This is a genomic window from Pseudomonas sp. RL (assembly GCF_000647775.1).
Classification (GTDB): Bacteria; Pseudomonadota; Gammaproteobacteria; order Pseudomonadales; family Pseudomonadaceae; genus Serpens; species Serpens flexibilis.
On record NZ_JBOY01000066.1, the window covers coordinates 1 to 55,870 of the forward strand.

At 65.3% G+C, this 55,870-nt stretch carries 54 protein-coding genes and 1 other RNA gene (1 of these 55 cut by a window edge); 41 read left to right on the top strand and 14 right to left on the bottom strand.

The features are described from left to right. Positions 1-64 precede the first annotated feature (64 nt). The gene (locus AS93_RS0111385; protein ID WP_027590726.1) at positions 65-1,015 is read right to left on the bottom strand and encodes a hypothetical protein; all 951 of its coding nucleotides are present in this window, start codon (positions 1,013-1,015) and stop codon (positions 65-67) included. Between the two features lie 73 nt (positions 1,016-1,088). Beyond that, complete coding sequence (locus AS93_RS19255; RefSeq protein ID WP_162172926.1) at positions 1,089-2,024, bottom strand: GlxA family transcriptional regulator; 936 nt, start codon at positions 2,022-2,024, stop codon at positions 1,089-1,091. A gap of 219 nt (positions 2,025-2,243) precedes the next feature. Here AS93_RS19255 and AS93_RS0111395 point away from each other — a divergent pair, with 219 nt between their 5' ends. From AS93_RS0111395 to AS93_RS0111435, 9 genes are all read left to right on the top strand, one after another. After that, a complete protein-coding gene (locus tag AS93_RS0111395) occupies positions 2,244-3,389 on the top strand; it encodes an acyl-CoA dehydrogenase family protein (protein ID WP_177324723.1) in 1,146 nt (381 codons plus the stop codon). A 15-nt stretch (positions 3,390-3,404) separates the two neighbouring features. After that, complete coding sequence (gene nfi, locus AS93_RS0111400) at positions 3,405-4,103, top strand: deoxyribonuclease V (RefSeq protein WP_027590728.1); 699 nt, start codon at positions 3,405-3,407, stop codon at positions 4,101-4,103. A gap of 240 nt (positions 4,104-4,343) precedes the next feature. Further along, the gene (rplM, locus tag AS93_RS0111405; RefSeq protein WP_027590729.1) at positions 4,344-4,772 is read left to right on the top strand and encodes a 50S ribosomal protein L13; all 429 of its coding nucleotides are present in this window, start codon (positions 4,344-4,346) and stop codon (positions 4,770-4,772) included. Between the two features lie 15 nt (positions 4,773-4,787). Beyond that, positions 4,788-5,180, top strand: coding sequence for a 30S ribosomal protein S9 (gene rpsI, locus AS93_RS0111410; RefSeq protein ID WP_027590730.1), 393 nt, complete (start codon positions 4,788-4,790; stop codon positions 5,178-5,180). Between the two features lie 247 nt (positions 5,181-5,427). Then, a complete protein-coding gene (gene petA / locus AS93_RS0111415) occupies positions 5,428-6,021 on the top strand; it encodes a ubiquinol-cytochrome c reductase iron-sulfur subunit (RefSeq protein WP_027590731.1) in 594 nt (197 codons plus the stop codon). Next, on the top strand, positions 6,021-7,232 hold the full coding sequence (locus tag AS93_RS0111420; protein ID WP_027590732.1) for a cytochrome bc complex cytochrome b subunit: 1,212 nt from the start codon (positions 6,021-6,023) through the stop codon (positions 7,230-7,232). Before petA ends, AS93_RS0111420 begins: the two co-directional genes overlap by 1 nt. Next, positions 7,232-8,011: a cytochrome c1 gene (locus AS93_RS0111425; RefSeq protein WP_027590733.1), complete on the top strand. Its 780-nt coding sequence runs from the start codon at positions 7,232-7,234 to the stop codon at positions 8,009-8,011. Before AS93_RS0111420 ends, AS93_RS0111425 begins: the two co-directional genes overlap by 1 nt. An 88-nt stretch (positions 8,012-8,099) precedes the next feature. Next, positions 8,100-8,714: a glutathione S-transferase N-terminal domain-containing protein gene (locus tag AS93_RS0111430; protein ID WP_027590734.1), complete on the top strand. Its 615-nt coding sequence runs from the start codon at positions 8,100-8,102 to the stop codon at positions 8,712-8,714. Between the two features lie 19 nt (positions 8,715-8,733). Beyond that, positions 8,734-9,135 (top strand): ClpXP protease specificity-enhancing factor, encoded by a 402-nt coding sequence (locus AS93_RS0111435; RefSeq protein ID WP_027590735.1) that lies wholly within the window; start codon positions 8,734-8,736, stop codon positions 9,133-9,135. Between the two features lie 55 nt (positions 9,136-9,190). On the opposite strand, the gene AS93_RS0111440 is transcribed toward AS93_RS0111435, so the two are convergent. From AS93_RS0111440 to AS93_RS0111455, 4 genes are read right to left on the bottom strand one after another with little or no spacing between them, the layout of a single operon-like run. After that, positions 9,191-9,724, bottom strand: a complete 534-nt coding sequence (locus AS93_RS0111440; RefSeq protein ID WP_027590736.1) for a BON domain-containing protein — start codon at positions 9,722-9,724, stop codon at positions 9,191-9,193. Then, the gene (locus tag AS93_RS0111445; RefSeq protein WP_027590737.1) at positions 9,721-10,314 is read right to left on the bottom strand and encodes a phosphoheptose isomerase; all 594 of its coding nucleotides are present in this window, start codon (positions 10,312-10,314) and stop codon (positions 9,721-9,723) included. Before AS93_RS0111445 ends, AS93_RS0111440 begins: the two co-directional genes overlap by 4 nt. A 29-nt stretch (positions 10,315-10,343) precedes the next feature. Further along, positions 10,344-10,712, bottom strand: a complete 369-nt coding sequence (locus tag AS93_RS0111450) for a YraN family protein (RefSeq protein ID WP_027590738.1) — start codon at positions 10,710-10,712, stop codon at positions 10,344-10,346. Beyond that, positions 10,712-12,523, bottom strand: a complete 1,812-nt coding sequence (locus AS93_RS0111455) for a penicillin-binding protein activator (protein WP_027590739.1) — start codon at positions 12,521-12,523, stop codon at positions 10,712-10,714. The genes AS93_RS0111450 and AS93_RS0111455 overlap by 1 nt, the downstream gene beginning before the upstream one ends. A gap of 120 nt (positions 12,524-12,643) precedes the next feature. On the opposite strand from AS93_RS0111455, the gene rsmI reads away from it, so the two are divergent. The 18 genes from rsmI to lpxC all read left to right on the top strand — a co-directional run bounded on the left by rsmI (position 12,644) and on the right by lpxC (position 31,860). Beyond that, on the top strand, positions 12,644-13,501 hold the full coding sequence (gene rsmI, locus AS93_RS0111460) for a 16S rRNA (cytidine(1402)-2'-O)-methyltransferase (protein ID WP_162172924.1): 858 nt from the start codon (positions 12,644-12,646) through the stop codon (positions 13,499-13,501). Positions 13,502-13,512: 11 nt separating this feature from the next. Continuing rightward, positions 13,513-13,860: RNase P RNA component class A (rnpB, locus tag AS93_RS19955), an RNA gene on the top strand. Between the two features lie 292 nt (positions 13,861-14,152). After that, on the top strand, positions 14,153-14,608 hold the full coding sequence (gene mraZ / locus AS93_RS0111465) for a division/cell wall cluster transcriptional repressor MraZ (RefSeq protein ID WP_027590741.1): 456 nt from the start codon (positions 14,153-14,155) through the stop codon (positions 14,606-14,608). Between the two features lie 2 nt (positions 14,609-14,610). Then, entirely contained in the window at positions 14,611-15,552 is a 942-nt protein-coding gene (gene rsmH, locus AS93_RS0111470) for a 16S rRNA (cytosine(1402)-N(4))-methyltransferase RsmH (protein WP_027590742.1), read from the top strand. Beyond that, positions 15,549-15,836, top strand: a complete 288-nt coding sequence (gene ftsL, locus AS93_RS0111475; RefSeq protein WP_027590743.1) for a cell division protein FtsL — start codon at positions 15,549-15,551, stop codon at positions 15,834-15,836. Before rsmH ends, ftsL begins: the two co-directional genes overlap by 4 nt. Next, positions 15,833-17,557: a penicillin-binding transpeptidase domain-containing protein gene (locus AS93_RS0111480; RefSeq protein WP_027590744.1), complete on the top strand. Its 1,725-nt coding sequence runs from the start codon at positions 15,833-15,835 to the stop codon at positions 17,555-17,557. Before ftsL ends, AS93_RS0111480 begins: the two co-directional genes overlap by 4 nt. Further along, positions 17,557-19,020, top strand: coding sequence for a UDP-N-acetylmuramoyl-L-alanyl-D-glutamate--2,6-diaminopimelate ligase (locus tag AS93_RS0111485; RefSeq protein WP_027590745.1), 1,464 nt, complete (start codon positions 17,557-17,559; stop codon positions 19,018-19,020). The genes AS93_RS0111480 and AS93_RS0111485 overlap by 1 nt, the downstream gene beginning before the upstream one ends. Continuing rightward, entirely contained in the window at positions 19,013-20,383 is a 1,371-nt protein-coding gene (murF, locus tag AS93_RS0111490; protein ID WP_027590746.1) for a UDP-N-acetylmuramoyl-tripeptide--D-alanyl-D-alanine ligase, read from the top strand. The genes AS93_RS0111485 and murF overlap by 8 nt, the downstream gene beginning before the upstream one ends. Continuing rightward, positions 20,383-21,465, top strand: a complete 1,083-nt coding sequence (mraY, locus tag AS93_RS0111495) for a phospho-N-acetylmuramoyl-pentapeptide-transferase (protein WP_027590747.1) — start codon at positions 20,383-20,385, stop codon at positions 21,463-21,465. Before murF ends, mraY begins: the two co-directional genes overlap by 1 nt. A gap of 13 nt (positions 21,466-21,478) precedes the next feature. Further along, the gene (gene murD / locus AS93_RS0111500) at positions 21,479-22,828 is read left to right on the top strand and encodes a UDP-N-acetylmuramoyl-L-alanine--D-glutamate ligase (protein ID WP_027590748.1); all 1,350 of its coding nucleotides are present in this window, start codon (positions 21,479-21,481) and stop codon (positions 22,826-22,828) included. After that, on the top strand, positions 22,825-24,030 hold the full coding sequence (ftsW, locus tag AS93_RS0111505; protein WP_027590749.1) for a putative lipid II flippase FtsW: 1,206 nt from the start codon (positions 22,825-22,827) through the stop codon (positions 24,028-24,030). Before murD ends, ftsW begins: the two co-directional genes overlap by 4 nt. Beyond that, positions 24,020-25,090: an undecaprenyldiphospho-muramoylpentapeptide beta-N-acetylglucosaminyltransferase gene (gene murG / locus AS93_RS0111510; protein WP_027590750.1), complete on the top strand. Its 1,071-nt coding sequence runs from the start codon at positions 24,020-24,022 to the stop codon at positions 25,088-25,090. The genes ftsW and murG overlap by 11 nt, the downstream gene beginning before the upstream one ends. Positions 25,091-25,124: 34 nt before the next feature. Continuing rightward, positions 25,125-26,534, top strand: a complete 1,410-nt coding sequence (gene murC, locus AS93_RS0111515; RefSeq protein WP_037009079.1) for a UDP-N-acetylmuramate--L-alanine ligase — start codon at positions 25,125-25,127, stop codon at positions 26,532-26,534. Next, positions 26,531-27,469, top strand: a complete 939-nt coding sequence (locus AS93_RS0111520; protein ID WP_027590752.1) for a D-alanine--D-alanine ligase — start codon at positions 26,531-26,533, stop codon at positions 27,467-27,469. The genes murC and AS93_RS0111520 overlap by 4 nt, the downstream gene beginning before the upstream one ends. 1 nt (position 27,470) lies before the next feature. After that, positions 27,471-28,340: an FtsQ-type POTRA domain-containing protein gene (locus AS93_RS19260; RefSeq protein WP_051587453.1), complete on the top strand. Its 870-nt coding sequence runs from the start codon at positions 27,471-27,473 to the stop codon at positions 28,338-28,340. 16 nt (positions 28,341-28,356) lie between these two features. Continuing rightward, positions 28,357-29,604, top strand: a complete 1,248-nt coding sequence (ftsA, locus tag AS93_RS0111530) for a cell division protein FtsA (protein WP_027590753.1) — start codon at positions 28,357-28,359, stop codon at positions 29,602-29,604. Between the two features lie 48 nt (positions 29,605-29,652). Then, positions 29,653-30,837 carry a cell division protein FtsZ gene (ftsZ, locus tag AS93_RS0111535; RefSeq protein WP_027590754.1) on the top strand — a complete coding sequence of 395 codons (1,185 nt, stop codon included), beginning with the start codon at positions 29,653-29,655 and terminating at the stop codon, positions 30,835-30,837. Between the two features lie 111 nt (positions 30,838-30,948). After that, complete coding sequence (lpxC, locus tag AS93_RS0111540) at positions 30,949-31,860, top strand: UDP-3-O-acyl-N-acetylglucosamine deacetylase (protein ID WP_027590755.1); 912 nt, start codon at positions 30,949-30,951, stop codon at positions 31,858-31,860. 185 nt (positions 31,861-32,045) lie between these two features. Here lpxC and AS93_RS0111545 read toward each other — a convergent pair whose 3' ends face one another. Next, entirely contained in the window at positions 32,046-32,507 is a 462-nt protein-coding gene (locus AS93_RS0111545; RefSeq protein WP_027590756.1) for a DciA family protein, read from the bottom strand. Positions 32,508-32,585: 78 nt separating this feature from the next. Here AS93_RS0111545 and AS93_RS0111550 point away from each other — a divergent pair, with 78 nt between their 5' ends. From AS93_RS0111550 to AS93_RS0111585, 8 genes are all read left to right on the top strand, one after another. Then, the gene (locus tag AS93_RS0111550; RefSeq protein ID WP_027590757.1) at positions 32,586-33,506 is read left to right on the top strand and encodes a M23 family metallopeptidase; all 921 of its coding nucleotides are present in this window, start codon (positions 32,586-32,588) and stop codon (positions 33,504-33,506) included. 229 nt (positions 33,507-33,735) lie between these two features. Next, positions 33,736-36,474 carry a preprotein translocase subunit SecA gene (gene secA / locus AS93_RS0111555; RefSeq protein WP_027590758.1) on the top strand — a complete coding sequence of 913 codons (2,739 nt, stop codon included), beginning with the start codon at positions 33,736-33,738 and terminating at the stop codon, positions 36,472-36,474. Between the two features lie 110 nt (positions 36,475-36,584). Continuing rightward, complete coding sequence (gene argJ / locus AS93_RS0111560) at positions 36,585-37,802, top strand: bifunctional glutamate N-acetyltransferase/amino-acid acetyltransferase ArgJ (RefSeq protein ID WP_027590759.1); 1,218 nt, start codon at positions 36,585-36,587, stop codon at positions 37,800-37,802. Between the two features lie 113 nt (positions 37,803-37,915). Continuing rightward, positions 37,916-38,551, top strand: coding sequence for a glutathione S-transferase family protein (locus AS93_RS0111565; RefSeq protein WP_027590760.1), 636 nt, complete (start codon positions 37,916-37,918; stop codon positions 38,549-38,551). A 2-nt stretch (positions 38,552-38,553) separates the two neighbouring features. Continuing rightward, complete coding sequence (locus AS93_RS0111570; RefSeq protein WP_027590761.1) at positions 38,554-39,498, top strand: Nudix family hydrolase; 945 nt, start codon at positions 38,554-38,556, stop codon at positions 39,496-39,498. 127 nt (positions 39,499-39,625) lie between these two features. Next, positions 39,626-40,924, top strand: coding sequence for a sialidase family protein (locus tag AS93_RS0111575; protein ID WP_051587454.1), 1,299 nt, complete (start codon positions 39,626-39,628; stop codon positions 40,922-40,924). After that, entirely contained in the window at positions 40,921-41,520 is a 600-nt protein-coding gene (locus AS93_RS0111580) for a hypothetical protein (protein ID WP_027590763.1), read from the top strand. The genes AS93_RS0111575 and AS93_RS0111580 overlap by 4 nt, the downstream gene beginning before the upstream one ends. An 85-nt stretch (positions 41,521-41,605) precedes the next feature. Beyond that, on the top strand, positions 41,606-43,645 hold the full coding sequence (locus AS93_RS0111585) for an alkaline phosphatase family protein (RefSeq protein ID WP_027590764.1): 2,040 nt from the start codon (positions 41,606-41,608) through the stop codon (positions 43,643-43,645). Between the two features lie 71 nt (positions 43,646-43,716). Here AS93_RS0111585 and AS93_RS0111590 read toward each other — a convergent pair whose 3' ends face one another. Genes AS93_RS0111590 through AS93_RS19265 form a run of 4 tightly spaced genes read right to left on the bottom strand, consistent with a single transcriptional unit; the run spans position 43,717 to position 48,279 of the window. Further along, positions 43,717-44,298, bottom strand: a complete 582-nt coding sequence (locus AS93_RS0111590) for a cob(I)yrinic acid a,c-diamide adenosyltransferase (protein ID WP_027590765.1) — start codon at positions 44,296-44,298, stop codon at positions 43,717-43,719. Positions 44,299-44,304: 6 nt separating this feature from the next. Then, the gene (locus AS93_RS0111595; protein WP_027590766.1) at positions 44,305-46,311 is read right to left on the bottom strand and encodes an ATP-binding protein; all 2,007 of its coding nucleotides are present in this window, start codon (positions 46,309-46,311) and stop codon (positions 44,305-44,307) included. A 44-nt stretch (positions 46,312-46,355) separates the two neighbouring features. After that, a complete protein-coding gene (locus tag AS93_RS0111600) occupies positions 46,356-47,267 on the bottom strand; it encodes a putative 2-dehydropantoate 2-reductase (protein WP_027590767.1) in 912 nt (303 codons plus the stop codon). Positions 47,268-47,322: 55 nt separating this feature from the next. Next, positions 47,323-48,279 carry a response regulator gene (locus AS93_RS19265; protein WP_051587455.1) on the bottom strand — a complete coding sequence of 319 codons (957 nt, stop codon included), beginning with the start codon at positions 48,277-48,279 and terminating at the stop codon, positions 47,323-47,325. Between the two features lie 129 nt (positions 48,280-48,408). Here AS93_RS19265 and AS93_RS0111610 point away from each other — a divergent pair, with 129 nt between their 5' ends. Further along, entirely contained in the window at positions 48,409-48,888 is a 480-nt protein-coding gene (locus tag AS93_RS0111610) for a YajQ family cyclic di-GMP-binding protein (RefSeq protein ID WP_027590768.1), read from the top strand. Between the two features lie 33 nt (positions 48,889-48,921). Here the strand turns inward: AS93_RS0111610 and AS93_RS0111615 are convergent, their stop codons facing one another. Then, entirely contained in the window at positions 48,922-50,454 is a 1,533-nt protein-coding gene (locus tag AS93_RS0111615) for an AmpG family muropeptide MFS transporter (RefSeq protein ID WP_027590769.1), read from the bottom strand. 33 nt (positions 50,455-50,487) lie between these two features. Beyond that, entirely contained in the window at positions 50,488-50,832 is a 345-nt protein-coding gene (locus AS93_RS0111620) for an MGMT family protein (protein WP_027590770.1), read from the bottom strand. A 119-nt stretch (positions 50,833-50,951) separates the two neighbouring features. Here AS93_RS0111620 and AS93_RS0111625 point away from each other — a divergent pair, with 119 nt between their 5' ends. Next, positions 50,952-51,965: a DUF481 domain-containing protein gene (locus AS93_RS0111625; RefSeq protein ID WP_027590771.1), complete on the top strand. Its 1,014-nt coding sequence runs from the start codon at positions 50,952-50,954 to the stop codon at positions 51,963-51,965. A gap of 39 nt (positions 51,966-52,004) precedes the next feature. Here the strand turns inward: AS93_RS0111625 and AS93_RS0111630 are convergent, their stop codons facing one another. Continuing rightward, positions 52,005-52,763 carry an SDR family oxidoreductase gene (locus AS93_RS0111630; protein WP_027590772.1) on the bottom strand — a complete coding sequence of 253 codons (759 nt, stop codon included), beginning with the start codon at positions 52,761-52,763 and terminating at the stop codon, positions 52,005-52,007. Between the two features lie 102 nt (positions 52,764-52,865). Between AS93_RS0111630 and AS93_RS0111635 the strand changes: the two genes are divergently transcribed. The 4 genes from AS93_RS0111635 to groL form a co-directional block, all read left to right on the top strand. Continuing rightward, a complete protein-coding gene (locus tag AS93_RS0111635) occupies positions 52,866-53,594 on the top strand; it encodes a HugZ family protein (RefSeq protein ID WP_027590773.1) in 729 nt (242 codons plus the stop codon). Between the two features lie 66 nt (positions 53,595-53,660). After that, positions 53,661-54,110: an FxsA family protein gene (locus AS93_RS0111640; RefSeq protein ID WP_027590774.1), complete on the top strand. Its 450-nt coding sequence runs from the start codon at positions 53,661-53,663 to the stop codon at positions 54,108-54,110. A gap of 201 nt (positions 54,111-54,311) precedes the next feature. Next, positions 54,312-54,605, top strand: a complete 294-nt coding sequence (locus tag AS93_RS0111645; protein ID WP_027590775.1) for a co-chaperone GroES — start codon at positions 54,312-54,314, stop codon at positions 54,603-54,605. A 45-nt stretch (positions 54,606-54,650) separates the two neighbouring features. Then, positions 54,651-55,870: the 5' portion of a chaperonin GroEL gene (groL, locus tag AS93_RS0111650; protein WP_027590776.1), read on the top strand. It continues 421 nt past the right edge of the window; 1,220 of the gene's 1,641 nt are visible here — the first part of the coding sequence; it begins with the start codon at positions 54,651-54,653; its stop codon lies off the right edge, out of view.

The following is a 55,870-nucleotide window of genomic DNA, read 5'->3' on the forward strand; positions in this document are numbered from 1 at the left end:
AGTCCAGGCTGCATGAACGAACAGGCCCGCCATCTGGCGGGCCTGTTCGTTCTGGCCGCAGGTGCTATTGGCCGGCGATCTGCTCGGCGTTCAGCAGCTTGCGGGCATGGGCGACTTCCAGGGCCTCCATGGCGTTCGCCGGCGGCAGGCTGACGGCCCGTTGCAGGTGCTCCAACGCCTTGGCCCGTTCCTTCTTCCCGTACACGTAGTTCAGCGCGTTGGCGTACTCGTAGTGGCCGATGGGCAGGCTGTCGGCCTGCTGGAAGGAGCGCTGGAAGTAGTGCTCCATCTTGTCGGGGCTGGCGCCGTAGGTCATGCGGCCGACCAGCTTGCCCACCTTGCGGATCACGCCAGCGTGATAGCCGCCATACAGGGCCAGGGCGTAGGGATGCTTGGGGTGCTGCTTGAGCAGTTCATCCAGCTGATCCGGGATCTGCGAGGTGTAGCCGCGCTTGAGCACCACCGGCACGGACAGTTCCTCGCCCAGGCGAGCCTTGGCATACACGCCGCCGAACATGGCCACCGAGTCGGCGCGGATCAGCTCCCCGGCCTGTTCGTTGTATTCGATCACTTCCTCGAGCAGGCGGTGCTTCTCTTCCTGGCTGTCGGCCAGGAACATGGCGTAGATCACCTGGGCATACATGGCCGGCACCTGGCCGCCAATCCCCAGGGCCATGCCACGCGCCTTGGCTTCGGCGAAATCGCCACGGAACAGCAGACGCCAGACCTCCTGCAGCTCGGCTGCGTACACCTCCGCGTCTCCGGGCGCGCCGGAGAAGCCCGTTTCGGCCGTAGTGCGTTGCAGCGCTTCGGGATTTTCCTCCGCCATGCGGCGAACCCAGGCGGCGTCGGGGAACGGGTAATCGCCGAAGCCCAGGGTGAGGCGCGGCCACGCCTGGCGCAGCTTGTCGCCGCTGTAGTCGAAGGCGCTTTGGTCGTGGGGGAAGGCTTTCCAGTCGGGGTTGGCCTGTGCGCCGAGACTGAACAGGGCGAGCAGGACGAACAGGATGCGCATGGCGATTGAACCCTTGTTTATTGTTGTGATGGGTCGCCAGCATAGACAGGTGGCCGAGGCCGGCCGCCCCATCCTATGTTCTGTGCGGGGCGGGCCGGGTCGCGCTCGCCTGCGGTTCCTTGGGCGCGGCGTGCTGACGATACTGGTTTGGTGACAGGCCTGTGTGCTGGCGAAACAGTCGGGCGAAGAAACTGGCGTCGTCGTAACCCACTTCGTAACTGATGGTCTTGATGCTCTTGCGCGAGGCGCTGAGCAGGCTCTTGGCGGTTTCGATGCGCAGTCGCTGCAGGTAGTGCAGGGGCTTGTCGCCGGTGGCGGCCTGAAAGCGCCGCATGAAGTTGCGGATGCTCATGCCGTGGCGACTGGCGACGTCCTCGAGGCGGAATTTCTCGGTGTAATGCTCCTCCAGCCAGTGCTGGATCTGCAGGATGGCCATGTCGCGGTGCAGCTTCTGGCCGCCGAAGCCGATGCGCCCCGGCGTATAGCTGCGCTGCACCTCGTGCAGCACGTCGCGGGCGACGGTCTGGGCAATGTCCAGGCCGCAGAAACGCTCGATCAGGTGCAGATACAGGTCGCAGGCCGAGGTGCTGCTGGTGGTGCAGTACAGGCGGTCGGCGTCGGTCAGGTGTTTGTCGCGGTTGAGCTGCACCTGCGGAAAGCGTCGCGTGAACTCGTCGAAGAAGCGCCAGTAGGTGGTGGCCTCCTTGCCGTCCAGCAGGCCGGCCTGGGCGATCCAGAACACGCCGCTGGCTTCGCCGCACAGCGTGCTGCCGGCGGCGTGGCTGGCCTGCAGCCACTCGAGCACCTGGGGGTGGCGCTGACGAAGCGCATCGAAATCGCCCCAGAAGGCGGGCAGGACCAGAATGTCCGCAGCCTCGAGGCCGCCGTCGACAGGCAGGCGCACGCCGCTGAAGCTGCGTACCGGCTGACCGTCGGCGCTGACCAGGCGTGTCTGGAACGCCGGGGTGGTGCCCAGGCCCTGGCGCTTGCCCAGGCGCAGGCTGGCCATGTGGAACAGGTCGCAGGCTTGCATCAGGGTGGAAGCCAGGACGCCTTCGCAGGCCAGGATGCTGACCCGGCTGAGGGGGAGAGTTGGCATGCTCATTGTTGTTATTAAGGTGAATTAGCCAATGGGTGGCTGGATCGTCGGGTTTTTTGGCGCAACTGTCCAGTTTGAAGCCGGGCGCGGCTGACCTAGAGTCTGGACATCCATCGCAACGGCTATCAGGTGATAACAATGATTCCAAGAACCCTGTTCAGTGCTGACCACGAACTCTTCCGTGCCAGCGTTCGGAAGTTCCTCGAGCAACACGCCGTCCCCTTCCATGCGCAATGGGAGAAGGATGGACATGTGGATCGCGCCCTGTGGAGCAAGGCCGGCGAGGCGGGTCTGCTGTGTTCGCATATCCCGGAAGCCTATGGCGGCATGAGTGCTGACTTCCTCTACAGCGCCGTGGTGATCGAGGAGGTTGCCCTGCTCGGCCTGAGTGGCATCGGCTTCTCCCTGCATTCGGACATCGTGGCTCCATACCTGCTGCATTACGGCTCGGAGGAACAGAAGCAGCGTTACCTGCCGCGCATGGTGAGCGGAGAGCTGGTCAGCGCCATCGCCATGACTGAGCCGGGCGCCGGTTCCGACCTGCAGGGCGTGCGCACCAGCGCGGTGCTGGACGGTGATGAGTATGTGCTGAATGGCTCCAAGACCTTCATCACCAACGGCTGGCTGGCTGATCTGGTGGTCGTGGTGGCCAAGACCGATCCACAGGCTGGCGCACGGGGCACCAGCCTGTTCCTGGTGGAAAGCGGCACGCCGGGCTTCAGTCGCGGTCGGCGCCTGGAAAAAGTCGGCATGAAGGCTCAGGACACTTCGGAGCTGTTCTTCCAGGACGTGCGGGTGCCGAAGGAGAACCTGCTGGGTCAGCCGGGCATGGGCTTCGCCTACCTGATGCAGGAGTTGCCGCAGGAGCGCCTGACGGTCGGCGTCGGCGCGCTGGCCTCGGCCGAGGCAGCGTTGCGCTGGACCCTCGACTACACCCGCGAACGCAAGGCGTTCGGCAAGGCGGTGGCAGACTTCCAGAACACCCGCTTCAAGTTGGCGGAAATGGCGGCGGAGATCCAGGTGGGTCGGGTGTTCACCGACCGCTGTCTGGAACTGCATCTGCAGGGCAAGTTGGATGTGCCGACGGCGGCGATGCTCAAGTACTGGTCGACCGAGCTGCAGTGCCGCGTGCTGGACGAATGCGTGCAGCTGCATGGCGGCTACGGTTACATGTGGGAATACCCGGTGGCGCGCGCCTGGGCGGATGCCCGTGTGCAGCGCATCTATGCGGGGACCAACGAAATCATGAAGGAGATCATCGCGCGGTCGCTGTGATCCGCGAGACAGGCCATGGTTGCTCGTTACGACGCCGATCCACATTGTTTTCCTGGCTGGGACGGTACCGTCGCCGGGGCGCGCCGACTGCAGCAACAGCTCGCGGCGCAGGTGCGGCTGCGGGACGAGTTTCCCGTGCCGCTGCGCCTGATTGCCGGGCTGGATGTCGGCTTCGAGGAGCGGGGCAGCATCACTCGGGCGGTGGCGGTGCTGCTGGATGCCGAGAGCGCCGAAGTGCTGGCCGAAGTGGTGGTGCGGCGCGCGACCAGCATGCCGTATATCCCGGGGTTGCTGTCCTTTCGCGAGCTGCCGGCGCTGCTGCAGGCGTTGGGTGAGCTGCCGCATCGGCCTGATTTGCTGTTTATCGACGGGCAGGGTATTGCGCATCCACGACGGCTGGGCATTGCGGCTCACCTGGGAATAGTGGCGGACCTGCCGAGCATCGGCGTGGCCAAGACGCTGCTGGTTGGCGCCGCCGGACCGCTGGGGGAGAAGCGGGGCGAACGGAGTCAGCTGCTCGACGGTGAAGAGCAGGTGGGCTGGCTGCTGCGCAGCAAGGATGGCGTGCGACCGTTGGTCGTCTCGCCTGGGCATCGGGTAAGCCTGTGCAGCGCGCCCGATCTGGTGCTGCGCTACGTGACGCGCTACCGGCTGCCGGAGCCCACGCGCCTGGCCGACAGGTTGGCCTCGCGGCGCGTTTCTGGGATGCGCTAGTTGCAATTTTCCGAGGCTTGGGCATAATCCCGCGACTTTCCCGCGGGGACCGCCTAGCTCCTCGGGAAATAGGTGGGGATGCCTAGCCCGCCGCGCGATTCCTTGTTCTGCCAATGCGGACGCGAAGACCCGAGCCCCCGATAGCGTCTGCCGCGGCCCGGCCCTGGCCTTGCCAGGGTACGTACTATTCAGTAAGATTCGCCGTCTTATTTTCAGGGCGGCCCCTGAGGCTTATAACGAATGAAAACTTTTTCTGCTAAACCGGAAACCGTAAAGCGCGACTGGTACGTCGTCGACGCTGCCGGTCAGACCCTGGGTCGTCTGGCCACTGAAATCGCGAGCCGTCTGCGTGGCAAGCACAAGCCGGAATACACCCCGCACGTTGATACCGGCGACTACATCGTCGTGATCAATGCCGAGCAGGTACGTGTCACCGGCGCCAAGGCCACCGACAAGAAGTACTACTCGCACTCCGGCTTCCCGGGCGGCATCAAGGAAATCAATTTCGAGAAGCTGATCGCCAAGGCTCCCGAGCGTGTGATCGAGACCGCGGTCAAGGGCATGCTGCCCAAGAACCCGCTGGGTCGCGACATGTATCGCAAGCTGAAGGTGTACAAGGGTTCCGTGCACCCGCACGCCGCTCAGCAGCCTCAAGAACTGAAGTTTTAACGGGAATAGCTCATTATGTCGGCGACTCAAAATTACGGCACTGGCCGTCGCAAGACTGCTACCGCTCGCGTCTTCCTGCGTCCGGGTACTGGCAAGATCACCATCAACAACCGCACCCTGGAAAACTTCTTCGGTCGTGAAACCGCTCGCATGGTGGTTCGCCAGCCGCTGGAGCTGACCGAAAACACCGAGAAGTTCGACGTGTACGTCACCGTTCTGGGTGGCGGTGTGAGTGGCCAGGCTGGCGCCATTCGCCACGGTATCACCCGTGCGCTGATCTCCTACGACGAAACCCTGCGCAGCTCGCTGCGCAAGGCCGGTTACGTGACTCGCGACGCCCGCGAAGTCGAGCGTAAGAAGGTCGGTCTGCGCAAGGCGCGCAAGCGTCCGCAGTACTCCAAGCGCTAACTTCGGTTACCGCTTCAGAAGACGCCCGGTCCTTATGGATCGGGCGTTTTTTTATGCGGCAAAAACACTCGTGCGACAACGTGCCACAGCCCGGGAAGCCGCGTGGCTCAAGGGTTTTGCCCAGGCTGTTACCTTGCCAGCAGGGGGGCTTTTCTTTAACATTCAGCAAATTTTTCGGGCTCGTCCTTGAAAATTTACTTCAAGACCCGGGCTCAACCGGGTCGCAAAGCTGATGGGAGACGACTGAATGAGCAATGACGGCGTGAATGCTGGCCGGCGTCGCTTCCTGGTCGCAGCCACCTCCGTGGTGGGTGCGGCTGGAGCGGTGGGGGCAGCGGTCCCGTTCGTGGGATCGTGGTTCCCGAGCGCCAAGGCCAAGGCCGCAGGTGCACCGGTGAAGGTGAATATCAGCAAGATCGAACCGGGCCAGCAGATGGTCGCCGAATGGCGTGGCCAGCCCGTATTCATCCTGCGTCGCACCGAAGAAACGCTGAAGAACCTGACTGGTCTGGAAGGCACCGTGGCCGACCCGGCTTCGCAGGCTTCCGAGCAGCCGGCTTATGTGGATCCGAAGCACCGCGCCATCAAGCCGGAAATTCTGGTGGTGGTCGGTCTGTGCACTCACCTGGGTTGCGCACCCTCCTTCCGTCCCGAAGTGGCTCCGGCCGACCTGGGCGCCGACTGGATGGGCGGCTATTTCTGCCCGTGCCACGGTTCCAAGTATGACCTGGCCGGTCGCGTCTACAAGGCGCAGCCCGCTCCCTTGAACCTGCCGGTGCCGCCGCATTCGTATGAGTCGGATGACGTCATCGTCATCGGTGTGGACCAGGAGAACGCCTGATGAGCAAATTCATGGAATGGGTCGATGCCCGCTTCCCCGCGACCAAGATGTGGGAAGACCATCTGTCTAAGTACTACGCCCCGAAGAACTTCAACTTCTTCTACTTCTTCGGCTCCCTGGCGCTGCTGGTCCTGGTAAACCAACTGCTGACCGGCATCTGGCTGACCATGAGCTTCACCCCCAGCGCCGAAGAGGCCTTCGCATCCGTCGAGTACATCATGCGCGACGTGGAGTACGGCTGGATCCTGCGCTACCTGCACTCCACCGGCGCTTCCGCGTTCTTCGTGGTGGTGTACCTGCACATGTTCCGCGGCCTGCTTTACGGTTCCTACCAGAAGCCGCGTGAGCTGGTGTGGATCTTCGGCATGCTGATCTACCTGGCGCTGATGGCCGAAGCCTTCATGGGCTACCTGCTGCCCTGGGGCCAGATGTCCTACTGGGGCGCCCAGGTGATCATCTCGCTGTTCGGTGCCATCCCGGTGATCGGTGCCGACCTGACCGAGTGGATCCGTGGTGACTACCTGATCTCCGGCATCACCCTGAACCGCTTCTTCGCACTGCACGTGATCGCGCTGCCGATCGTCCTGCTGGGTCTGGTTGTGCTGCACATCCTCGCGCTGCACGAAGTGGGCTCCAACAACCCGGATGGCGTCGACATCAAGAAGACCAAGGACGAGAATGGCGTTCCGCTGGACGGCATCCCGTTCCACCCCTACTACACCGTCAAGGACATCGTCGGCGTGGTGGTCTTCCTGTTCGTGTTCTGCGCCGTGGTGTTCTTCTTCCCGGAAATGGGCGGCTACTTCCTGGAGAAGCCCAACTTCGAAGAAGCCAACCCGCTGAAGACGCCTGCGCACATCGCTCCGGTCTGGTACTTCACCCCCTTCTACGCCATCCTGCGCGCCGTGCCGGACAAGCTGCTGGGCGTGGTCGCCATGGGCGCCGCCATCGCCGTGCTGTTCGTGCTGCCGTGGCTGGACCGCAGCCCGGTCAAGTCCATGCGCTACAAGGGCTGGCTGAGCAAGATCTGGCTGGTGGTTTTCTGCATCAGCTTCGTGATCCTGGGCGTGCTGGGTGTACTGGCGCCGACCGATGGCCGCACCCTGCTGGCGCGGATCTGCACCGTGCTGTATTTCGCCTACTTCCTCCTGATGCCGTTCTACACGCGCATGGAGAAGACCAAACCCGTTCCGGAAAGGGTGACTGGCTGATGAAAAAGCTCTTCGCTGCACTGATGTTTTCCGTTCTGCCGCTGACCGCCATGGCGGCAGGGCCGGAGGTTCCGCTGGACAAGGTGGATATCGACCTGACCGACAAGGCGGCGCTGCAGGATGGTCTGAAAACCTTCGCCAACTACTGCATGGGCTGCCATGGCGCCAAGTTCCAGCGCTATGAGCGGGTGGCCAACGACCTGGGCATTCCGGAAGAAGTCATGATGGAAAACATCGTCTTCTCCGATGCCAAGATCGGCGACCACATGAAGATCGGCATGCAGCCGTCCGACGCCAAGGTCTGGTTCGGTGCCGCACCGCCGGACCTGACCCTCGTGGCGCGCGTACGCGGCACCGATTGGCTGTATACCTACCTGCGCACTTTCTACGAAGATCCGAAGCGTCCGCTGGGTGCCAACAACGTGGTCTTCCCGAACGTGGGCATGCCCAACGTGCTGTCCGACCTGCAGGGTCGCCAGGTGATTGGCTGCAAGCAGGTGCAAGTGGTCGAGAATGGCAAGAAGGTCTTCGATCCGCTGACCGGCACCCCGGTCACCGAAGAGGCGTGCGATCAGCTGACCATCGTCCCGGGCACTGCCAAGCAGACCGAGGCCGAGTTCGACGAGACCGTCAAGAACCTGGTGACCTTCCTGGCCTACTCGGCCAACCCGGTCAAGCTGGAGAGCCAGCGCATCGGCACCTACGTGCTGCTGTTCCTGGCGTTCTTCTTCGTGGTGGCCTACCTGCTCAAGCGTGAGTACTGGAAGGACGTCCACTGATCACTCGCTGATCTGACCGAAAGCGCGCGCGCCCCATGGCGCGCGCGCTTTTTTCCGTTTATCGACTTCCGTTTTCAGGAGGGACGCCATGGCCGCCAATCGTCTGGCCTGCTTTTCCGATCCCGCCAATCATTACAGCCACCGGGTTCGCCTGGTGCTGGCTGAGAAGAGCGTTACCGCTCACATCATCGACGTTCCTGCTGGCCAATGTCCTGCCGAGCTGCTGGAGGCCAATCCCTACGGAGAGGTGCCGGCACTGGTGGACCGCGATCTGGCGCTGTTCGAGCCGGGCGTCCTGCTCGAGTATCTTGAGGAGCGCTATCCTCACCCCGCGCTGTTGCCCAGCTATCCGCTGGCGCGCGCCAATGTCCGCCTGCTGATGCACCGTATCCAGCGCGACTGGTGTGCCAAGGTCGATGCGATTCTCGACCCGTCACGAAGCGACGAGGCTAGGGAGCAGGCACGCCAGGCGTTGCACGACAGCCTGACAAGCATCGCTCCGGTGTTCGCCGGCAAGCCGTTCTTCCTGAGCGACGAGCCAACCCTGGCGGACTGCTGCCTGCTGCCAGTGCTGTGGCGTCTGCCGCTGCTGGGCGTGGAGCTGCCGCGCACCGCCAAGCCCCTGCTTGACTATATGGAGCGGGCCTTTGCGCGCCCGGCGTTCCAGGCCAGTCTTTCCAACCAAGAGCGCGAGATGCGCTGACCCAGACAGGAGCCGTCGCATGAAATCCAGTCGCCCCTACCTGCTGCGTGCCCTCTACGAGTGGATCGTGGACAACGATTGCACGCCGCACCTGCTGGTGGACGCCGAATATCCTCAGGTTCGTGTGCCTGCCGGCTATGCCCAGGATGGGCAGATTGTGCTCAATGTGTCGCCCGGTGCGGTGCGCCAGCTGCACATGGACAACGAGGGCATCAGTTTCGAGAGCCGCTTCGGTGGTGTCGCCCATGGCATCTACCTGCCGATTGCCTCGGTGCTCGCCATCTATGCCCGCGAGAACGGACAAGGCATGGTGTTCGAGCTGGAGGCTCCCGACGTAGAGGCAGCGGAAGATGAGGATGATCTGCCACCGCCGGAAACGCCGCGCCCGGGTGGTCGGCCCAGCCTGAAAGTGGTCAAGTGACCGCTGTCCATGGAAATGCACAAGGGCGCCAGAGGCGCCCTTGTTGTCAGTACGTTCAGTCGGTGTACTGGAATAGCCTGACGATGCGCTGGACGCCCGAGACGTTCTGGGCAACGGCGGTTGCCTGGTTGGCCTGGGCGCGAGTGACAATGCCCATCAGGTAGACGATGCCATTTTCGGTGACCACCTTGATGTGGCTGCTGGGTACGCCGCTGGTTACCAGCATGCTGCTCTTGATACGCGTGGTCAGCAGCGAGTCGTTGCTGCGTGCCAACGCCGACGCCGGCTGCTGGATCTGCAGCTCGTTGTGCACCTTCTTGACACCCACCACCAGGCGGGCGGCCTGCTCGGCCTGGTCGCGCAACTCCGCGCGCGGGGTCTGCCCAGCGAGCAGGATCACGCCGTTGTAGGCGGTCACCACCACGCGCGAAGTAGGCGCCGCCAGGTCCGGGTTGGCGTCCTGGATACGCGAGAGAACCTTGGGTTCGAGGAATTGATCGTCAATCTTGTTGCCGATACTGCGGTTGCCGCACCCGGTCAGTACCAGCGCCAGGGTCAGGAAAACGAGGATCAGCGGATTGCGCGTCATTCTTCACTCCCGAACAGTTGGGTGTCGATCTGGTCGCACAGGCAGTGGATCACCAGCAGGTGGACCTCCTGGATACGGGCGGTGACCTTGGCGGGCACGCGAATCTCCACGTCTTCGGGCAGCAGCAGCGAGGCCATGCCACCCCCGTCGCGGCCGGTCAGGGCGACCACGGTCATCTCCCGATCATGGGCGGCCTGGATGGCCTGGATCACGTTGGCCGAATTGCCGCTGGTGGAGATGGCCAGCAGCACGTCGCCCGGCTGTCCGAGGGCGCGAATCTGCTTGGAGAAGACTTCGTTGTAACTGTAGTCGTTGGCAATCGACGTGATGGTCGAGCTGTCGGTGGTCAGCGCCACGGCGGGGAGGCTCGGGCGCTCGCGCTCGAAGCGGTTGAGCAGTTCCGAGGAGAAGTGCTGGGCATCGCCAGCCGAACCGCCGTTGCCGCAGGAGAGGATCTTGCCCTCGTTGAGCAGGGCCCGGACCATCGCCTGACTGGCCTGCTCGATGTAGGGGATCAGCACTTCCATGGCACGCTGCTTGGTTTCGATGCTGGCCTGGAAGTGCTGGCGGATACGGGATTGCATGTCCATCGAGTGTTGACCTTTGAATGGCGGCTTTATCAGGAGTCGAACGCGTTGCGGATCCAGTCCGGGGGTTGGGTCGCTTGATCGTGGCCCAGGGCGACCACGTCGAAACGGCAAGGGTTGTTCGCCCAGCGCTGTTCGCGCTGCAGGAACAGTTGTGCGGCGATGACAAGCCGTTGGCGCTTGCGCCAGTCGATGCTTTCAATCGCGCCACCCCATGCGCGGTGTCGGCGGTAGCGGACTTCGACGAATACTACTGTATCGCCGTCGAGCATGACCAGATCGAGCTCGCCGCGCCGGCACCGCCAGTTCTGGCTGAGCAGGCGCAGCCCCTGCTGGAGCAGGTAGCGGCAGGCCAGCGCCTCGGCCTCGCGGCCGCGCTGTCCAGCGGTGCCGCCCTGCATCAGTAGACGTAATCCGGCAGGCGGCGGATCCGGCCATTCTGGATCTGGGCCCAGGGGAGTTCGCGCTCGATGCGCTGCTGCTCGGTCAGGCTGAGTGTGCCGGTCTGGCCGTGAATGCGGGTCTCCGGCAGTGCCTTGAGCTGCGAAAGGCGCGGCGCCAGCAGATAGGCGTCGATACCCATGGCGTAGAGCCGGCCGAGGCTGCCGCTGGCCTGCGGCCATTGGCGGGCGACCTGCTCGCGCAGCGGATTGTGCTCGTCGAGGAGCCAGGGGGTTTCGCTGAAGCGGATGCCGTTCAGGTCTTGCAGCTGGGTGCCGTCGCGGCTGCCGGTATACAGATGGGAAGTCGCATACACGGGCACGTCGCCAGCGTACTGGAAGGTCAGGGTCGGGCGAATCTGCTGGGCCTGCAGCGGTGTCGCGGCCAGGAAGATGAAGTCGACGTCGGCGCGTCGCGCCGGTTCCGCCGCAAACTCGACGCCCAGCACTTCCTTCAGGCGTTGGGCGCGTGCCTCACTTTGCCGCAACTGGAACAGGTCGGCGATCTGCTGGGCCAGTTGCACCGGTTGGTCGATGCGCTTGGCGGCCAGCAGTGTGCCGCCCTGTTGTTGCCAGCCGCGGTTGAAGGCCGCCAGTACGCGATCGCCCCACTCGCCGCGCGGCACCAGTGCCACGGCGCGACGCATGCCGTCCTGCCAGGCGCGCCGGGCGGCGGACAGCGCCTCGTCTTCGGCGGCCAGGCCGAACTGGAAGAGCTGGGCGGGACCGGATTCGTTGCTGTCGTCGTAGTTGAGCGCCAGGGTCATGATCGGCAGCTGCGGCAGTTGGCCCAGGTCCTTGACCAGGTTCTTCTCCAGGGGGCCGACCACCAGTTGGATGCCTTGCGCCTTCGCCAGGGTGTAGAAGTTGTCCAGCGAGACGATCTCGGTGGAGTCGAACAGAATCACCTCGGGCGGGTTCTGGCCGGTCTGCTGGGCGTGGTAATAGGCGGACATGAAGCCGTCGCGCAGGGCGCGTGACACATTCGCCAGTTGGCCCTGCATGGGCAGCAGCAGGGCAATCTTGCGCAGCGGTTCGGCGGGCAGCTCCTTGAGCTTGCGCAGCGGCTCGGGCAGGTTCAGCGCGGCGGGGTGCTGCGGGTTGGCGCTCAGCCAGCGGTCGATGCCGGCCTGCTGCATTTCCACCGTCAGCGCGTCTCGCACGGCAATGCCCAGGGTCAGCCAGCCGGCCAGATCGCCCTCGCTGGGGGTGGTCAGCTGCGTGCCGTTGAGGCGCGCCACCAGGGACCAGATCGCCTCGTGGTTTTCCTCGGCGGGCTGGCCCGTGAGCAGGGGGGCGGCGAAAACCCGCTCGCGGGTGGCGTCCAGCAGTTGGTTGTCCTCCTCCAGCGCGCGCGCCCTGGCCATGTGGGCGCGAATCTGCAAGTCGTTCGGCAAGCGGCCGATCTGCTCAAGGCTCGGATGCTGGAGGAACTGCCAGGCCGCCTGGGGGCGCTGGCGATAGAGCGAGAGTTCGGCATTGAGAATGCTGGCCAGCGCCTGCTCGGTACGCCCCAGCTGATCGAGCGGCACCTGCTGAATGATATGGGCGGCGCGTAGGGGATTGCCCAAGGCATAGGATTTGTCCGCGGCGGCCAGGCGCAGTTGGGCGGCTTCCTTGGGCGAGCTTTGCGCAGCCTTGAGCAGCAGTTGGTCGACACTGGCTTGCGGCGTCTTGGGCAGGTCGCCGGCAGGCGGCTTTGGCGTACCGGAGCAGGCGGCCAGCAGGCCGAGCAGGCACAAGACCGAGAGCAGACGCAGGCGAGAGATCATGGGTCGGTTTCCGATGCGCTGGCAAAAGGGACCCTGGATTGTACTCAAGGCTTGCGGGGTTCGCGATGTGGAATTGGCAAACCGAGTACACTGTGCGTTTTTTCAGGCTGGAGGTGTTCCGTGGCCGACCCGACGTCCGCTGGCGTGCTGTATGTGGTAGCCACGCCCATTGGCAATCTCGACGACATCAGTGCGCGGGCGCTGCGCGTCCTGGGCGATGTGGCCCTGATCGCCGCCGAGGATACGCGTCATTCCCAGCGCCTGTTGCAGCACTTCGGGATCACGACGCCACTGCAGGCCTGCCATGAACACAACGAGCGCGAGCAGGGGGGGCGTTTCCTGAGTCGCCTGCTGGCCGGGGATGACGTGGCATTGATCTCGGACGCCGGAACACCGCTGATCTCGGATCCGGGCTTCCATCTGGTGCGCCAGGCGCGCGCGGCAGGGGTTCGCGTGGTGCCGGTGCCCGGACCCAGTGCGCTGATCACGGCCCTGTCCGCGGCCGGGTTGCCATCCGACCGCTTCATCTTCGAGGGCTTCCTTCCTGCCAAGGCCGCCGGTCGGCGGGCGCGCCTGGAGGCGCTGCGCGAGGAGCCGCGCACGCTCATCTTTTATGAGGCGCCGCATCGTCTGCTGGAAAGTCTGGAAGCACTGCGCGACACGCTGGGCGCCGAGCGGCAGGTCGTGCTGGCCCGCGAACTGACCAAGACGTTCGAGACGCTCAAGGGGCTGCCGGCGGGCGAGCTGTGTGAATGGGTGCGCGCCGATGCCAATCAGCAGCGTGGTGAGTGCGTCCTGCTGGTGGCTGGCTGGCAGGCACCCGAGGGGGACGAGGCGGTCTCTGCCGAAGCCCTGCGGGTGCTGGATCTGCTGCTGGCCGAGCTGCCAGTCAAGCGTGCGGCGGCGTTGGCGGCGGAGATCACCGGGGCGCGCAAGAATCTCCTCTACCAGGTGGCGCTGGAGCGGCAATCCAAGTAACCTTCGCGCCGAGAGTCGGCCGGGCAGTCGCCGCCTTCGCAAGAAGGGGGAGGAAAGTCCGGGCTCCGCAGGGCAGAGTGCCAGGTAACGCCTGGGAGGCGCGAGCCTACGGAAAGTGCCACAGAAAACTACCGCCTAAGCGCGCAAGTGCCGGTAAGGGTGAAAAGGTGCGGTAAGAGCGCACCGCACGGCTGGTAACAGTCCGTGGCTAGGCAAACCCCACTCGGAGCAAGACCAAATAGGGATCCATTGGCGTGGCCCGCGCTGGATCCGGGTAGGTTGCTAGAGGTGGTCAGTGATGGCCATCGTAGATGAATGACTGTCCTCGACAGAACCCGGCTTACAGGCTGACTCTCTCTTTTTATTTCCATCCGCACCCTGGCGGATATCCTGCGTCGCGCAGTTAAGGCAATGCTTCAAGTTCCTGCCCTATCCACATAAACGCCATCGCTATCGTGCGGCGGGCGCCTTTTGCGCTTCGTCTCAAATATTTCCACTCGTCGCTAAATTCCTGGCCTGCAAGGGTTTTCTGCCTTTGGGCAACCTTGACGCTGGGCAAGGCGCGTTCCTATAGTGTGTTCAAGTGGTGCAAAGTGGCAGGAAGTGGGTAGTGCAGGCATGACCAGCTAATCAGAGTGGGGAAGCGTCGACGTGTTTCGCGGAGCCAACGCAGTCAGCCTGGATGCCAAGGGGCGCCTCGCAATGCCGAGTCGGCATCGTGACGAGCTCTCTTCGCGCTGTGGTGGCCAGTTGGTGGTGACTGTCGACGCGTTGGATCCCTGCCTGTGCATCTACCCCCTGCCCGAATGGGAGCGGATCGAGACCACGCTGTGCGCTCTGCCTTCGCTGCACGAGGAAACCCGCCGCCTGAAGCGTCTGCTGATCGGCAACGCCGTTGACCTGGAGCTGGATGGCAGCGGGCGCCTGCTGATACCGCCGCGGCTGCGCGAGTACGTTGGCCTGGACAAGCACGTCATGCTGGTAGGCCAGCTGAACAAGTTTCAGCTGTGGGATGAACAAGCCTGGAACGCCATGGAGCAGGCCGACCGTGAAGCCGTCAAGAAGCCCGGCGGTATGCCGGCTGAATTGCTCGATCTGACTCTGTGACTATGACCAGCACCTTTCGCCACATCACCGTATTGCTGGAGGAAGCCGTCGACGCGCTGGGCGTGCGTCCGGACGGCTGCTATCTGGACGGCACCTTCGGACGCGGCGGTCACAGTCGCCGCATTCTCGAACAGCTGAACGAGCGGGGGCACCTGCTCGGCTTCGACAAGGATCCCCTGGCCATCGCCACCGGGCAGGCGCTGATGGCTGAAGACCCGCGCTTCACCATCGTGCAACGCAGCTTCGCCGAGCTCGGCCAGGCCGTGACCGAGCAGGGCCTACAGGGGCGCATCGCCGGCGTACTGCTGGACCTCGGTGTGTCGTCCCCGCAACTGGACGATCCCGAGCGCGGCTTCAGCTTCCTCAATGATGGTCCGCTGGACATGCGCATGAATCCGGGGCTGGGACAGAGCGCCGCCGACTGGATCGCTTCGGCTGATGAAGAGGAAATTGCCCGGGTCTTCAAAGATTACGGCGAGGAGCGTTTCGCCCGGCGCATGGCAAAGGCCATCGTCCAGCGGCGCGCCGAGAAGCCCTTTACCCGCACGGCCGACCTGGCCGCGGTGATCACCGAGGCCAACCCGGCCTGGGAGAAGGGCAAGAACCCGGCCACGCGGGCGTTCCAGGGGCTGCGCATCCATATCAACAACGAGCTGGGCGATCTGGAGCAGGGGCTCGAGGCAGCCCTTGACGTGCTTGAGGTGGGCGGACGTCTGGTGGTGATCAGCTTCCACTCCCTCGAAGATCGCATCGTCAAACAGTTCATGCGGCGCCAGGCCAAGGGCGAGGCCGATACGCTGCCTCGCGATCTGCCGATTATTCCCAAGGCCTTCGAGCCGCGTCTGAAGCTGCTCGGCAAGCCACAATATGCCTCCGAGGCCGAAGTCCGTGCCAATCCGCGCTCACGCAGCGCGGTGATGCGTGTGGCGGAGAAGTTGCGGTGAATGCCCATCGGCGGCTTCCCCGAGGCAGCCTGCTGCTGCCGGCGCTGTTCGCGGCCATCGTGCTGTCCGCCCTGGCGGTCACCTGGTCGGCGCACCACCATCGGCAACGGGTCAACCTGCTGTACGGGGAGCTCAACGAGCGTGACCGTGTGCTGGCGGAGTGGGGCCGGCTGGTGCTGGAGCAAAGCACCTGGACGGCCCATAACCGTATCGAGACTCTGGCCACCGAGCGGCTCGGCATGCGCATTCCCGAGCCCGCCGACGTCCAACTGGTGCGGCCATGATCGGGCTATTCGGCAAACACCTCGTCGGGCGTTTCGGCCTGGTCCTGGCGCTGTTCGCGCTGATGGTGGCCGCAGTCGCGTGGCGCATCATCGACCTGCATGTGTTCGAGCAGGACTTCCTCCAGCATCAGGGGGACGCCCGCAGCGTGCGGCATATACCCATCCCGGCGCACCGCGGCGTAATCACCGATCGGCATGGTGAGCCGCTGGCGGTCAGCACCCCGGTCTCCACCCTGTGGGGCAACGGGCGGGAACTCAAGGAAGTGCCGGAGCGCTGGTCGCAGCTGGCCCAGGCGCTCGGCCAGAGCCCGCAACGGCTGGCGGAACGTCTCGAGAAATCGGCCGATCGCGACTTTCTCTACCTGGCGCGAGGCCTGACCCCGGAGCAGGGCGAGGCGGTGATGGCGCTGAAGATTCCGGGTGTCTACCACATGGAAGAGTTCCGCCGTTTCTATCCGGCGGGCGAGGTGGCCACTCATGTGGTGGGCTTCACCGATGTGGACGACGTGGGGCGCGAAGGCATCGAGCTGGCCTTCAACGAGTGGCTGGCCGGGGTCCCGGGGCAGCGTCAGGTCATCAAGGACCGTCGCGGTCGTGTGGTGCGCGACGGCGATGTCGTGCGCAACGCCAAGCCGGGTGGCAACATTGAGCTGTCCATCGACATGCGCCTGCAGTACCTGGCGCATCGGGAATTGCGCAACGCCCTGCATGAGTTCGGTGCCCGTGCCGGCAGCCTGGTCATGGTGGACGTGAAGAGCGGCGAAATCCTCGCCATGGTCAACCAGCCGACCTACAACCCCAACAACCGCAAGCAGCTCGATCCGGCGGCGATGCGCAACCGCGCCATGATCGATGCCTTCGAGCCGGGCTCCACCGTCAAGCCGTTCACCATCGCGGCAGCGCTGGGCACCGGTCGCTGGCAGCCGGACTCCGTGGTTGACACCACGCCCGGCTGGATGCGTCTGGGCCGCTACACCATCCGCGACGTGTCGCGCGGCGGCAAGCTCGACCTCACCGGCATCCTCAAGAAGTCCAGCAACATCGGCATCAGCAAGATCGCCCTGGATATCGGCGCCGGGCCGGTCCACGCCATGATGCGTTCCGCCGGTTTCGGCGAGATCACCGGCCTGGGCTTCCCTGGCGAGCGCGCCGGCGTACTGCCCAACCACCGCATCTGGAACGAGGCGGAAACCGCCACCCTGGCCTATGGCTACGGCCTGTCGGTCACGGCCGTGCAGCTGGCCCATGCCTATGCCGCGCTGGGCAACGAAGGGCGCAGCGTGCCGCTGTCGCTGATGCGGCGCGGGCGGCCCGAGGGCGGCCATCAGGTCATGGATCCGGCGATTGCCCGCGAGGTGCTGCACATGCTGCGCGCTGTGGTTGAAGAGCCGGGCGGCGGCGGCACCCGCGCCCAGGTGCCCGGCTACCAGGTGGGCGGCAAAAGCGGCACGGCCAAGAAGGTTTCCAGCAGTGGCGGCTACACCGACGATGCCTACCGCTCGTTCTTCGCCGGCCTGGCTCCGCTCAGCAACCCGCGCATCGCCGCCGTGGTGGTGCTCGACGAGCCCAGCAAGGGCGGCTACTACGGCGGACTGGTCTCGGCACCGGTGTTTGGCCGCGTCATGGCCGGCGCTCTGCGTCTGATGAACATTACCCCTGACAACCTGCCGACGGTGGAGCGTACCGCCGGCACCAGCGCCGGCAAAGGAGGGCGTATCTGATGCCCATGCCGCTCAACCAACTGCTTCCCCAGGCCCAATCGGGGACGCTGATCCGTGAACTGACCCTGGACAGCCGCAAGGTTCGCCCCGGCGATCTGTTTCTCGCCGTGCCTGGCACCAGCCAGGACGGGCGCGCGCACATCGCCGATGCCCTGGCCCATGGTGCGGCCGCCGTGGCTTATGAAGCTGAAGGCGCGCCGCCGCTGTCAGCTGGGGCGGGCGCAGAGCTGCTGCCGGTGCGCGGGCTCGCCGGGCAGTTGTCGGCCATTGCCGGGCGGTTTTATGGCGAGCCTAGCCGCAGCCTCAACCTGATTGGTGTGACCGGCACCAACGGCAAGACCAGTGTCAGTCAGCTGCTGGCCCAGGCCCTGGACCTGCTCGGCCAGCGCTGCGGCATCATCGGCACCCTGGGTACCGGCTTCCATGACGCCCTGGAAAGCGGCCGGCACACGACCCCCGACCCGCTGGCCGTGCAGGCCACGCTGGCCCGTCTGCACAGGGCAGGCGCCAAGGCGGTGGCGATGGAGGTGTCGTCCCACGGGCTGCAGCAGGGTCGCGTGGCTGCGCTGGCCTTCGATATTGCAGTGTTCACCAACCTGTCCCGCGACCATCTGGATTACCACGGCAGCATGGAAGCCTACGGTGCCGCCAAGGCGCGCTTGTTCGAGTGGCCCGGGCTGGCCTGCCGGGTGATCAATCTCGACGATGCGTTTGGTCGTGAGCTGGCTGCGCGTCCTGGCGCCCGGCTGCTGGGTTACAGCCTGGAAGATGTCGGCGCCGCGGTGCACTGCCGCAACATTCGCTTCGACGACGAAGGCGTCAGCGCGGAGCTGATCACGCCGCAGGGCAAAGGCCTGCTACGTAGCGCGCTGCTGGGTCGTTTCAATCTCAGCAACCTGCTGGCGGTCATCGGCACGCTGCTGGCCATGGAATATTCGCTGGACAGTATCCTGCGCCTGTTGCCCCGCCTGCGCGGTCCGGTCGGGCGCATGCAACGGCTGGGTGGGGGCGACAAGCCGCTGGTCGTCGTGGACTACGCGCACACGCCGGATGCCCTGGAGAAGGTCCTCGAAGCCCTGCGTCCGCATGTCAAGGGTCGCCTGTTCTGCCTGTTCGGCTGCGGTGGCGACCGGGATCGCGGCAAGCGCCCGCTGATGGCCGCTGTCGCCGAGCGGCTCGCCGATGGCGTGCTGGTCACCGACGACAACCCGCGCAGCGAGGAGCCGTTGGCCATTCTCGACGAGATCCGTGGCGGCTTCGTCCATCCCGAGGCGGTGCGATTCGTGCCGGGGCGTGGCGAGGCGATCGCCCAGCTGATCGGCGAAGCCGCTGCCGATGACGTGCTGCTGCTGGCCGGCAAGGGTCACGAGGACTACCAGGAGATTGCCGGCGTGCGCCATCCCTTCTCCGATCTTGACGAGGCGACCGCCGCCCTGGCGCGCTGGGAGGCCGCTCATGCTTGAAGTCCTGCGCCTCAGTCAGCTGGTCGAGCCCTTGCAGGGGCGCCTGGAAAACGGCGATGCCTCATTCGGCGCGGTGTCTACCGATAGCCGCGCCATCCAGCCCGGCCAGCTGTTCATCGCCCTGGTCGGACCGCGCTTCGACGGCCATGACTATCTTGCCGATGTGGCGGCCAAGGGCGCGGTGGCGGCCTTGGTCTCGCGGCGGGTTCCCGAGGTGGATCTGCCGCAACTGGTGGTGGCCGATACCCGCCTGGCGCTGGGGCGACTGGGTGCGCTCAATCGCGATGCGTTCAAGGCGCCGCTGGCAGCGGTGACCGGCTCCAGCGGCAAGACCACCATCAAGGAGCTGCTCGCCAGCATCCTGCGTGCCGGCCTTCACGGCCCGGTGCTGGCCACCCGGGGCAACCTGAATAACGACCTGGGCGTGCCGCTGACCCTGCTGGAGCTGGCGCCGGAGCATGTCGCGGCAGTGATCGAGCTCGGCGCCAACCATGTGGGTGAAATTGCCTATACGGTCGGCCTGACCCGGCCGCACGTGGTCATCATCAGCAATGCCGGCAACGCCCATGTCGGTGAATTCGGTGGTCCGGAAAAGATCGTCGAAGCCAAGGGCGAAATTCTTGACGGCCTGGCGGCGGACGGTGTGGCGGTGCTCAACCTGGACGATGCGGCCTATCCGATCTGGCGCCAGAGGGCTGGCGCCCGCCCTGTACTGGCCTTTTCCCTCGAATCGGAACAGGCCGATATCCGCGCCACCGATCTGCATCGCGACGCGCGCGGCTGCATGGCCTTCCATTTGCATACCCCGTCAGGCTGCACGTCGGTGCAACTCAATCTGCTGGGCAGACACAACGTGGCGAACGCGTTGGCGGCTGCGGCTGCGGCCCATGCGCTGGGTATTTCCCTTGAGCATATCCGTTCGGGCCTGGAGCAACTGCGGCCGGTCAAGGGGCGCGCCGTGGCGCAACTGGCCCCCGGCGGCTTGAGGGTCATCGACGACAGCTACAACGCCAATCCTCTGTCGATGTGTGCCGCGGTCGATATTCTCGCCGGGTTCTCCGGTCGCCGGCTGCTGGTGCTGGGTGACATGGGGGAGCTGGGCGAGTGGGCCGAGGAAGGACATCGTCAGGTGGGTGCGTACGCTGTCGGCAAGGTGGATGGGCTGTATGCCGTGGGACCGTTGATGGCACATGCCGTGGCGGCTTTTGGTGAAGGTGCGAAACATTTTGCCGACCAGCAAGGTCTGATCGACGCTCTGCGCCAGGAGGCTCGGGGCGAAACCACGCTTTTGATCAAGGGTTCGAGAAGTGCGGCAATGGACAAGGTCGTCGCCGCGTTGTGCGAACCCGAGGAGAATCCTTGATGCTTCTGCTCCTGGCAGAGTACCTGCAACAGTTTCACAAAGGTTTTGCCGTCTTCCAGTACCTGACCCTGCGCGGCATGCTCGGGGTGCTCACCGCGCTGGTGCTGGCCCTGTGGCTCGGGCCCTGGATGATTCGCACCCTGCAACTGCGCCAGATCGGCCAGGCCGTGCGTACCGACGGCCCGCAGTCGCACCTGTCCAAGAAGGGCACCCCGACCATGGGCGGCGCGCTGATTCTCTCCGCGATCACCATCAGCACCTTGCTGTGGGCTGACCTGTCCAACCGTTATGTCTGGGTGGTGCTGGCCGTGACCCTGCTGTTCGGTGCCATTGGCTGGGTGGACGACTACCGCAAGGTGATCGAGAAGAACTCCCGCGGCCTGCCGAGCCGCTGGAAGTACTTCTGGCAGTCGGTGTTCGGCCTGGGCGCGGCGCTGTTTCTCTACCTGACCGCCGAGAACCCGATCGAGACCACCTTCATCCTGCCGTTCTTCAAGGATGCCGTGCTGCCGCTGGGCATCGGGTTCGTCGTGCTGACCTATTTCGTGATCGTCGGCTCCAGCAACGCGGTGAACCTCACCGACGGCCTGGACGGCCTGGCCATCATGCCGACCGTGCTGGTCGGCGGTGCCCTGGGCATCTTCTGCTACCTGTCCGGCAACGCCAATTTCGCCCAGTACCTGCTGATCCCCTACGTGCCGGGCGCGGGCGAGCTGATCGTCTTCTGCAGCGCGCTGATCGGCGCCGGCCTGGGTTTCCTGTGGTTCAACACCTACCCGGCCCAGGTGTTCATGGGCGACGTCGGCGCCCTGGCCCTCGGCGCCGCGCTGGGCACCATCGCGGTGATCGTCCGCCAGGAAGTCGTGCTGTTCATCATGGGCGGCGTGTTCGTCATGGAAACCCTTTCGGTGATGATCCAGGTCGCCAGCTTCAAGTTGACCGGCAAGCGCGTGTTCCGCATGGCGCCGATCCACCACCATTTCGAACTCAAAGGCTGGCCCGAGCCCCGGGTGATCGTGCGCTTCTGGATCATCACGGTGGTCCTGGTGCTGATCGGTCTTTCCAGTCTGAAGCTGCGTTGAGGCGCCGTATGTCATGAGCCTGATCGCTTCCGACCAATTCCGCATCGTTGTCGGCCTCGGCAAGAGCGGCATGTCCCTGGTGCGCCATCTGGCGCGCCGGGGATTGCCGTTTGCGGTGGCCGACACCCGCGCCAATCCGCCCGAGCTGGCAACCCTGCGCCGCGACTTCCCGCAGGTGGAGGTGCGCTGCGGCGCGCTGGACGTCGACTTCCTCTGCCGTGCCAGCGAGCTGCTGGTCAGCCCCGGCCTGGCGCTGGCCACGCCGGCATTGCAACAGGCCGCCGCGCGCGGCGTGAAGCTTTCCGGCGACATCGAGCTGTTCGCCCGCGAGGCGAAGGCGCCGATCGTCGCCATCACTGGCTCCAACGCCAAGAGCACCGTCACCACCCTGGTGGGGGAGATGGCGGCGGCGGCCGGCCGGAAGGTGGCGGTGGGTGGCAACCTCGGCACGCCGGCGCTCGACCTGCTGGCCGATGATGTCGAGCTGTACGTGATCGAGCTGTCCAGCTTCCAGCTGGAAACCACCGACTGGCTGAATGCCGAGGTGGCCACCTGCCTGAACGTCAGCGAAGACCACATGGACCGCTACGCCGACCTGCAGGCCTATCACCTGGCCAAGCACCGCATCTTCCGCGGCGCCCGCCAGGTAGTGGTCAACCGCGACGATGCGTTGTCCCGGCCGTTGGTGGCCGACCAGCTGCCGTGCTGGACCTTCGGGCTCGGCAAGCCGGACTTCCGCGGCTTCGGCCTGATCGAGGAACAGGGCGAGAAGTGGCTGGCCTTCCAGTTCGAGCCGCTGATGCCGGCCCGCGAACTGAAGATCCGTGGCGCCCACAACCAGGCCAACGCCCTGGCGGCGCTCGCGTTGGGGCATGCCGTCGGCCTGCCCTTCGCGCCGATGCTGGAGACCCTGAGAACCTTTGCCGGCCTGCCGCACCGCTGCCAGTGGGTGCGCGAGCGCCGCGAGGTGAATTACTACGACGATTCCAAGGCCACCAACGTGGGTGCTGCCCTGGCGGCCATCGAAGGCCTGGGCGCGGATATCCGCGGCCAACTGGTGCTGATCGCCGGTGGCGACGGCAAGGGTGCGGATTTCTCCTCGCTGCGCGATCCGGTGGCCCGGCACTGCCGCGCCGTGGTGCTGCTCGGTCGTGACGCCGGGCTGATTGCCGAGGCCCTGGGAGACGCCGTGCCACAGGTGCGCGTCGCCAGCCTGGACGAGGCCGTGCAGCGTTGTGCCGAGCTGTCCGAGCCGGGCGACGCGGTGCTGCTGTCGCCGGCCTGCGCCAGCCTGGACATGTTCAAGAACTTCGAGGAGCGCGGTCGTCTGTTCGCCGCCGCCGTGGAGGCGCTGCCGGCATGATGACCTTCCTGCGCCCGTCGCCGTCACCGCTGCTCAGCCCTCGGGGAGTCGATCTGGACGTCCCGTTGCTGCTGGGCTGCCTGGTGCTGCTCGGGCTCGGGCTGGTGATGGTCACCTCGGCGTCCTCGGAAGTGGCCGCCGCCCAGTTGAGCGGACCGCTGCACTACGGCATTCGCCAGGGCAGCTTCCTGCTCATCGGGCTGGTCGCCGGAGCGGTGGTGCTCATGGTGCCGGTGGCCACCTGGAAACGGCTGGGCTGGCTGCTGCTGGCGGCGGCCTTCGTCCTGCTCCTGCTGGTGCTGCTGGTGGGTCGCGAGATCAATGGTTCGATCCGCTGGATTCACCTGGGGCCGCTGAACCTGCAGGCCTCCGAACTGGCCAAGGTGTTCGTGGTGGTCTACCTGGCCGGTTATCTGGTGCGCCGCCAGGAAGAAGTACGCGAAAGCTGGCGCGGGTTCCTCAAGCCGATCGCCGTGCTGATCCCCATGGCCGTGCTGCTACTGCTCGAGCCTGACTTCGGCGCCACCGTGGTGCTGCTGGGTGCGGCGGCCGGCATGCTGTTCCTCGGTGGTGTGGGCCTGGTGCGCTTCGGCCTGTCCGCCGGTCTGGCCATCGGTGTGGTCTGGCTGCTGGTCAAGACCCAGCCGTACCGGGTGGCGCGCCTGACCACCTTCACCGATCCCTGGTCCGATCAGTTCGGTGCCGGCTACCAGCTGACCCAGGCGCTGATCGCCTTCGGGCGTGGCGAATGGTTCGGGGTCGGCCTGGGCAACAGCATCCAGAAACAGTTCTACCTGCCCGAAGCACACACCGATTTCGTGTTCGCCATCCTCGCCGAGGAACTGGGCATGATCGGCGCGCTGGCCACCCTGGCGCTGCTGGTGTTCGTCTGTTTGCGTGCCCTGTACATCGGCCTGTGGGCCGAACAGGCCAAGCAGCATTTTGCCGCCTATGTGGCCTACGGCCTGGCCCTCCTGTGGATCGGTCAGATTCTCATCAACATCGGCGTGAACGTCGGCCTGCTGCCGACCAAGGGCCTGACCCTGCCGTTCCTCAGCTACGGCGGCAGCTCGCTGATGATCTGCTGCGTCAGCCTGGCGATGCTGCTGCGCATCGACTGGGAACGCCGGCAGTTGCTGGGCGGGGCGACGGAATTCAGCGAGAAGGATCTTGCCGAGGAGGAAGTGATACATGCCCGGTAATGTCCTGATCATGGCTGGCGGCACCGGGGGCCACGTGTTCCCGGCGCTGGCCTGCGCGCGCGAATTCCAGGCGCGCGGTTACCGCGTGCACTGGCTGGGCACCCCGCGCGGTATCGAGAACCGCCTGGTGCCGGAGGCCGGTCTGCCGCTGCACCTGATCCAGGTCGGCGGCCTGCGTGGCAAGGGCCTGAAGGCCCTGCTCAAGGCACCGTTCGAGATCTTCGGCGCCCTGCTGCAGGCGCGCCGCATCGTGCGCGAGCTCAAGCCGGTGTGCGTGCTGGGCATGGGTGGCTATGTCACCGGCCCGGGCGGGCTCGCCGCGCGTCTGGCCGGCGTGCCGCTGATCATCCACGAGCAGAACGCGGTGGCCGGTACAGCCAACCGCTTGTTGGCGCGTTTCGCCCGGCGCATCTGCGAAGCCTTCCCGAATACCTTTCCGGCCGGTGCGCAGCGTCGTACCACCGGCAATCCGGTGCGCAGCGAGGTGTTCGCGGTGCCGGCGCGGGCCGCGCTGCTCGGCCGCCAGGCCAACCTGCTGGTGCTGGGCGGCAGCCTGGGCGCCGAGCCGCTGAACAAGCTGGTGCCGGCGGCGCTGTCCCACCTGCTGGATGCGGAGCGCCCGGCCGTGGTGCACCAGACCGGTACCGCCCATGCCGACATCACCAAGGCCCGCTATGACGAGGCGGGGGTGAAGGCCCATGTGGTGCCCTTCATCGAGGACATGGCCGGTGCCTATGCGTGGGCCGACCTGGTGATCTGCCGTGCTGGTGCGCTGACCGTCAGCGAGCTGGCCGCCGCCGGGCTGCCGTCCTTCCTGGTGCCGTTGCCGCACGCCATCGACGACCACCAGAGCCGCAACGCCGAATTCCTGGCACGCGAGGGCGCCGCCGTCCTGCTGCCGCAAGCCACTACTGATGCGGCCGGGCTGGCCGCGCAGCTAAACGAGGTACTGATGCAACCGCAACGACTCGAGGCCATGGGCTCCGCCGCCCGGACGTTGGCCAAGCCGAATGCCACCCGTGACGTGGTGGATATCTGCCTGGAGGTGGCCCGTGGCTAAGTCGCCCGCTGCCGCCAAGGCTGAAGTACGGCGCATGCGTCGCATCCGCCGCATCCATTTCGTCGGCATCGGCGGGGTGGGCATGTGCGGCATCGCCGAGGTGCTGCTCAACCTTGGCTATGAAGTGTCCGGCTCGGATATCAAGGCCTCGCCGGTGACCGCGCGCCTGGAAGGCTTCGGTGCCCATGTGTTCATCGGCCACCAGGCCGAGAACGTCGAGGACGCCGATGTGCTGGTGGTCTCCAGCGCCATCAACCACAGCAACCCGGAAGTGGCCCGTGCCCTGGAGCGCCGTATCCCGGTGGTGCCGCGCGCCGAGATGCTTGCCGAGCTGATGCGCTACCGCCATGGCATCGCGGTGGCCGGCACGCACGGCAAGACCACCACCACCAGCCTGCTGGCCTCGGTGTTCGCCGCCGCCGGGCTGGATCCGACCTTCGTGATCGGCGGCAAGCTGACCGCCGCCGGCACCAATGCCCAGCTGGGTGGCAGTCGCTACCTGATCGCCGAAGCCGACGAGAGCGACGCCAGCTTCCTGCATCTGCAGCCGATGGTGGCCGTGGTCACCAACATCGACGCCGACCACATGAGCACTTACGAGGGTGACTTCAACAAGCTGAAGAAGACCTTCGTGGACTTCCTGCACAACCTGCCGTTCTACGGCCTGGCGGTGTTGTGCATTGACGACCCGGTGGTACGCGAGATCCTGCCGCAGATCGGCCGGCCGACCGTTACCTACGGCTTCACCGAAGATGCCGACCTGCGCGCCGTGGACATCCGTCAGGAAGGCATGCGCACCCATTTCACCGTGCTGCGCGAAGGCAAGGCGCCGATGCCGGTCACCGTGAACATGCCCGGCGTGCACAACGTGCTCAACGCCCTGGCCACCATCGCCATCGCCAGTGACGAAGGCATCGAGGACGACGCCATCGTCGCCGGCCTGGAGGGTTTCCAGGGGGTCGGCCGGCGCTTCCAGGTCTATGACGAGCTGCCGGTGGACGGCGGCGGCGTGATGCTGGTGGACGACTACGGTCACCACCCGCGCGAAGTGGCGGCGGTGATCAAGGCGGTGCGAGGTGGTTGGCCGGAGCGCCGCCTGGTGATGGTCTATCAACCGCACCGCTTCACCCGTACCCGCGACCTGTACGAGGACTTCGTCCAGGTATTGGCGGACGCCAACGTGCTGCTGCTGATGGAGGTCTATCCGGCCGGCGAGGAGCCGATACCCGGCGCCGACAGCCGCAATCTGTGCCACAGCATCCGCCAGCGCGGCCAACTGGACCCCATCTACGTCGAGCGCGGCACCGATCTGGCCCCGGTGCTCAAGCCGCTGCTGCGCGCCGGCGACATCCTGCTCTGCCAGGGCGCTGGTGACATCGGCAGCCTGGCGCCGCAGCTGGTCAAGCATCCGCTGTTTGCCGCAGCCGAGGAGGGCGCAGCATGAACGCCGCAGTGATCGACCCCCGCGACTTCGGCCGGGTGGCCGTGCTCTACGGCGGTCGCAGCGCGGAGCGCGAGGTGTCGCTGAAATCCGGCGCCGCCGTGCTCCAGGCCCTGCGGGACGCCGGTGTGGACGCCTTCGGCATCGACGTCGGCAGCGACCTGCTGGCGCGACTGCAGGGCGAGAAGATCGACCGCGCCTTCATCGTCCTGCATGGGCGTGGCGGTGAAGACGGCAGCATGCAGGGCCTGCTGGAGTGCCTGGGTATTCCCTACACCGGCAGCGGCGTGCTGGCTTCCGCGCTGGCCATGGACAAGCTGCGCACCAAGCAGGTCTGGCAGAGCCTGGGCCTGCCGACGCCGCGCCACGCCGCGTTGGCCAGCGTCGAGGACTGTCACGCGGCTGCCCGCGAGCTGGGCTTCCCGCTGATCGTCAAGCCGGCCCACGAGGGCTCCAGCATCGGCATGGCCAAGGTGGAGAGCGTCGAGGCGCTGGTGGCCGCCTGGCAGGAGGCCAGCCGTTTCGATTCGCAGGTGCTGGTCGAGCAGTGGATCCAGGGGCCGGAATTCACCATCGCCATGCTGCGGGGCGAGGTGCTGCCACCGATTGCGCTGGGCACGCCCAACAGCTTCTACGACTACGAGGCCAAATACCTCTCCAACGATACCCAGTACCGCATCCCCTGCGGCCTGAGCGCCGACAAGGAAGCCGAGCTGCGTGAGCTCACCGCGCGTGCCTGCGCGGCGGTGGGCACCCGGGGCTGGGCGCGTGCGGACGTGATGCAGGACGCCGAGGGTCGTTTCTGGCTGCTGGAAGTGAACACCGTGCCGGGCATGACCGATCACAGCCTGGTGCCGATGGCGGCTCGCGCCGCGGGCCTGGACTTCCAGCAACTGGTCCTGGCGATCCTCGCCGACAGCCTGGAGGCACGCTCCTGACATGCTGAGCATCCTGCTTCGTCATCAGCAACCCGGGCCCGGCCGCAAGCCGGCGCCGCGGGGCGCCAGCCGTCCGGTGGTCCGGACGCCGCTGCGCGAGCGTTTGCCGAAGCCGGATTTCAGCGCATTCAAGCGTTTCACCTGGCCGTTGCTGCTGGTGGCGCTGCTGATGGGCAGCGTCGCGCTGTTCCAGCAGTTGCAGCCTTATTTGGACCGGCCGATCGCGCGCATCGGCATCGCCGGCAAACTGACCTTCACCGCGCCGGAAGAAGTCGAGCGGGTCATCGAGCCCTACGTAAGCACCCGCTTCTTCGGCGTGGACCTGGAAGGTCTGCGGCATGATCTCGAGGCGCTGCCGTGGATTGCCCACGCGCAGGTGCGGCGCGTTTGGCCGGACGAAGTGGAGATTGAATTGAACGAGCACCTGCCCATCGCCCGCTGGGGAGAGGGTGCGCTGCTGAACAATCGTGGCGAGGCCTACGCCTTCGAGGCCATCGAGCGCTATCGGCAATTGCCCCAGTTGCTCGGACCTGAGCGGGCGCGCCAGGGGATGATGCAGCAGTACCAGGTGCTCAGTCAGATGTTGCGGCCGCAGGGGTTTGCCATCGCACGTCTGGAGCTGCGCGAGCGCGGCAGCTGGTTCGCCACCCTGGAGGCGAAGGAAAGTGGGCAGCGCATCGAACTGCTGCTCGGTCGGGATCATGTGGTGGAGAAGGTCCGGCGGTTCCTGACCATCCACGACAAGACTCTCAAGGACCGGATCGAGAACATCGCACGCATCGACCTGCGTTATGCCAACGGCCTGGCGGTCACCTGGCTGGCGGCGGCGGATGCGGGCACACGGGCCGCCGGCGGCGGCGCCGTGAATTAAGGAGAAAGCGACAGCTATGTCTACTGTGCAGAGCGGCAAGATGATCGTCGGCCTGGACATCGGCACGTCCAAGGTGGTGGCGCTGGTCGGTGAAGTGCGTGAGGACGGCCGGTTGGAAATCGTCGGCATTGGCTCCCACCCCTCTCGCGGCCTGAAGAAAGGTGTGGTGGTGAATATCGAGTCCACCGTGCAGTCCATCCAGCGTGCCGTGGAAGAAGCCCAGCAGATGGCGGGCTGCTACATCCACTCGGCCTATGTGGGATTGGCAGGCAGCCACATCCGCAGTCTGAATTCCCATGGCATCGTGGCCATCCGCGACCGCGAGGTGACCCGTGCCGACCTGGACCGGGTGCTGGATGCCGCCCAGGCGGTGGCCATCCCCGCCGACCAGCGTGTGCTGCACACCCTGCCGCAGGACTATGTGGTGGATAACCAGGAAGGGGTGCGCGAACCGCTCGGCATGTGCGGTGTGCGTCTGGAAGCCAAGGTGCATGTGGTGACCTGCGCGGTGAATTCGGCGCAGAACATCGAAAAGTGTGTGCGGCGTTGTGGCCTGGAAGTTGACGACATCATTCTCGAACAACTGGCATCGGCGTATGCGGTATTGACCGAGGATGAAAAAGAACTGGGGGTGTGTCTGGTGGATATTGGTGGCGGTACCACCGATATCGCCATCTTCACCGAAGGTGCGATTCGTCACACTGCGGTTATTCCCATTGCGGGTGACCAGGTGACCAATGACATTGCCATGGCCTTGCGCACACCGACCCAGTATGCCGAGGAGATCAAGATTCGGTATGCTTGCGCGCTTGCCAATCTGGCAGGAGCGGGTGAAACAATCAAAGTTCCCAGCGTGGGCGATCGCCCGCCGCGGGAATTGTCCCGTCAGGCCCTGGCGGAAGTGGTGGAGCCTCGTTACGACGAGTTGTTCACCCTTATCCAGGCCGAACTTCGCCGCAGCGGATATGAAGACATGATTCCGGCCGGAATCGTGCTCACCGGTGGCACGGCGAAAATGGAGGGGGCTGTAGAACTGGCGGAAGAAATCTTCCATATGCCGGTACGCCTGGGAGTTCCGCACAGCGTCAAGGGACTGATCGATGTTGTGCGCAATCCCATTTATTCAACAGGCGTGGGCCTGCTGCTGTACGGCTTGAAAAAACAGGCCGAAGGCTTCGTCGTGTCGAGCCCGGGCATGTACGACGAAGAACCCAGTGTTTCTGTCCTGGAAAAAATGAAGCGGTGGTTCCAGGGCAATTTCTGAATAAGTGGTAGCAGTGGGCGATAAAGACGAGAAGAGAGGAGAGGGATTATGTTCGAGCTAGTAGACAACGTGACGCCAAGTGCGGTCATCAAAGTCATCGGTGTGGGCGGTGGTGGCGGTAACGCCGTCAACCACATGGTGCGCAGCAGCATCGAGGGCGTGGAGTTCATCTGTGCCAACACCGATGCCCAGGCGCTGAAGAATGTGCACGCCCGCACCATCCTGCAGCTGGGTCGCAGTGTGACCAAGGGGCTGGGTGCCGGCACCAATCCGGAAGTAGGCCGTCAGGCCGCCCTGGAGGATCGCGAGCGCATCGCCGAAGTACTGCAGGGCGCCGACATGGTCTTCATCACCACTGGCATGGGCGGCGGCACCGGTACCGGTGCGGCGCCGATCATCGCCCAGGTCGCCAAGGAAATGGGCATCCTGACGGTAGCCGTGGTGACCCGTCCGTTCCCGTTCGAGGGCAAGAAGCGCCAGGTGGTGGCCGACGAGGGCATCCGCCAGTTGTCCGAGAGCGTCGACTCGCTGATCACCATCCCCAACGAAAAGCTGCTGACCATCCTGGGCAAGGATGCGTCGCTTCTGTCGGCCTTCGCCAAGGCCGATGACGTGCTGTGCGGCGCGGTACGTGGCATTTCCGACATCATGTTGCGCGAAGGTCTGATGAACGTGGACTTCGCCGACGTGAAGACCGTGATGGCCGAAATGGGCATGGCCATGATGGGTACCGGCAGCGCCAGCGGCCCGAACCGTGCCCGCGAGGCCACTGAGGCGGCGATCCGCAACCCGCTGCTGGAAGACGTCAACCTGCAGGGCGCGCGCGGCATCCTGGTCAACATCACCGCGGGTCTGGACCTGTCCCTTGGCGAGTACTCGGCCGTGGGCGAGATCGTCAACGCCTTCGCTTCCGAGCACGCGACCGTCAAGGTGGGTGCCGTGGTGGATCCGGAACTGCGCGACGAGCTGCATGTCACCGTGGTGGCGACCGGTCTGGGTCCTCAGGTGCGTCAGGAGAAGCCGGTCAAGGTGGTGGACAACACCCAGGTCGCCCAGGCCGCCGCACCTGCTCCGGCCGCAGCGGGTCGTGCCGAGCAGCCGGTCAATTACCGGGATTATGACCGGCCAACGGTGATGCGCAGCACGGGGCCGTCCACCGCGGCCAAGCAGAACCCCCAGGAAGATCTCGATTACCTGGACATTCCGGCCTTCCTGCGTCGTCAGGCAGATTAATAAAAACTATGAGGGGTGAAGGATTGATTGGTGTTCACTTAAGGCCGGGTCTGCTATGATTCCGGCCTCATTTGACACGTATTCGCAATCCTATCAACAGCAGCCACTGCCATGATCAAGCAACGCACTCTCAAGAACGTCATCCGTGCCACTGGCGTTGGCTTGCACTCGGGGGAAAAGGTTTACCTGACCCTGAAGCCCGCGCCCGCGGATGCCGGCATCGTCTTCCGTCGTGTCGACCTCGATCCTGTCGTGGAAATCCAGGCGACCGCCGAGAATGTCGGCGAGACCACGATGTCGACCACTCTCTACAACGGCAGCGTGAAGGTGGATACCGTCGAGCATCTGCTCTCCGCCCTGGCCGGGCTGGGCATCGATAACGCCATTGTCGAGCTGTCCGCGCCGGAAGTGCCCATCATGGACGGTAGCGCCGGTCCCTTCGTGTTCCTGATCCAGTCCGCGGGTCTGCAAGAGCAGGATGCGCCGAAGAAATTCATTCGCATCAAGCGTGAAGTCACCGTCACGGACGGCGACAAGCGCGCCACCTTCCGTCCCTTCGACGGCTTCAAGGTCGGCTTCGAAATCGATTTCGACCACCCGGTTTTCCACGGTCGCACGCAGATCGCCAGCGTGGACTTCTCCAGTACCTCGTTCGTTAAGGAAGTCAGCCGCGCGCGCACCTTCGGCTTCATGCGCGACATCGAATTCCTGCGCTCCCACAACCTGGCCCTGGGCGGCAGCGTCGAGAATGCCATCGTGGTCGATGAGCAGGGTGTGCTCAACGAGGACGGCCTGCGGTATGAGGACGAATTCGTCAAGCACAAGATCCTGGATGCCATTGGTGACCTGTACCTGCTGGGCTACAGCCTGATCGGCGAGTTCCATGGCTACAAGTCCGGACACGCGTTGAACAACCGCCTGTTGCGCAGTCTGCTGGCACAGCAGGATGCCTGGGAAATGGTGACCTTCGACGACATCAAGAACGCTCCCATCTCCTACATGCGCCCGGCAGCAGCCGGCTAAGCCTTTTTCGCTCTCCCTCTCATGAAACAGCCACCTTCGGGTGGCTTTTTCATGCCTGCGAATTGTCGCCGGGCGGCAATCGCTTGCCGCTCGAGCCCTGCTTCAGTGCTCCCGATGCGTGATGCCCGCGCCGGTAATGGCTACTTGCCTGTATGGCTCTCTTCTTGCATGATCGCATTGAGCCATTATTCCGGGTCGTGTTTCTTGACGCGGCTGGCCAGGCGCAGGAGTGCTGCGCGCAGGGTTGGGTCGCTGATCGTGTCCGCCGTCTCGCACAAATGGGACGCGGCGGTTTGCGAAAGCTGCAAAGCGTGACCTGGGTCACGTTGCTGGGTGGCGGGAGGTTGCACCTTGAAGAGGATTCTCGATAGGTTCGCGAACTCCTCCAGTCCCCGCAATTGACGCAGCAGGCGGGGTTGCTGATAGCGCAAGCGGGTGGCCCAGTGGCCATCGGTGATGATCAGCAGCAGACAGCCTTCGCGCCATGAGGCGATATGGCAATGCGGGCGGGCGGCGGGTTGCAACTGGCTTTCCAGAAGCGCCTGCAGCCGGGCAAGCCGCTGGGCTTCGCCGAACAGCGCCTTGAGAGGTTTGGCATCGCGCAGCAGCGCGGTGGGAGTCCGGGCCGGCAAGGGACGAAAAGTCATGGCAGGAAAGCCTGTAGTTGGCGGGGTCGCATGGTAGCAAATATGCCCAGCGGTCGCGGCGTTACCCAAGGGGGAGTTATGCAAATCATTCTGCTCGGTCAGCGTAATGGTGCGGCGCGTTCGCTCAGTATCGACGTGCGCCTGTTGTCCATTGGCGCCGGTGTGCTGGCAATGCTGACGCTTGCGGGCGGCATCGCTCTTGGCGGTGCGCTGTATCCGGTCTTCAGCGACGCAGAGGGGCGCATGGCCGCCCACATGGAAGAGCAGCGCGCCAAGTTGGCCGACGCTCGCCTGACGGCACAGCGGCAGCTGGACGCCTTCGGTGTGCACATCGCGGAAATGCAGGCGCGCCTGACCCGCCTGGATGCACTGGGCGAGCGTCTGACCGAGCTGGCCAGGCTGGATACCCGCGAATTCGATTTCTCCCTCAGCGTGGGGCAGGGTGGTCCTGAGGAGCTGCTGGAAAACGCCTTCTTTGCACCGCCCCCTTTCCTGCAGACGCTCGATGAGCTGATGGAGCGTCTGGACAGCCGGGAGCAGCAGTTGGAAGTGCTGGAGGAAGTGCTTGCCGAGCGCCGTCTGAGCGAGGCTGGCAACGTGTCCGGTCGGCCGGTGACCCAGGGTTACCTGTCCTCGCCGTTCGGCCGCCGCAACGATCCGTTTACTGGCCAGCAGCGCATGCACAAGGGCGTGGACTTTGCCGCCCGCGAGGGCAGCGACGTGGTGGCGGTGGCTGCTGGCGTAGTGACCTGGTCCGGTCGCAAGAGCGGTTACGGCACCATGGTCGAGATCAATCATGGCGATGGCCACGTCACCCTGTACGCCCACAACAAGGAAAACATGGTAAGGGTCGGCGAGCTGGTGCAACGGGGCCAGGTGATCGCCAAGGTCGGTAGCTCGGGGCGCTCGACCGGGCCGCATGTTCACTTCGAGGTGATCAAGGATGGTCGCCAGGTAAACCCCTACAGCTTCATCGCGCGCGCCAAGGCTCAGAACTGAGCAGGCCGCCTGCTGACAACCCGTCTCGGCCGGTTGTCAGCCTGTTATCTGCGTTTGTGTCGGAATTTCACCCGCTTCTCCCGTGATCGCCGGCCTGGCGAACAAGCTGGACAAGGTCGCTTTCCTGATTCCCGATTCCGAGTAGAATGCCCTCTTCGTGCGCAGCCGCAGGTTGCGCGGGCGGCTGCCTGGTCGCCCTCCATTCAAATGCGTGGAAGAACCAGTCGATATGTTTGCGCCTCTCCTGAAAAAACTCTTTGGCAGCAAGAACGAGCGGGAAGTCAAACGCATGCTCAAGACGGTGAAAGCCGTCAATGCGCTCGAAGAGCAGATGCTGGCGCTTACCGACGAGCAGCTGCGCGCCAAGACCGCGGAGTTCCGCGAGCGCCTGGCCAAGGGCGAGACCCTCGATCAGTTGCTGCCTGAAGCCTTTGCCGTGGCCCGCGAGGCCGGCAAGCGCGTCATGGGCATGCGCCATTTTGATGTCCAGCTGATCGGCGGCATGACCCTGCACGAAGGCAAGATCGCCGAAATGCGCACCGGTGAGGGCAAGACCCTGGTGGCAACTCTGGCCGTGTACCTCAATGCGCTGGAAGGCAAGGGCGTGCACGTGGTCACCGTCAACGACTACCTGGCCCGCCGCGACGCCAACTGGATGCGCCCGCTGTACGAATTCCTCGGCCTGAGCGTCGGCGTGGTCACGCCGTTCCAGCCGCCGGAGGAGAAGCGCGCCGCCTACGCCGCCGATATCACCTACGGCACCAACAACGAATTCGGCTTCGACTACCTGCGCGACAACATGGCCTTCAGCCTGGAGGACAAGTTCCAGCGCGAGCTGAATTTCGCGGTCATCGACGAAGTCGACTCCATCCTCATCGACGAGGCGCGCACGCCGCTGATCATCTCCGGCCAGGCCGAGGACAGCTCGCGCCTGTACCAGCAGATCAACCAGCTGATCCCACGCCTCAAGCGCCACATCGAGGAAGAGGAAGGCGTGGTCACCCAGCAGGGCCACTACCGCATCGACGAGAAGACCCGTCAGGTCGAGCTGAACGAGGAAGGCCATCAGTTCGTCGAGGACATGCTCACCGGCGCCGGCCTGCTGGCCGAAGGCGAAAGCCTCTACTCGGCGCACAACCTGTCGCTGCTCACCCACGTGTATGCCGGCCTGCGCGCCCACACGCTGTTCAACCGCAACGTCGAATACATCGTGCAAAACGGCCAGGTGCTGCTGATCGACGAGCACACCGGCCGTACCATGCCCGGCCGCCGCCTCTCCGAGGGTCTGCACCAGGCCATCGAGGCGAAGGAAGGGCTGCAGATTCAGGCCGAAAGCCAGACCCTGGCGTCGACCACCTTCCAGAACTACTTCCGCCTGTACAAGAAGCTGTCCGGCATGACCGGCACCGCGGACACCGAGGCGTTCGAGTTCCAGCAGATCTACGGCCTGTCCGTGGTGGTCATCCCCACCAACAAGGACATCGCGCGGATCGATTACAACGACCTGGTCTACCTGACCCAGGAAGAGAAGTACCAGGCGATCATCACCGACATCCAGGACTGCCAGGCCAAGGGCCGCCCGGTGCTGGTCGGCACCGCCTCGATCGAAAGCTCCGAGTATGTCTCTCAGCTGCTGAACAAGGCCGGCATTGCCCACAACGTGCTGAACGCCAAGTACCACGACAAGGAAGCCGAGATCATCGCCCAAGCCGGTCGCCCCGGCGCGGTGACCATCGCCACCAACATGGCGGGTCGGGGTACCGACATCCTGCTGGGCGGCAACTGGGAAGTGGAAGTCGCGGCGCTGGAGAACCCCACCGAGGCGCAGATCGCGCAGATCAAGAGCGACTGGCAGAAGCGTCACCAGCAGGTGATCGAGGCCGGCGGTCTGCATGTGATCGCCTCCGAGCGTCACGAGTCCCGCCGCATCGACAACCAGCTGCGCGGCCGCGCCGGTCGCCAGGGCGACCCGGGCTCCAGCCGCTTTTACCTGTCGCTGGAAGACGGTCTGATGCGCATCTTCGCCTCCGACCGGGTGAAGAACTTCATGAAGGCGCTGGGCATGCAGTCCGGCGAGGCCATCGAGCACCGCATGGTCACCAACGCCATCGAAAAGGCACAGCGCAAGGTGGAGGGTCGCAACTTCGACATCCGCAAGCAGCTGCTGGAATTCGACGACGTGGCCAACGAGCAGCGCAAGGTGATCTATCACATGCGCAACAGCCTGCTGGCCGCCCAGGACGTGGGCGAAACCATCGCCGAGTTCCGCGACGAAGTGCTGGCCAACGCCATCAACCAGCACCTGCCGCCGCAGTCGCTGCCCGAACAGTGGGACATCAAGGGCCTGGAGGCTACCCTGCGCAGCGACTTCGGGCTGGATCTGCCGCTGCAGCAGTGGCTTGACGAAGACGATCACCTGCACGAGGAAAGCCTGCGCGAGAAGATCCGCGACGCCCTGCTGGCCGCCTACGCCGAGAAGGAGGCGCTGGCCGGCGCCGAGGCGCTGCGCACTTTCGAGAAGCAGATCCTGCTGCGCGTGCTGGACGACCTGTGGAAGGACCACCTGTCCACCATGGATCACCTGCGCCACGGAATCCACCTGCGCGGCTACGCCCAGAAGAACCCCAAGCAGGAATACAAGCGCGAGTCCTTCAACCTGTTCCAGGAGCTGCTCGAGAGCATCCGTCGCGACACCATTCGCGTGCTGTCCCATGTACAGGTGCGTCGCGAGGATCCGGCAGAGGAAGAGGCGCGTCTGCGTCGCGAGGCCGAGGAAATGGCCAAGCGCATGCAGTTCCAGCATGCCGCCGCACCGGCGCTGGAGCCGGATGCTCCGCAACCCCAAGGCGAAACGGCTGGCGCGACCGCAGCCACAGCGGTGCGCACCGAGCCGAAGATCGGCCGCAACGAGCCGTGCCCCTGCGGTTCCGGCAAGAAATACAAGCATTGCCATGGGCAGGTCCAATAGGGACTGCCCCCTGTCTTGCCAGCGCCGCGACGGGTTCTCCCGCTCGCGGCGTTTTTCCTTACACTGCAACGCCTAAACGGCGTATTTCACTCTGAATCAGGAGCGCTTCCATGGCTGTCGGTCTTGGCCCTCTGCCCACCCTGCACCCGGTCCCCGGTTTTGAACTCGGCATCGCCTCTGCTGGCATCAAGCGCGTCGGGCGCAAGGATGTGGTGGTCATGCGCTGCGCCGAGGGTTCTCGCGTGGCGGGTGTCACCACCACCAATGCCTTCTGTGCCGCGCCGGTGCTGATCACCCGTGAGCGCATGTCGGGTGATGTCCGTTATCTGCTGACCAATACCGGCAACGCCAACGCCGGGACCGGTGCCGATGGCCTGGCGAACGCCCGTCGTACCTGCGCCGCGCTGGCCGCGCTGACCGGCGTGCCGGAAAGCGCCGTGCTGCCGTTCTCCACCGGGGTGATCGGCGAGCCGCTGCCCGTGGCCAAGATCGAGGGCGCCTTGCAGGCTGCCCTGGATGACCTGTCCGAGAACCACTGGGCCGAGGCCGCCACCGGCATCATGACCACCGACACCCTGCCCAAGGGTGCCAGCCGCCAGTTCCAGCACGATGGCGTGACCGTCACCGTGACCGGCATCTCCAAGGGCGCCGGCATGATCCGCCCGAACATGGCCACCATGCTCGGCTACATCGCCACGGATGCCAAGGTGGCGCGGGATGTGCTGCAGGACCTGGTGCGCGACGCGGCGAACAAGTCGTTCAACCGCATCACCATCGACGGCGACACCTCCACCAACGACTGCTGCATGCTGATCGCCACCGGTCAGGCCAAGCTGCCTGAGATCACCGCGGCCTCCGGCGAGCTGTTCGCCAAGCTCAAGCAGGCGGTGTGCGAAGTGTTCATGGAAGTCGCCCAGGCCATCGTGCGCGACGGTGAGGGCGCCACCAAGTTTGTCACCGTGCAGGTCAACGGCGGCGCCAACCACCAGGAGTGCCTGGACGTGGCCTACGCCGTGGCCCATTCGCCGCTGATCAAGACTGCGCTGTTCGCCTCGGACCCGAACTGGGGGCGCATCCTCGCCGCCGTCGGTTATGCCGGCGTGCCAAACCTCGACGTAAGCAAGATCGACGTGTTCCTCGGCGAGGTCTGCATCGCCAGCCAGGGCTGCCGCGCGGCGACCTATACCGAGGCCCAGGGCGCGGCGGTGATGGCCCGCGAGGAGATCACCATCCGTATCGAGCTGGGTCGTGGCGCCTGCAGCGAGACCATCTGGACCACCGACCTGTCCCACGAGTACGTGAAGATCAACGCGGAATACCGCACCTGATCTGCACATGAGCAGGGTGGTGAGAGCCACCCTGGCTCGGCCTGAGTCAGTCCGTGCCCATCCAGCGCCGGGATGGGGCGAGCAACCCTCCCGGCGACTAGAGAGGTGCTTCCATGTCCCTGACCCTGGTAATCGGCAACAAGAACTACTCGTCCTGGTCGTTGCGCGCGGCGCTGGCCCTGGAACTGACCGGCGAACCCTACGAGGAGCGGCGCATTCCCCTGCGCCAGCCGGAGACCGCGCAGCGCATCGGCGAACACTCGCCCAGTGGCCGGGTGCCGGTGCTGCTCACCGACTTCGGCCCGGTCTGGGACTCCCTGGCCATCGGCGAATACCTGGCCGAGCGCTTCCCGGAGGCCTATCTGTGGCCACGCGGCGAATATGCCCGGGCGGTGGCCCGTTCCGTGTGCGCCGAGATGCACAGCGGCTTTGCCGCCCTGCGCACGCATCTGCCCATGGACCTCAAGCGCGAGGCCCGCCTGGAGCACATTCCCGAGGAGGCGCAGGCCGACATCCGCCGCGTCTGCGCGCTCTGGCAGCATTGCCGGCAGCAGTTCGGCGCGGACGGTCCCTTCCTGTTCGGCCATGCCAGTCTCGCCGATGCCTTCTACGCGCCGGTAGCGGCGCGTTTTCACAGTTATCAGGTGGACCTGCCCGCCGAGGCGGCCACCTATGTCACCACCGTCTATCAGTGGCCGGCCTTCCAGCGCTGGTACCGGGCGGCGCTGCAGGAAACGGAGACGATCTGAACGTGACGCGTATTGAAGTGGCCGCCGCAGTGATCCGTGGCGGCGATGGCCGGGTGCTGATCGCCCGGCGCCCGCTCGACAAGCACCAGGGCGGGTTGTGGGAGTTCCCCGGCGGCAAGATCGAGCCCGGCGAGACGGCCGAGGCCGCGCTCGGCCGAGAGCTGCAGGAGGAGCTGGGCATCCAGGTTCGCGCCGCCCGGCCGCTGATCCGCATCCACCACGATTACCCCGACAAGCAGGTGCTGCTGGATGTCTGGGAAGTGACCGCTTTCGACGGCGAACCCCACGGAGCCGAAGGCCAGCCCCTGGCCTGGGTGCGTCCGCAGGATCTGCCTGAATACGAATTTCCTGCCGCCAATCGGCCGATCGTGGCGGCGGCCCGTCTGCCCGACCGCTACCTGATCACGCCCGACGGGCTTGCGCCCGACGAGCTGCTGCGCGGGCTGCGCCTGGCGGTGGAGCAGGGCGTACGTCTGGTTCAACTGCGCGCGCCGTCGATGTTCGATCCTGCCTACCGCGATCTGGCCCTGGATGCCCTGGGGCTGTGCGCCGGGCGTGCCCAGCTGATGCTCAAGGGGCCACTTGAGTGGCTGGGCGACTTTCCGGCGGCGGGCTGGCATCTGACCGCGGAGCAGTTGCGCCGCTACGCCCCCAACGGTCGGCCGTTTCCCCGCGAGCGCTGGCTGGCCGCCTCGTGCCACAGCGCCGAGGAGTTGGCGCTGGCGGCGCGCATGGGTGTGGATTTTGTCACTTTGTCCCCGATTCTGCCCACGCTCAGCCACCCCGACGCCGAGCCGCTGGGCTGGGGCATGGCAAGTGAACTGACCGAGCGCTGCACCTGCCCGGTGTTCGTATTGGGCGGGCTGTCCCACGAACATCGGGCACAGGCGCGGAACATCGGAGCGCAGGGCGTCGCCGGCATCCGCGGATTCTGGCCGCTGGCCTGATTCTTGTATCCGGCGCAGCGGATGCCCGGTGCCGCCAAGATTCTGCCAAGCCGCCGACCGTTGCGCGTCGCTTCGGTCTGGCCGGTGTGCGTCGAGGCGAGCAGTAGTCTCGATCTATGGACGTGTCATGAACCCACACACTTTCAAAAGACTTGCCCTGACCCTGGGTGGCCTGGGCCTGGCGGCGGTATTCGCCTTCGCCTGGCAGAGCAAGCCGCAACCGCAACTGGCCGGCTTTGCGTTGCCCCAGACGCAGGTTGTTCCTCTGGCAGGAGATCAGCAGCCGGTGTTCGAGTCGCGCTTCGCGTCTTCGAACCTGCAGAATTTTGCGCACGCCTCGGCGATCACCGCGCTGCCCAACGGTGACCTGTTGTCGGTCTGGTTCGCCGGATCGCGCGAAGGCGCCGCCGATGTACAGATCCGCGGTGCACGTTTCGATGTCCGCAGCGGTACCTGGGGTGAGGAAATGATCCTGGCTACCCGGGAATCCACCCAGCGCGGATTGCAGAAGCACATCCGCAAGCTGGGCAACCCGGTGGTGGTGGTCACTCCGGATGAGCGCCTGTGGATGTTCTATGTATCGGTTTCCATCGGTGGCTGGGCTGCCAGCTCGATCAATGCCATGTTCTCCGATGACCTCGGCAACACCTGGTCCACTCCACGGCAATTGGTTACCTCGCCGTTCCTGAATATCAGCACGCTGGTACGTGGCGCGCCGGTCGTCCATGCCGATGGCTCGATTGGTCTGCCGGTCTATCACGAGTTTCTGGGCAAGTTCGCCGAGTACCTGTACCTGGACCGCAACGGCGAAGTGGTGGACAAGTTCCGCATCAGTCATGGCAATCATTCCCTGCAGCCGACCGTTGTGCCGCTGGACGGACAGCGTGCGGTGGCGATGCTGCGTTACGCCGGTGATGAACTGCATCGCGTACTGGCCAGCCGTACCGAGGACGGTGGCCAGACCTGGAGCGCGCCGGTGCCACTGGCGCCGAACAACCCCAACTCGTCACTGGCGGCGATCGTCACCCCCCGCCACGGTCTGCTGGTGGCGCTCAACGACCTGACCGAGGGCCGCTTCCGCCTCAGTCTGTACGGGGCCGATGCCGAGCTGCAGCAATGGACGCCGCTGATGGATCTGGACGAGTCCCCCGATCCGGAAGGCGACCCTGTGGACGAGGCGACCTACCAGAGCCTGCTGCGTGCCGAGTACCGACAGGCTCGCGCAGACCTCGGTGATGCTGATCTGGATGCCTTGCTTGAGCGCCACGATCGGCGCGTCTGCAAGCGCGGGCGTTGCAACCTGGAGTACGACTATCCCTACGTGATTCGCGGGGCCGACGGCCGTTACCACCTCGTGTATTCCTGGAACCACTCGTTCATCAAGCACGTGAGCTTCAATGACGCCTGGCTGGAGCAGCAACTGTGACCCTCGACTTCTGGCATATCCACCTCTGCTTCGCCCTGTTGGCGTTTCTGCTGCTGCCGCTGCGCGGCCGCCCCTGGCCACTGCAACTGGCGGTGCTGGCTGGGCTCCTCGTGCTTGGTTTCGTGCCGGTGGGTGAGCTGCCGCTGGCGCTCTACGTGCGTACGCTGATCCCCGAGCCCTCCGTTGTCGGCCTGCTGGCGCTGGTCTGGGCGGCGCTGGTTCGCCTGGAGCTGGTTGCGCCGCTGGCGGCTCGTCAGCGCTTTACGCTGTTGATAGTGTTCGGTGCGCTTGGATTGATCCTCTATCCTGCCGCCCTGGGCATCGGCCCCTTCGATCCCTACCGGTTGGGATTCAGCCCCCAGCCCATGATCCTCGCCGTTGGCGTGCTGGCGTTGGCGCTGCTGGTGAGTGGCAATCTCTTGGGCACCCTGTTGCTGAGCCTGGCCACCCTGGCCTTCGGCCTCGACCTGCTGGCCTCGGAGAACTACTGGGATTACCTGCTCGACCCCTTTGTTGCCCTGTATTGCTGGTTCGCCCTGCTGGGTCATGGGGTGCGGCGATTCAGGCGTGCCGGCCCGCGAGAACTGGCTCGCTGAACGATACCGGCCCCGCCTGCGCGGGGCTTTCGCATGTTTACCGCCGGCTGCTTTGGCCGGCGTTGGTTGGTCTTGAGGTGAAATGATGGATTGGCTGCAGTCCCGCCGCTTGCACTACTGCTTCGGCGTCGTGGCAATACTCTTCCTGTGGTTCGCCGTCCTGCGGATGGTGTTCTTCTTCGGCTTCTCCGGCCTGGACAGCAGTGCGCTGACCGATAACGGCGCGGTGCCCGAAACCCTGGGCATCGGCCTGCGCTTTGACCTGCGTCTGGCCATCCTGCTGACCTTGCCGCTGGCCGTACTGGCCTGGCTGCCGCGCTGGAACCTGACCAGCCTGCCCTGGCTGCGCTGGTTGCCGCGCCTGTACCTGGCGCTGGCACTGGCCGTGCTGATGCTGGTGTACATCATCGATTTCGGCCACTACGCCTATCTGGGCGTGCGGATCAATGCCACGGTGTTCCGCTTCCTGGGTGATATGCAGATCTCCCGCGACATGCTGTGGCAGACCTACCCGGTAGTGTGGATCAGCCTCGGCTGGGTGGTTTCGGTGGGGCTGCTGACCTTCGCCCTGGTACGCCTGGAGCGCGTGACCCTGGCCCGTCCGGCGCGTCCGCTCCAGCGCTGGTCGCGGGTATGGGGCAGCGCCCTGGTGGTCGTGCTGGTGTTCTTCGGCCTGCTGGGCCGGTTTGAGAACCTCAACCTGGAGAACCCGGTACCGCTGCGCTGGAGCGACGCGTTCTTCTCCGGTGACAACCAGGTCGCCTCCCTGGGCCTGAACCCGGTGCTGTTCCTCTATGACACTTCGAGTGTCAGCCTCCAGCCCTACGATACCGAGGCGGTGCGCGAGCGCTACGAACTGCTGGTGAACTATTTCGGTATCCAGCAGCCGGACGCGGCGGCACTCAATCTTCGTCGCAGCCAGGACGTGCAGCCGCATGCGCTGGCGCTGGGCGAGCGCAAGCCGAACGTGGTGTTCGTGATGCTGGAGTCGCTGGGTGCCAGTGCGGTGGGCCATCACGGCAACCCGCTCAACCCCACGCCGAACATCGACCGCCTGGCCGAGGAAAGCTGGACCTTCAAGCACTTCTACGTGCCGGCGGTGGGCACCGCCAAGACCGTGTGGGCCAGCATCACCGGCATTCCGGACGTGTCCCGCGGGGAGACCTCAACGCGCAATCCGCTCATCGTCAACCAGCGGGTCCTGGTCAATGCGCTGGAGGGCTACGAGAAGTTCTACATGATCGGCGGCAACGCCGGCTGGGCGAACATGAACGCGCTGGTGCGCCAGAGCATCGATGGCGTGCGTCTGTACGAGGAAAGCTACTGGAAGTCGCCGCAGGTGGACGTCTGGGGGATCTCTGACCTGAGCCTGTTCAAGGAAGGTGACGAACTGCTGCGCGCGGTGCCGAAGGACAAACCCTTCTTTGCCTACATCCAGACCGCCGGCAACCATCGTCCCTTCACCATTCCGAAGGACAATGACGGCTTCCAGATCAGCGAGCTCACCGAAGAGCAGGTGCGTGAATACGGCTCGGTGACCAAGGCCCAGTACGAGGCGGTGCGTCTGCTGGACTTCAACATCGGCAGGCTGATGGAAATCGCCAAGGCCGGGGGCTGGTACGAGGACACCATCTTCGTGATGTTCGGTGACCACAACACCCGCATCACCCAGTTGCCGCACATGCCGCCGGCCTTCGAGAAGCTGGGCATCGAAAGCAACCACGTGCCGATGCTCATCCATGCGCCCAAGTACCTGTCTGCGCGTGTGTTCGAGGAAGCGACCGGGCTTTCGGATCTGTGGCCGACGCTGATGGGCCTGCTGGGTATCCCGTATGAAACCGGCACCATGGGCCGCGACATCCTGCAACCGACCCCTGAAGGGGAGCGCGTGGTTCCGCTGATGCTGCACGAAGGCACGTTCCCCGTGTTTGGCGGCATCACCAAGGACTTCCTGCTGCGCATGAACCACGACGGCAGCAATCCGACCCTGCACGATCTGGCGTCCCAGCAGCCGCTGGAAGACGTAGCGCAGGAGCATCCGGACGAGTTCGAGCGCCTGCGCGAGCTGACTCGCGGGCTGTACGAGGCGGCACGACTGATGCTGTATCAGAACGTGCGCGACTGATCGAACGGTGCAAACGAAAAGGCCGACAGCATGTCGGCCTTTCTCGTTTCAGTACGTTGTCGGCAACGGCGTCATACGCCCGGCTTGGCGGCCGCCTGCCAGAGGATCTCCGCCACGTGCTGGCGCCGGGCGATCAGCCGCGCAGCGACGAACAACAGGTCGGACAGGCGGTTCAGGTAGGCCAGCAGCTCGTTGCGCAGCGGCTCCTCGCCGTTCAGGGTCTGGCAGCGCCGCTCGGCCGCCCGCGCGGCACTGCGGCACAGATGGGCCTGGGCAATCAGCCGCGAGCCGCCAGGCAGGATGAAGTTTTCCAGCGGACCGACTTCCTCGTTCCAGCGGTCGATAGCGTCTTCCAGGCGGGCAATTTCGCCAGCATCCAGCGCCTGGTACTCGGGCATCGCCAGCTCGCCGCCCAGGTCGAACAGGCGATGCTGGCACGGCGCGAGCACCTCGCTCAGCTCACCGAGACCGGGATGACGCTCCTGCGCTTCGTCCAGTTCGGCCAGCAGGACACCCAGGAGGCTGTTGAGGCTGTCCACCTCGCCCATCGCCTCGATGCGCGGATGGTCCTTGGGCACCCGGCGACCATCGGCCAGGCCGGTCTCGCCGGCATCGCCGGTGCGGGTGTAGATCTTGGACAAGCGGTATCCCATATGAAATCAAAGTCCCGAGCTGGTGGGCGGTTCGGCCAGCGGCAGGCGCAGGGTGAACTGCGTGCCCTGGCCGGGCATGGAGGCGACCTCCATCTGGCCCTTGTGGTTGTTGGTGATGATGAAGTAGGAAACGGACAGGCCGAGCCCGGTGCCGTCACCCACTTCCTTGGTGGTGAAGAAGGGCTCGAAGATACGCTTGCGCACCGCCTCGGGCATACCCATGCCGTTATCCTCGACCTGGATTTCCGCCCAGGGGGGGCTCAGGCGGGTGCGTATCAGGATGCGGCCGTCGTCGCGCGGGTGAATGGCCTGGGCGGCATTCTTCAGCAGGTTGAGCAGCACCTGCTCCAGTTCGTTGGCAATGCAAGGCACCTTGCCCAGTTCGGGGTCGAAATCGCGCTCGATGCGCAGGCCCTTGAAGTCGAAACCTTCGCTGAGGTCGAAATCGTTGCCGGCGATCTCCACAGCCTGGTCGATCAACTGCGGCAACGAGGCCAGCGCCATTTCGCGATTGCTGCGCCGGCTGAAGCTGAGCATGTGGCTGACGATGCGCGAGGCGCGGGTGCCGGCCCCCTGGATGCCATCCAGCAGTCGAGGGATTTCCCGCGCATCCAGGTAACGGGTGACCGCTTCCAGATCGACCCCGCAGGCCTCCGCTTGCTGACGGTTGCGCTCCAGGTCGGCAGACAGCCGTCGGCGGATGTTCTGCACGTTGTGCAGGATCGCCCCCAGCGGGTTGTTGATCTCGTGCGCCATGCCGGCCGCCAGGCCACCGACCGACAGCATCTTCTCCGATTGCACCATCGCTTCTTCCAGCGCCAGGCGCTGGGTGATGTCGTCGATGCGGATCACCACGCCCCGACCGGCGCCGCCGGCCAGCGGATAGACCGTCAGGGTGTAGTGGCGCAGCTCGTCGCCCAATGGCCAGGCGACCCGCTCGATGCGTGCCACCCGGTGCTGCTCGACCGCTTCCTGCAGTTGTGCCAGGTAGGGCTTGAGCTGCGGGAAGGCCATCAGTACCGGCTGGTTGAGGGCCTGTTCGAGGCTGGTGCCGGAGAGACGCGCGGCTTCCTTGTTCCACTGGGTGACGAACAGGTCCTGGTCCAGGGCGATCAGCGCCGAGGGCATGGAGTCGATGATGCTGTTCAGGTAGTTCTGGAAGCCGGTCAGCTGGCGCTCGATCTTGCCGCGTACCTGCACTTCCAGTTCCAGTTGGCGGTTGGAGTGGCGGGTTTCCTCGGCCAGCGAGTGGGCGCGATCGAACGCCTCGCGAGCCTCGTCGCGCGTACGCTTGAGCTGCTGTTCGCGGGCCTGCATGCGCGACAGCATGGTGTTGAAGGCTTCCGCCAGGCTGCCCAGCTCATCGCGGTTGCCGGGTGCGGCGCGCAGCGCATAGTTCTCCTGCCGGGTCACCTGGCGCGCCAGCTCTTCCAGGTTGCGCAGCGGGCGAGTCACCAGGCGGCGTACCTGGCGGTCGATGAGCAGCCAGAACAGCAGGCTGAGCGCCAGGATCGCCGCGCTGGCGCTTAGTGTGCCGGTCCAGAAGGCGCCGGGAATCTCGCTGGAGGCCACCAGCAGCAAATGGCCGGAAGGTCCCTGGGGTTGCGGCAGCGCGGTCAACTGATGGGTGTGGAACTGGCCGTTGCGCCAGGCCTGCAGCTGGGACAGGTGGGCGGGCAACTGCAGGGCGTCGTCCTCGCCGAACTGCGCCAGCCGGCGCCCCTGGCCGTCGAACAGTGCGGCAGCACGCAATGGACGGTAGCTGTGCAGCTGCCCCAGCAACTCGGCGGCGGCCTGCGGCGAGGCGAGCGCCTGCTGGCTCAAGGCGGGCGTGGCGGCCAACTGGCCGAGCGTATGCATGGCCTGGGGCGTGACGCTCTGCTGGGAAATCCAGTAGGCGGCGCTGATGAAGGTCAGGTTGGCTACCAGCAGCACGGTAGCCAGCAGCACCAGCAGGGCCGCGAGCAGTTTCCGGCCGACCGGCAGGTTGTCCAGGCGCCGTTGCAGGCTCATGGTGATTTCGCGACAGGTTGCGGTTCGGGCAGGGTAGCGGGGCTTCAGGTATCGGGCAATCCGCGCGCGCGCAGATGGGCCTGCAGGCTCTGCAACAGTGCGGTCAGCCGCGGCAGGGGCACGCCCTGCCTGAGGCCCTCGGCGCAGGCATGGCCGAGCAGGTAGCTGATCTCGGTCCGTCGTCCGGCGCCGACATCCTGGCGCATCGAGGAGCTGTTGGCGGCAGTGGCCTGGATGACCCGCTGCACCTCCTCGAACAGCCCCGCGGCTGCCTCGTCCTGGCCGCAGGCGTGCAGCAGGCCGCCCAGCTCCGTGCAGAGCCCGGCGACCTCGTCCTGGTGGGCGTCCAGCTCGCCGTTGCGACAATCGTGCAGCACCGTCAGCGGATTGATCGCGCAATTGATGGCCAGCTTGCGCCACAGACGGCTCTGGATCTGGTCGCTCCACGCGTGGGGGATGCCGGCCTGGGTCAGCTCGGCAAGCCAGGCGGGCGGGGCCGGATGATACGGGTCGCCCAGCCAGGTGGTGCCGCGCCCGGCGAACACCACCCGGAACGGGCCGTCGCGGTAGGCGCCCTCGGTGCTGGAGGCCAGGATGCAGCGCGCGCCCGGCAGCCGCTCGGTCACCTGCTGCTGACTGCCCAGGCCGTTTTGCAGCAGGATCAGTTCGGCATCCGCGGTCAGTCGGTGGGCGATGGCGTCCACGGCGGCCAGCGCGTCATAGGCCTTGCAGGCCAGCAGCAGGCGCCGGATGGGGTCAGAGGCATCGACAGTCTGGGCGGAAATCGCCAGGCGCTGTTCCCTGCCGTTCTCGACCAGGGTCAGGCCGCCCGCGTCATGGTAGGCGGCCAGCCGTTCGGCATCGCGCAGCAACAGCGTCACCGGCAGGCCGACGCGCGCCAGGCGCGTGGCCCAGAGACTGCCGAGGCTGCCGGCGCCGAGAATATGCCAGGTCATGGGAAAAGGGCCTGTGGCGGAAAAGCCCGGACGATAGCCAAATGCAGCCCGTGTGTCAGCCCAGCTGGCGGATGCGCATCTCGCCTTCCGGACTGTTCTGCGCCAGCAGTTCGCTGGCCTGGGCCAGCAACTGGTCGGGCGTTTGTGGCAGGGCGCGGCTGTCCACGCCCAGCAGGGCGATGTCCGCGTGCAGCTCGAAGGCGCCGTCGCGGGTCCGGAAGGCCTGGCGGTTGAGGTTGTCGGCCAGGCGCCGGAAGCTGTTCACCGCGCCTTCCTCCAGACGGTCGAGCAGGGCGATCAGGGCGAAATGGCCATCATCCAGGCGGGCGAGCACATCCAGCGGGCGGACCAGCTGTTGCAGGCGCCGGGCGATACCGGTCAGCAGTTCGCGATACAGCGCCTCGCCATGTCGGTCGCGCAGCCCTGGCAGCTGCGGCACGCCGATCAGCAGGAAACAGAAGGCCCCGCCACGGCTTTCCAGCTCGCGCAGGCAGTCGGCGAGCTTGAGCTGCAGGCAGCGGGTGTTGCCCAGGCCGGTGAGCGGGTCCACCTGATTGCGCTGCTCGAGGTTGGTGAAGCTCTGGGTCAACTGGTGGTTTTCCTGCAGCAGGCGCTGCAGGGTGTTGCACAGCCGGTCGCCGGCCAGCACGCGCGGGATCAGTTGTTCATGGATCTTGGCCTTGCTGATGAAATCATCCACGCCGCGTGCGAAGGCCTCGCCCAGATCGCTTTCGCCTTCGCGGCCGGTGAGCAGCATGATGTAGGTGTAGTGATCGGACATCTCGTCCTGCTGGCGGACCCGGGCGGTCAGCTCCAGGCCATCGATTTCCGGCATCAGCCAGTCGGCGAGCAGGATGCCCGCCGGGCGTTCCTCCAGCTGGCGCAGGGCTTCACCGGCACTGCTGGCGAAGCGGACGTCGCGGTAGCCGGCCTGGGTCAGGGCGCGGCCGATCAGGGCGCTGGAGAACTTGGTGTCGTCCACCACCAGAATGCTGACTTGAGGATTGGGCATCGGCAGGCTCGTTGGCGGTACGGCACGGGGGCCGGTTTGTGCGGCTATAATGACCGGCCCTTTTCAACCGTCAAGCCAGCCGCGTTTCGTTCCGTGAAGCCGGTCGCGACAACCTTTTGGAGGATTCCCATGCCCTCGTTCGACGTGGTTTCCGAACTGGACAAGCATGAACTGACCAATGCCGTGGACAACGCCGTGAAGGAGATCGACCGGCGCTTCGACCTGCGCGGCAAATGCAGCATCGAGAGCAAGGACAAGGAGCTGACGATCACCGCCGAGGCCGAGTTCATGCTCGAGCAGGTGCTGGAGATCGTGCGGAGCAGCCTGGTCAAGCGCAAGATCGACGTGCAGTGCCTGGAAGTGAAGGATGCCTACGCGTCCGGCAAGGTGATGAAGCAGGACGTGGTGTTCCGCGAGGGCATCGACAAGGAGCTGGCCAAGAAGATCGTCGCCCACATCAAGGACGCCAAGCTCAAGGTCCAGGCGGCCATCCAGGGCGAGCAGGTGCGGGTCACCGGCAAGAAGCGCGACGATCTGCAGGAGGTCATCGCCTCGCTGCGCGGGCAGAGCTTCGACATGCCGCTGCAGTTCACCAACTTCCGTGATTGAGGAAAAAGGGCCGGTTCAACCGGCCCTTTTCGTTTATTGGCGCGCCTCGGATTCGGTCGTCGCGACCGCCTGCGCATGGCGCCGGTCCCGGCCCCATTGCAGGCCGATGAGGATCAGCGTGGGAATGCCCAGCAGGGCGGTGATGACGAAGAAGTCCTGGTAGCCGTGGCGCTCGACCAGCGCGCCCGAATAGCCACCCACCAGCCGCGGCAGCAGCAGCATGATGGAGCTCAGCAGGGCGTACTGGGTGGCGGAGAACTTGAGATTGGTCAGGCTCGACAGATAGGCCACGAAGGCTGCGGTGGCCAGGCCGCCGCTGAAGTTGTCGCAACTGATGGTGACCATCAGCATCTTCAGGTCAGGGCCGATGCTGCTGAGCAGGGCGAACATCAGGTTGGTGGCCGCCGACGCCACGCCCCCGACGAACAGGATCGGCAGGATACCGAAACGCACGATCAGCAGGCCGCCAGCCCCGGCGCCGAGCAGGGTCATCACCAGCCCGAACAGCTTGCTGATGCTGGCGATCTGTTCCTTGCTGAAGCCCAGATCGATGTAGAACACATTGGCCATCACGCCCATCACCGTATCGGACATGCGATAGGTGGCGATCAGGCCAAGCATCAGCAGCGCCTGCCAGCGATAGCGCACCACGAAATCGCTGACCGGGGTGAGTACTGGCGCCAGGCTGCGCCGTCCGACGGCGGACAGGCAGGCGGCGATCAGCAGGCCGTAGAGCAGGGCGCGCAGGAAGGCGCGATCGTCGGTGAGCAGGCCGAAGGGGTTGCTGGCCAGCAGGGAGAACTCGGTGTCGTACAGCTGGGTGAACAGCGCGGGAACCGAGACCAGCAGCACGATCAGTACCAGGACCGACAGCAGCTGGCGGTGCAGGCCGTACTGGGCCGGTGCCTGATTCTGGCTCAACGGTTGCGGCTCGCGAATGACCAGGCTGGTCAGCAGGCCGGGCAGCATCAGCGCGGCGAACAGCAGGTAGGTGCCACGCCAGGCGCCGAAATGGTATTCGCCGCCTGTGGAGCCGAACCAGCTGGCGAAGTACAGCGCGCCGGCAGTGGCCAGCAGGGCGGCCACCCGGTAGCCGGCCATGTAGCTGGCCGCCAGCGCGGCCTGGCGGCTGTCCTCGGCGACTTCCAGGCGGTAGGCATCGATGGCGATGTCCTGGGTTGCCGAGGCGAAAGCCACCAGCACCGCCAGGGCGATCAACCAGGCCAGGTGCTGCTGCGGATCGAACAACGCCATGCCGACCAGGCCGAGCATCACCAGGCACTGGGACAGCACCAGCCAGGAGCGGCGCCGGCCCAGGCGGCCGAGCAGGGGTAGGCGCCACTGGTCGAGCATCGGCGCCCACACCCATTTGAAGGCGTAGGCCAGGCCGATCAGGCTGGCGAAGCCGATGGCCTGCAGCGACACGCCGGCTTCGCGCAGCCACACCGAGAGGGTGGCGAACACCAGCATGTAGGGCAGGCCGGCGGCAAAGCCGAGCAGCAGCAGGGCCAGGGTGGCCGGGCTGGCATAGGCGGCGAGGGCGTCACGCCAGGTGCGTTTGGTCATGGAAGGGTGAGGCAGGCGTCAGGAAGGCTGCATCTAACCGCAGTTTTCCTCCGGATGCCAGCCGTGCCGACGCAAGTCCACGCGGTTCCCATCCAATAGCAGGCCTTCATCACGCAGGCGGGCACGCTGTTCGTCGCCCGCCGGGCTGCCGGCGGGCAGGCTCAGGCGTCCGCCCGCAGCCAGCACCCGGTGCCAGGGCAGGCGCGTCTCGTCCGGCAGTTGCGCCAGGGTGCGTCCGACCCAGCGCGCAGCGCGTCCCAGACCCGCCAGCTGGGCCAGTTGGCCATAGGTCACCACCTTGCCGGCCGGTACCTGGGCAAGGACGGCATAGAGCGCTTCGCGGCGGGGCTGGGGCGTATCGAATTCAGGTTCGGTCATGCGGGCCTCGTGACAGCGGGCAGGGGGACGAACGGCTACGCCCGTCGGTCGGGGGTGCGTCGTCTCGCTCAAGGCAGGATAATGCCGCGCTTGTGCAGAGATTTTGACGAAGTTTTCCGATGACGTTGTTCCGAAGTGTTGTATGCGTAGTCGCGCTGGGCTGCGCGCTGCCCGCGCTGGGCGATACCGTCTGGCTGAAGAATGGCGATCGCCTGACCGGCATTATCAAGGCGTTCGACGGTGGCAAGTTGGTTCTCCAGACGCCGTACAGTGGCGAGCTGTCGATCAGTTGGTCGAGCGTGGCGACCCTCGAAAGCGACCAGGCGGTGATGGTCAAGCAGAGCCGCTACGAGGGCGAGGTCGCCCGCTCCCTGCAAAGTGCCGAGGAGGGCCATGTGACCCTGGCCAACGGCGAGCGCCCGCGGACCGTGCCGCTGTCCAGCATCCAGCAGATCCTCAGGCCCAAGCCGCTGCTCACCGACCTGAGCTGGAAGGGCTCGGTGGATGTGGCCTTCAACTACAAGGATGGCGCGAGCCAGACGGAAGACCATAACGTCAAGCTCGCCACGTCGGCCCGCCACGGTCGCTGGCGGCACAATGCCGGGGCCGAGTACAACCGCGAGCTGAGCAATGACGTCGAGGTCGAGGACAACTACGACCTGGAGTACGCGCTCGACCATTTCGTCAGCGATCAATGGTTCTGGCAGGGTCGTTTCGACTACCAGCGCGACAACCTCGGCGACATCGAGCGCCAGCGCCAGCTGGGTAGCGGCCCCGGTTACCAGTTCTGGGACAACGAGCTGGGCGCCTTCTCGCTGGCCTCGCTGATCAACCGCAGCGATTACGACTATGCCAACGGTGAGAACGACAGCTTTCTGTCGGTGGGGCTGAAATGGCAGTACAACCGCTACCTGCTGGGCAAGCGCTTCGAGTTGTACAGCAAGGGCGAGGTCGGCAAGCCGCTGGACAGCGTGGCCGACTACTCGCTGGACGCCGAGGCGGGGGTTCGCTACCGGGTCACCGACTGGGCGTGGCTGAACGTGCGCGCCGAGAAGGACATGGTCAAGGGCGGCAAGGACAATGCCCGCCTGAACGAGCAGCGCTACCTGTTCGGGGTTGGCGTCGGCTGGTGATGTGCCGGCTCCGCGGGAGCCGGCAGCGGGAGGACGGGATTACAGGCGCAGGCCGCCGTCCAGCTCCAGGATGCGACCGGTGAAGTAGTCGTTCTCCAGGATGTAGGCCACCGAGTGGGCGATTTCCTTCGGCTGGCCGAGGCGCTGCAGCGGAATGCCCGAGGTCATCTTGGCCAGGGCTTCGGGTTTCATGCTGGCGACCATCTCGGTCTCGATGAAGCCCGGCGCAACACCGCCCACGCGGATGCCGTAACGCGCCAGCTCCTTGGCCCACACCACGGTATCGGCCGCCACGCCGGCCTTGGCGGCCGAGTAGTTGGCCTGGCCCATGTTGCCGGCCCGGGAGATCGAGGAAATGTTGACGATCGCCCCCTGGCACTTCAGCTCGATCATCTTGGCCGCCACCTCGCGGGTGCACAGGAACACGCCGGTCAGGTTCACGTCGATCACCGACTGCCACTGGGCCAGGCTCATCTTGCTCAGCTCGCCGTCCTTGACCTTGATGGTCAGCCCGTCGCGCAGGATGCCGGCGTTGTTCACCAGGCCGTGCAGGGCGCCAAAGTCGGCAGCCACCCGGGCGACCATGCCGGTGACCTGCTCTTCATTGGCCACGTTGCACAGGTAGGCGCGCGCTTCGCCACCGGCCTTCTGGCACGCCGCCACGGCCTCGTCCAGCTTCTCCTGGTTGAGGTCGACCAGCGCCAGCCGGGCGCCGCGGGCCGCCAGGTACTCGCCCATGGCGCGCCCCAGGCCCTGACCGCCGCCGGTGATGATGATGACTTTGTCCTTGAGTTCCATGTTGTGCCCCTTGAAGTACTGCGGGTGGTTGCCTCGCGCGGGTGGCCAGCGGCTATGCTGGGCCTCCCCATCCGTTTCCCACGGGTTCAGCGAGGAGTCGAAATGAGTGCCAAGGCCGCGAAGCATGCCCGAGAACTGCTGCTCAAGGAATACCGTGGCATGTTGGCCACCCACTCCAAAAAGATGCCGGGCTTCCCGTTCGGTTCCGTCGTGCCCTATTGCCTGGATGCCGACGGGCGGCCGCTGCTGCTGATCAGCCGCATCGCTCAGCACACCCACAATTTGCAGGCCGATGGGCGCTGTTCGCTGCTGATCGGCGAGCGTGATGCCGAGGATATTCAGGCCGCCGGCCGGCTGACCCTGCTTGCCGAGGCTCGGCAGTTGAATGAAGAAGGGGCCATCGAGGCGGCCGCCGCGCGCTACTACCTCTATTTTCCCCAGTCGCGGGATTACCACCGCATCCATGACTTCGATTTCTGGGTGCTCGAGCCGGTGCGCTGGCGCTTTATCGGCGGCTTCGGGTCGATTCACTGGCTGGAGGCCGTTTCCCAGGCCAATCCCTTTGCTGGCGAGGTGGAGCAGGGCATGCTGGCGCACATGAACCGCGATCACGCCGCAGCGATCGGCCATTACCTGTCCCTGGCGGGCATTCCGGGGGAGGCTGCGGAGATGGTCGGCATTGATGCCGAGGGTTTCCACCTGCGCGTCGGGTCGCGGCTGCACTGGCTTCCGTTCCCAACATCCTGTAACAGTCCGCTGGAGGTTCGTCAGGCCCTGGTGCAGCTGGCGCGGGCCGCGCAATGGCCGGAACGGGACGAACGCAGCGGTTGAATTCCCGGCCCCGCACCGTCATCTAATGGGCATTCGGAGCGTTGCTCCCCTTTCAGAGAAGTTGTGATGCGTGTCTTTCTGTTGCTGTTCCTGCTGTTTCCCCTGCTCGAACTGGCCGTGATGATCAAGGTCGGCGGCTCCATCGGGGTGCTGGGCGTGCTCCTGCTGATCATCGGCGCAGGCATTCTCGGCGTCATGCTGATCCGCGTGGCCGGACCGGCCATGGCCCTGCGCGCCCGCGAGCGCCTGGCGCGGGGCGAGATGCCGGAAGCCGCCATGCTCGAAGGCCTTATGCTGGCCGTCGGTGGACTGTTGCTGCTGTTCCCCGGTTTCATTAGCGACGTGCTGGCGGTGGTCTGCTTGCTGCCGATGACCCGCAACCTGCTGCTGCGCAAGCTGCGCCAGAAGGCCGAGGAGCAGGCGCGCCGTCAGCGCGCCTTCGCCGATGACCTGGCAGCGCGCCAGTCGCAGCGCACCAACGTCATCGACGGCGAGTACAAGCGCCACGACCGCTGACGTTCCTCCGGGGTGAAATTTTCTTCATCCCCGCCCTTGAAATGCGCTTGCCTGTCCCTATCTAGCTGTCACCGCAAGGTTTCTGCTTCGGCAGAGCAGTTTTCGCGGCGCGCCAGGGGCGCGACCGCTCCGGCCTCGCCGGAATCACTAACGGGTCGGTGGGTTCACCGGCTGCAAGCAACTACTTGGGAGAAATCGACAATGGCACTTCGTCCCCTGCATGACCGCGTCGTCATCCGTCGCAGCGAAGAAGAAAGCAAAACCGCTGGCGGCATCGTGCTGCCGGGCTCGGCCGCCGAGAAGCCGAACCGCGGTGAAGTCGTTGCCGTAGGCGCTGGTCGCATTCTGGACAATGGAGACGTTCGCCCGCTGGCCGTGAAGGTCGGTGACAAGGTGGTGTTCGGCCCCTATTCCGGCAGCAACGCCATCAAGGTTGACGGCGAAGAACTGCTGGTGATGAGCGAGAACGAGATCCTCGCCGTCATCGAAGGCTGATACCCGCTTACGCATTCATCCCTGTAACGAATTCGAGGAAAGAACATGGCTGCCAAAGACGTAAAGTTCGGTGATTCCGCCCGCAAGAAGATGCTCACCGGTGTCAACACCCTGGCCGACGCGGTCAAGGCCACCCTCGGCCCGAAGGGCCGCAACGTGGTGCTCGAGCGCAGCTTCGGCGCGCCGCTGATCACCAAGGACGGCGTGTCCGTCGCCAAGGAAATCGAACTCAAGGACAAGATCGAGAACATCGGCGCCCAGTTGGTGAAGGACGTGGCCTCCCGCGCCAACGACCAGGCCGGTGACGGCACCACCACCGCCACCGTGCTGGCCCAGGCCATCGTCACCGAAGGCCTGAAGTCCGTGGCTGCCGGCCTGAACCCGATGGACCTCAAGCGCGGCATCGACAAGGCCACCGCTGCCGTGGTCGCCGAGCTGAAGAACCTGTCCAAGCCCTGCGCCGACAGCAAGGCCATCGCCCAGGTAGGCACCATCTCCGCCAACTCCGACGACTCCATCGGCAACATCATTGCCGAAGCCATGGACAAGGTTGGCAAGGAAGGCGTGATCACCGTTGAAGAAGGCTCGGGCCTGGAGAACGAACTGTCCGTGGTCGAAGGCATGCAGTTCGACCGTGGCTACCTGTCGCCCTACTTCATCAACAAGCCGGACACCATGGTGGCCGAGCTGGACAACCCGCTGCTGCTGCTGGTCGACAAGAAGGTCTCCAACATCCGCGAGCTGCTGCCGGTGCTGGAAGCCGTGGCCAAGTCCGGCCGTCCGCTGCTGATCGTTGCCGAAGACGTGGAAGGCGAAGCCCTGGCCACCCTGGTGGTCAACAACATGCGCGGCATCGTCAAGGTTGCTGCCGTGAAGGCGCCGGGCTTCGGCGATCGCCGCAAGGCCATGCTGCAGGACATTGCCATCCTCACCGGCGGTACCGTGATCAGCGAAGAAGTCGGCCTGAGCCTGGAGGGCGCCACCCTGGAGCACCTGGGTAACGCCAAGCGCGTGGTCCTGTCCAAGGAAAACACCACCATCATCGACGGTGCCGGCGCGCAGGCCGACATCGAAGCTCGCGTGGCGCAGATCCGCAAGCAGATCGAAGAAACCACCTCCGACTACGACAAGGAAAAGCTGCAGGAGCGTCTGGCCAAGCTGGCGGGCGGCGTTGCGGTGATCAAGGTTGGCGCAGCCACCGAAGTCGAAATGAAGGAGAAGAAGGCTCGCGTCGAAGACGCCCTGCACGCTACCCGTGCGGCCGT

Excerpts from the sequence above, each read along its gene's own strand:
- AS93_RS0111620 (WP_027590770.1), bottom strand. The coding sequence starts at position 50,832 with ATGACCGAACCTGAATTCGATACGCCCCAGCCCCGCCGCGAAGCGCTC.
- AS93_RS0111565 (WP_027590760.1), top strand. The coding sequence starts at position 37,916 with ATGTCCCTGACCCTGGTAATCGGCAACAAGAACTACTCGTCCTGGTCG.
- AS93_RS0111585 (WP_027590764.1), top strand. The coding sequence starts at position 41,606 with ATGGATTGGCTGCAGTCCCGCCGCTTGCACTACTGCTTCGGCGTCGTG.
- AS93_RS0111600 (WP_027590767.1), bottom strand. The coding sequence starts at position 47,267 with ATGACCTGGCATATTCTCGGCGCCGGCAGCCTCGGCAGTCTCTGGGCC.
- AS93_RS0111440 (WP_027590736.1), bottom strand. The coding sequence starts at position 9,724 with ATGACGCGCAATCCGCTGATCCTCGTTTTCCTGACCCTGGCGCTGGTA.
- AS93_RS0111430 (WP_027590734.1), top strand. The coding sequence starts at position 8,100 with ATGGCCGCCAATCGTCTGGCCTGCTTTTCCGATCCCGCCAATCATTAC.
- AS93_RS19265 (WP_051587455.1), bottom strand. The coding sequence starts at position 48,279 with ATGCCCAATCCTCAAGTCAGCATTCTGGTGGTGGACGACACCAAGTTC.
- AS93_RS0111625 (WP_027590771.1), top strand. The coding sequence starts at position 50,952 with ATGACGTTGTTCCGAAGTGTTGTATGCGTAGTCGCGCTGGGCTGCGCG.
- petA (WP_027590731.1), top strand. The coding sequence starts at position 5,428 with ATGAGCAATGACGGCGTGAATGCTGGCCGGCGTCGCTTCCTGGTCGCA.
- ftsZ (WP_027590754.1), top strand. The coding sequence starts at position 29,653 with ATGTTCGAGCTAGTAGACAACGTGACGCCAAGTGCGGTCATCAAAGTC.
- AS93_RS0111550 (WP_027590757.1), top strand. The coding sequence starts at position 32,586 with ATGCAAATCATTCTGCTCGGTCAGCGTAATGGTGCGGCGCGTTCGCTC.
- AS93_RS0111545 (WP_027590756.1), bottom strand. The coding sequence starts at position 32,507 with ATGACTTTTCGTCCCTTGCCGGCCCGGACTCCCACCGCGCTGCTGCGC.
- AS93_RS0111645 (WP_027590775.1), top strand. The coding sequence starts at position 54,312 with ATGGCACTTCGTCCCCTGCATGACCGCGTCGTCATCCGTCGCAGCGAA.
- AS93_RS0111425 (WP_027590733.1), top strand. The coding sequence starts at position 7,232 with ATGAAAAAGCTCTTCGCTGCACTGATGTTTTCCGTTCTGCCGCTGACC.
- ftsA (WP_027590753.1), top strand. The coding sequence starts at position 28,357 with ATGTCTACTGTGCAGAGCGGCAAGATGATCGTCGGCCTGGACATCGGC.
- murG (WP_027590750.1), top strand. The coding sequence starts at position 24,020 with ATGCCCGGTAATGTCCTGATCATGGCTGGCGGCACCGGGGGCCACGTG.
- AS93_RS0111615 (WP_027590769.1), bottom strand. The coding sequence starts at position 50,454 with ATGACCAAACGCACCTGGCGTGACGCCCTCGCCGCCTATGCCAGCCCG.
- AS93_RS0111420 (WP_027590732.1), top strand. The coding sequence starts at position 6,021 with ATGAGCAAATTCATGGAATGGGTCGATGCCCGCTTCCCCGCGACCAAG.
- AS93_RS0111590 (WP_027590765.1), bottom strand. The coding sequence starts at position 44,298 with ATGGGATACCGCTTGTCCAAGATCTACACCCGCACCGGCGATGCCGGC.
- murC (WP_037009079.1), top strand. The coding sequence starts at position 25,125 with ATGCGTCGCATCCGCCGCATCCATTTCGTCGGCATCGGCGGGGTGGGC.
- AS93_RS0111445 (WP_027590737.1), bottom strand. The coding sequence starts at position 10,314 with ATGGACATGCAATCCCGTATCCGCCAGCACTTCCAGGCCAGCATCGAA.
- AS93_RS0111520 (WP_027590752.1), top strand. The coding sequence starts at position 26,531 with ATGAACGCCGCAGTGATCGACCCCCGCGACTTCGGCCGGGTGGCCGTG.
- ftsW (WP_027590749.1), top strand. The coding sequence starts at position 22,825 with ATGATGACCTTCCTGCGCCCGTCGCCGTCACCGCTGCTCAGCCCTCGG.
- lpxC (WP_027590755.1), top strand. The coding sequence starts at position 30,949 with ATGATCAAGCAACGCACTCTCAAGAACGTCATCCGTGCCACTGGCGTT.
- AS93_RS0111450 (WP_027590738.1), bottom strand. The coding sequence starts at position 10,712 with ATGCAGGGCGGCACCGCTGGACAGCGCGGCCGCGAGGCCGAGGCGCTG.
- AS93_RS0111610 (WP_027590768.1), top strand. The coding sequence starts at position 48,409 with ATGCCCTCGTTCGACGTGGTTTCCGAACTGGACAAGCATGAACTGACC.
- murD (WP_027590748.1), top strand. The coding sequence starts at position 21,479 with ATGAGCCTGATCGCTTCCGACCAATTCCGCATCGTTGTCGGCCTCGGC.
- argJ (WP_027590759.1), top strand. The coding sequence starts at position 36,585 with ATGGCTGTCGGTCTTGGCCCTCTGCCCACCCTGCACCCGGTCCCCGGT.
- secA (WP_027590758.1), top strand. The coding sequence starts at position 33,736 with ATGTTTGCGCCTCTCCTGAAAAAACTCTTTGGCAGCAAGAACGAGCGG.
- murF (WP_027590746.1), top strand. The coding sequence starts at position 19,013 with ATGCTTGAAGTCCTGCGCCTCAGTCAGCTGGTCGAGCCCTTGCAGGGG.
- rplM (WP_027590729.1), top strand. The coding sequence starts at position 4,344 with ATGAAAACTTTTTCTGCTAAACCGGAAACCGTAAAGCGCGACTGGTAC.
- AS93_RS0111635 (WP_027590773.1), top strand. The coding sequence starts at position 52,866 with ATGAGTGCCAAGGCCGCGAAGCATGCCCGAGAACTGCTGCTCAAGGAA.
- AS93_RS0111630 (WP_027590772.1), bottom strand. The coding sequence starts at position 52,763 with ATGGAACTCAAGGACAAAGTCATCATCATCACCGGCGGCGGTCAGGGC.
- mraY (WP_027590747.1), top strand. The coding sequence starts at position 20,383 with ATGCTTCTGCTCCTGGCAGAGTACCTGCAACAGTTTCACAAAGGTTTT.
- rpsI (WP_027590730.1), top strand. The coding sequence starts at position 4,788 with ATGTCGGCGACTCAAAATTACGGCACTGGCCGTCGCAAGACTGCTACC.
- AS93_RS0111455 (WP_027590739.1), bottom strand. The coding sequence starts at position 12,523 with ATGATCTCTCGCCTGCGTCTGCTCTCGGTCTTGTGCCTGCTCGGCCTG.
- rsmH (WP_027590742.1), top strand. The coding sequence starts at position 14,611 with ATGACCAGCACCTTTCGCCACATCACCGTATTGCTGGAGGAAGCCGTC.
- AS93_RS0111485 (WP_027590745.1), top strand. The coding sequence starts at position 17,557 with ATGCCCATGCCGCTCAACCAACTGCTTCCCCAGGCCCAATCGGGGACG.
- nfi (WP_027590728.1), top strand. The coding sequence starts at position 3,405 with ATGGTTGCTCGTTACGACGCCGATCCACATTGTTTTCCTGGCTGGGAC.
- AS93_RS19260 (WP_051587453.1), top strand. The coding sequence starts at position 27,471 with ATGCTGAGCATCCTGCTTCGTCATCAGCAACCCGGGCCCGGCCGCAAG.
- AS93_RS0111595 (WP_027590766.1), bottom strand. The coding sequence starts at position 46,311 with ATGAGCCTGCAACGGCGCCTGGACAACCTGCCGGTCGGCCGGAAACTG.
- AS93_RS0111575 (WP_051587454.1), top strand. The coding sequence starts at position 39,626 with ATGAACCCACACACTTTCAAAAGACTTGCCCTGACCCTGGGTGGCCTG.
- AS93_RS0111640 (WP_027590774.1), top strand. The coding sequence starts at position 53,661 with ATGCGTGTCTTTCTGTTGCTGTTCCTGCTGTTTCCCCTGCTCGAACTG.
- AS93_RS0111435 (WP_027590735.1), top strand. The coding sequence starts at position 8,734 with ATGAAATCCAGTCGCCCCTACCTGCTGCGTGCCCTCTACGAGTGGATC.
- AS93_RS19255 (WP_162172926.1), bottom strand. The coding sequence starts at position 2,024 with ATGGCCAGCCTGCGCCTGGGCAAGCGCCAGGGCCTGGGCACCACCCCG.
- AS93_RS0111480 (WP_027590744.1), top strand. The coding sequence starts at position 15,833 with ATGATCGGGCTATTCGGCAAACACCTCGTCGGGCGTTTCGGCCTGGTC.
- AS93_RS0111385 (WP_027590726.1), bottom strand. The coding sequence starts at position 1,015 with ATGCGCATCCTGTTCGTCCTGCTCGCCCTGTTCAGTCTCGGCGCACAG.